The sequence below is a fragment of the Bacteroidales bacterium genome, assembly GCA_035353855.1.
In the GTDB taxonomy this organism is placed as follows: Bacteria; Bacteroidota; Bacteroidia; order Bacteroidales; family CG2-30-32-10; genus DAOQAK01.
Genome location: DAOQAK010000014.1, coordinates 1 through 57,671, shown reverse-complemented (window position 1 = coordinate 57,671; position 57,671 = coordinate 1). Strand labels below are relative to the sequence as shown.

The window sequence follows — 57,671 nt, the reverse complement described above, 5'->3', positions numbered from 1 at the left end:
GTGGTAAATTTTATAATCTGCTTGATGTTAGCGTTCACAAAGAAAACCTGAACAAGCTCGGATTTAAAGATGCTTATATAGTGGGATACTACAGCGGAAAAAAGATTTCATACAAGGAAGCAAAGAAAATATATTACAACCATTAATCCTTATTCAGCGCAATTTTATCATTCATTAAAAGGATGCTCATTATCAAAATCAGGTTTGTAATGTTCGCTGCTTTCCATATCCTGAATCCACCCCCTGTGAAAGCCATATAAATCAAGTGCTTCAACAACCATTTGGTATTCGTCAGGATTTAATTTCCTACCAAGGTTCAAATTATTTTTCACATTAGGTGTTGGAAAATATTGCGACATCAGGGAGATATGAAGTAATGGAGATATTTCTTCAGATAATATTTTTAATGCATTTACACTGTTATCAACATACCCGGGTAAAACAAGATGCCTGATTATTACACCCGATTCAACTTGTTTATGCTCATTCAAACGGATTGATGTTCCTTTTTGTCTTACCATTTCTTTTATTGCAGCAATAGCTTTTTCAGGGTAATCAGGAACATCAGAAAGTTCTTTTGCTAATTGTTTATCGGAATATTTAAAATCGGGTAAATATACATCAACATATTCTTCAATATTTTTTAAAGTGTCTACTTTATCATACGCATTGGAATTGTATACAATTACCGGGTTTCTTCCTGTATTCCTTAATTTTTCAATGATATATTTTATCTGAGGAATACAATGTGAAGGCGAAACAAATCCCAATAAATTTATACCCTTATCAAGTATCTTTATTATTTTATCCATTGCATCGCTGAATTGCAAGCCTGTACCTACCATGTTTATTGAATTACAGCTTATCTGGAAATTCTGACAGTATATGCATTGTAAATTGCAATGTGTGAAAAACACATTACAAATTCCTTTTTCCCCGCATATTACAGGTTCTTCACCCATATGTATACATACTGAACCAATATTGCTACCGTCATCGCTTTTACAATAACCCGGCTTTCCATTAACCCTGTCTGCATGACACTCGCGCGGACAAAGCATACAATCTGTTAATTCATCAAACATTGAATGTTATTATTTGTTTAAAATATTTAAGGCAAAGTTCAGAAAATAATCGGTAATTTTGACAGCATAAAAAGTATTTTTCAATACCGGGAATAATATTTGATTTGACCGTAAACTCATTAATTTTATTAAATGCCTGACATCATTCATCTTTTGCCCGATAATGTTGCAAACCAGATAGCAGCCGGTGAAGTAGTTCAACGTCCTGCATCAGCTGTTAAAGAATTGCTTGAAAACGCTATTGATGCCGGCGCTACGCAAATAAAACTTATTATAAAAGATGCAGGAAAAACACTGATTCAAATTAATGATAACGGTTGCGGAATGTCGGAGACCGATGCCCGGCTTAGCTTTGAACGTCATGCTACTTCAAAAATAAAAAATGCTTCCGATCTTTTTAATATAAGAACCATGGGATTTCGCGGCGAAGCCCTTGCCTCTATTGCAGCTATTGCACAGGTTGAACTTAAAACAAAAAGAATTGACGATAACATAGGAACGAATATTTTCATTGAAGGTTCGGAAGTCATCAGCCAGGAAGCCTGTCAATGCAGCGAAGGCACTAGCATTTCAGTAAAAAACCTTTTTTATAATGTTCCGGCCAGGAGAAATTTTCTAAAAAGTAATGCTGTTGAAACCAGCCATATCCTTAATGAATTTTATAGAGTTGCTCTGCCTTTTCATAATATTGCTTTTGACATGTATCATAACAATAGTGAAATGCATCGCCTACCTGCTTCTTCGCTAATGCAACGAATAATAAATATTTTTGGCAACAATTACAATCAACGTTTGCTTGCTGTAAATGCCGAAACCAGTATCTGTAAAATATCAGGATATGTAGGCAAGGCAGAACATTCAAAAAAAACCAAGGGAGAACAGTTTTTCTTTGTTAATAACCGTTTTATAAAAAATGCATATCTTAATCATGCTGTGGTTACGGCCTTTGAAGAACTTTTGCCTGAAAACTCATATCCATCCTATTTCCTTTTCATCGATATTGACACAAAAGAAATCGACATCAATATTCATCCTACAAAAACCGAAATCAAATTCCTTGATGAAAAAAGTATTTATGCGATAATAAAAGCTGCGGCAAAGCAATCGCTCGGGAAATTCAGTATCGACAGCATTGATTTTGATATTGAAAAAAGTATTGATATCCTTCCTTTGAAAAAAGGAGAAATGGTAAAACCTCCAACAATTAAAATCAATCCCGATTATAACCCTTTTGAAAAAAACAAGAAAGATATTTCATTCTCTTCATCAGGCTTCATCAATAAAACGAATAAAGATAACTGGGAAAAAATTTATCCCACAGATGAGAATATTCAGCTTAAAATAGATCATTCCGAAAAAAGCAGAGAGGATAAAAATAGCGTAGATACTGATAAAAACAATATCATTCCTGAAGTAAAACGAAAACAATTCATTCAGGTCAATGCAGCGTATATTATTACGCAATTGAAAACGGGCATCATGATTGTTGATCAGCAAAACGCCCACGAAAAAATCTTATTCGAACATTTTATTGCACATTTAAATAATAACAACTTTCAAATAAAACAACAGCAGCTATTCCCAGAGGTCATTGAATTTAATGCTTCCGATTCAATGCTGATAAAAGAAATCATACACGACATTAAAGCCATTGGTTTTGATATTGATGAATTCGGACCAAGTTCATACGTTATAAACGGCATCCCTGCTGACCTCCAGGAATGCAACACGAAACAAATACTTGAAAACTTGCTTGAACAATATAAAATCACCGGCAATGTTCCGACCGATGAAAAAAATATTTTTATTGCTAAAGCTCTCGCAAAAAGTTTATCCATAAAGCATGGGAAAATACTACAACAAGAAGAAATGCAAAATTTAATTGACCAGCTTTTTGCTTTCCCATCGCCCGATAAAACTGCCGATGGGAAAAATACATTTTATATAATCCCTTTTTCTGAAATGGAAAAGAAACTACATTAAAAAAAATATTATGCAACAATTTCAGCCCACAGGATTCAGGATACTTCCACCGGTAGTTAAAAATCTATTAATTATCAATGCACTGTTTTTCCTTGCTACGCTTGGAATTGGCGCTGCATTCGGTATTGATCTTACAGAAAAAATGGGAATGCATTATTTCGGTTCTCCCCTTTTCCATCCCTATCAACTTATTACCTACATGTTCATGCATGCTAATTTCAGTCATATTTTTTTCAACATGTTTGCACTATGGATGTTTGGCAATGTATTAGAAAACTACTGGGGACCTAAAAGATTTATGACTTATTATTTCATTACAGGACTGGGAGCTATTCTTATACAAATGGGCGTAAATTATTTTCAAATCAGAACGGCCCAGGCTAATTTACCACCAGAGATAATTAGTGATGTTTTAACGAATGGTTATAAATATTTACAAGAAGGAAAAAATTTCATTAACCCTGATGCAGCAAACTTAAACATACTATATCATACACCTACCATAGGTGCATCAGGTGCGGTATTCGGTTTATTGCTTGCATTCGGAATGATGTTCCCGAATTCATTAATATATATCTACTTTGCCATACCTATTAAAGCCAAATGGTTTGTAATTCTTTACGGAGCCATGGAATTATTTTTTGGGGTAAGTAACAGTGGTGGTGATAACGTAGCTCATTTCGCACACCTTGGCGGTATGCTATTCGGATTCTTACTTATTATATTCTGGAACAAGCGAATCAAAAATAAGTTTTTCTGATCATGTACAACAGGAACTTTTTAGACGAATTCAAGAAATTCTTTCTCAGCCGTAATATGCTGTCGAGACTGATTTTGATAAATGTCATCGTTTATATTCTTGCAAACATTTCCAGTTTAATTTTATCACTTTACCAAATACCACACACACATTCGCTGTTTACTGATTGGTTTGCCGTTCCTTCCAATCCTGAAAGCCTGCTTCAAAAACCGTGGACCATTTTCACATACATGTTCCTGCATGAAGATTTTATGCACATCCTGTTCAACATGATAATGCTGTACTTCGGAGGCTCACTGTTCCAACAGTTTCTTGGCGGTAAAAAATTACTCACCACTTATATTTTAGGAGGGATTGCAGGTGCGGCAGTATATATTCTTGCATTCAATTATTTTCCTATGTTCAGCGAGATTACCAAAACATCTATGGCGCTTGGAGCATCCGCTTCTGTGTTAGCTATACTGGTTGCTATTGCTGTTTATATTCCTGATTATTCCGTTATCTTATTCCTTTTCGGTAAAATTAAAATGAAATATATCGCAATGGCTCTTGTGCTAATGGATATATTAAGTATAGAAAAAGAAAACCCCGGCGGACATATAGCTCATTTAGGCGGAGCATTATGGGGATTTATTTATATTCTTTCAATCAGAAAAAATAAAAATCTTTTCTTGTTTTTAAACCCGGTAAAAAAATTCTTTACAAATATTTTTAAACCCAAACCTAAACTTCGTGTTGAATATAAAAAGCAACGCCCCGTTAACGATGATGAGTATAATAGGATAAGAGCAGAAAAACAACAGAAGATAGATGCTATCCTTGATAAGATTTCTAAAAACGGTTACGATAGTTTAACAAAAGAAGAAAAAGAATTTTTATTTTCTACAAGTAATAAAAATTAATTCATCAGAAAATCCATTACTTTAAATTCTGTTCTGCGGTTGTTGGCACGACCTTCTTCTGTATTATTTGTATCAATAGGAACCGTTTCCCCATAACCTTTATATGTTAATCTTTCTTTGGCAATACCATGTGTAACCAGGTATTCATAAACGGCTTTTGCACGGTTTTCGGAAAGGGTTTGATTGTATTTATCATCACCAATATTATCGGTGTGTCCGCAGATCTCAATTTTCATTTTCGGGTTTTTATTTAAAAGACCAAAAAGTTTTTCAAGCTCAGCAGTTGATTCCGACTTTAAATCAAATTTATCCGTATCAAAGAAAATATTTTTCAGAACAACCGTTTCTCCTTTTTTGATAGGCTGTAACGGTATATCTTTCAGGTAAGGATCCAGTTTAGAATGATCGCCTGTTAAATTAAAATTTTCAGAATAAAATAAATAACCATCTTTTGAAACATTAAGCGCATAGTCGTTTTCCGAAGGTAAACAAACTAAAAATTCACCTTTTACAGAATCAGAAAATGATTCAATAACGGTCTTTCCTGTTTTCAAATCGATCAGTTCAAACTTAGCTTTCAGCTTATCTTTCGAAAGGCTGTTATACACAGAACCTTTCATATATGTAACAGCGCTCGGTCTTGCAGCTTTATATAATTCAAAATAATAAATATCGAACCCCCCTTTACCACCTTTTGTATCGGAAGCAAAATATGCTTTATCGCCTTTTGAATTTACAATCAGGTAGCTTTCATCAGCGCTCGTGTTTATAGGATATCCAATATTTACAGGCTTTGTCCAGTTGCCGGCAGTATCTTTCCTTGAATAAAAAATATCATATCCACCTAATCCCATATGACCATTGGAAGAAAAATATAAGGTTTTATTATCGGGGTGGATGAACGGTGCCATTTCTCCTCCATTGGTATTTATTGAATCGCTAAGCCTTACAGGTTTTCCCCAGACTCCACTTTCGCTTTTTGTAGTCATCCAAATATCCATATCTTTTCCCCCGGCACGGGCGCTTGTAAAATAAAGATTTTTACCATCAGAAGAAATAGAAGGTTGTGAATCCCATCTTTCGGAATTTACAACAATACCCATATTTTTGGGGACACCCCATCTGTCGCCATTTTTTAACGAGACATATAAATCGCAACTGCCATATCCATCGGGCTTATTGCAAGAAGTAAAATACATGCTCTTTCCATCAGGAGCAATGCACTGTGCACCTTCATTCCCTAAGGTATTTATAGGTATACCCATATCAAAAGCTTTATGCCAAATACTATCGGTTCTGTAACTGATATAAAAATCTTCCTGTTCTTTGTTTCCCATTTCCATGGAATAATTTTCTTTAGGTATCTTACGGGTTATAACCAGCGTTTTTTCATCGGCAGTAAGAGAAGGAAGGTACTCGCTCAATTCGGTATTGATGCTATCGCCCATATTTACCGGCTTAAAAGGAACAGGATTATTATAAGCATCTATTGCAAAATTACATGACTTAATAGCATATTCTGCACGCTTCACATTTATAACATTACCTTTTTTTGAATTAATAAAACTCTGAAGATATTTTTTTGCATCAACATACTGACCGCCTAAATATGCATTAAAACCCGCATTCATAAAGTTATTCGGGAAAAAAGCAGAGTCGATATCTATAGCCTTTTTATAAGAAGCTGTTGCTTTTTCATATTCTTTTTTATCGGAATACAAATCGCCCATCATCATGTATGCTTCAATAAACTTAGCATCTGCTTTTACAGCTTCATCAAGCGATTTTAACGCATTGTCATTATCGTAGGTATCATAATATTTTGCTGCTTTTTCGTATGCCTTAATAGCTTTGTCGGATTTGGTGGTGTACTTATAAGATGTGTTCTGCGCTTTACATGACACTATTAGTGTAACAAGAAAGATATATATTATAAAACTGTGTTTCATCAGAAGAAGATTTTATTATGGAATATTCATATATTTATGTGACTGAAGCGAAATACACCATTTTGGGTTTACAAGAATATAATTGACAATTTTATTTATCATTTCTTTCCTGTTACGCCATTCAGGTTGCAAAAAAAGATGTGATTTATTTTTCATTTTTACAGCATTTTCTTCTGCCCAGATAAAATCAGTTTCATCTTCAATAATAACTTTAAGTTCATCCGCTTTATTATAATACCCGGGAATAATCACAGAATTTCTTTTAGGCGAAAAACATATCCAGTCCCAGTTACCGCTCAAAGGCTGTGTTCCACTGGTTTCAAGAAATGTTTGAATATTATTTTTTTTCAATTCATTACAAAAAAAATCAAGGTTATAATTCATTGGCTCGCCTCCTGTAATTACAGCTGCATCAGCTTTACAGGTCAAAGCATTTTTCACTACCTGAGTTACATCAACCAATGGATGGAGTTCGGCATTCCACGATTCTTTTACATCGCACCAACTGCAACCTACATCACATCCACCAATTCTTATAAAATAAGCAGCTTTTCCTGTATGATACCCTTCGCCCTGCAGCGAATAAAATTCTTCCATCACCGGAAGCATTCTTCCTTCATTTAATAAATCCATTTCATTTTTTTCAGTCATCAATAAACAAGCTCCCTTAAATAAATAAAAGAATATCGGAAAGAAATATTTAAATATACACTTCTTTTTTTGCAGCTCTTAACGTGTTCATTAACAATCCTACAATTGTCATTGGGCCTACTCCACCGGGCACCGGAGTAATTCTGCTGCATTTTTTTGAAACTTCATTAAATGCCACATCACCTTTTAAACGGAATCCTGATTTTGTTTCCGAAGATTCAACCCTGTGTATCCCAACATCAATAACTACTGCGCCATCTTTAACCATATCGGCTTTTATAAATTCCATTTTACCAATAGCAGCAATAAGTATATCAGCACCAGCACAAATCTCTTTTATATTCTTTGTTTTACTATGGCACAATGTTACTGTACAGTTTGCTTCATTATTATTCCTTGAAAGTAAAATACTAACAGGTGTTCCTACATTATTACTACGACCAACAACCACGCAATGTTTACCTTCGGTTTCAATTCCTGCGCGTTTAATTAACTGCATAATCCCATAAGGTGTAGCAGGAATGTGCCCCGGAAGATTTAAAACCATGTTACCAATATTCACAGGATGAAATCCGTCAACATCTTTTTCTGGTTTTATAGCACGTATAACTTTTTCAGGATTGATATGTTTGGGAAGTGGCACCTGAACAATGAATCCATCAATCTCATCATCATTATTTAAAAATTCAACCACATCCAATAAATCTTTCTCCGACATTGTTGCAGGATATTTATATACCGACGACATGAATCCAACTTCCTTACAGGCTTTCTCTTTATTTGCAACGTAAGTATGACTTGCAGGGTCATCGCCGACAAGAACGGCTGCAAGATGAGGAGCTTTTATTCCCTTATCAAGCATCTTTCTAACTTCATTTGCAATTTCGGTTCTAATATCTTCTGCTATTTTTTTTCCGTCAATTAATTCCATATTAAAAAAATGTTTGTTGTTTTTATGTTGTTATTAATAGTCATTAATGGTCATTTGTTGTGAAATAAATTTTGTTTACTGTTAACCATTACCTTTTTAATAGTTCGTTAAGTTTTTACAAAATGCAGATAATTACAGATTTCTCGCTATTGCTCGAAATGACAAAATAATACTGCATTTTGTCATTTCGAAGAATGAAAAATCTCAAAACTTAACGAACTATTGACCTTTTCATAATTTCAATAATCTCTTTGTTCATATTAAACATTTATCATTCAACATTAATCATTTTAAAATTCTGCATTCTCAATTCTAACTTCTAAATTACTTTTCTCTTTTAATATTTATTCTTTCTTAAAACCAATTTGTTGTCTTGGTTTTGGTTTCTCGTGTTTCTCAATAAGCTCATCGAGATAACTAAAAACTAATTCAATATTTTTATCATGATTCGATAGTTTCTTTTTTATAGCCTCAACTTCAAGTCGAATATTTAAATTCTCAACCAGCATCTCACGTATCTTTGTAAAAATACGCATGATCTGAATATTTACCTGTATGGCTTTTTCACTATTTAAAACTCCTGAAAGCATAGCTACACCCTGTTCTGTAAAAGCATACGGCAAACTTCTTGTCCCTCCCCAACTTGATATTCCAATTTGGAATTTCAAGTTCTCGAATTCATGTTGGGTTAATTGAAACATAAAATCATCCGGGAAACGCATTATATTTCTTTTTACCGCTTTATTCAAGTTTCCTGTTGTTACTCCGTAAAGCACTGCCAAATCTTTATCTAACATTACTTTTTTGTTTCGGAGCAGATATATTTTACTACTTATTATTTCGTCAGGTATTAACTGTAAATATTGCTTTGACATTTTTTAAAAAAATTCATACAAAATAAAATTCTGTATTCTCACTTCAGCATTCTGAATTCACTTACCTCTTAGCATTCCGCATCATCTGCATCATTTTGCTTTTATTGCCGCCGCTCATCATTTTCATCAGTTTGCGTGTATCTTCAAATTGTTTTATCAACTTATTTACTTCGGCAATATCGGTTCCGCTACCTTCGGCAATTCGTTTACGGCGACTACCATTAAGTATTTCCGGCGTTTCGCGTTCCTTTTTTGTCATTGAATAAATAATGGCTTCAATGCTTTTAAAAGCGTTATCGTCAATATCCACATCTTTCATTGCCTTGCCCATACCGGGAATCATCCCGATAAGGTCTTTCATATTTCCCATTTTTTTTATCTGCTGAAGCTGCGAAAGAAAATCATCAAAATTAAACTGGTTCTTTTGTATCTTGCGTTGCAGTTTTTGTGCTTCTTCTACATTGAACTGTTCCTGGGCTTTTTCAACAAGAGTAACAATATCGCCCATCCCAAGAATACGATCGGCCATACGTTCAGGATAGAACACATCAATAGCATCAAGCTTTTCGCCAATACCAACAAATTTAATTGGTTTGTCAACAACCGATTTTATTGATAATGCAGCACCACCACGTGTATCGCCGTCGAGTTTTGTAAGAACAACGCCTTCAAAATTCAGGCGGTCGTTAAATGCTTTGGCTGTATTCACTGCATCCTGACCGGTCATTGAATCGACAACGAATAATGTTTCCTGGGGATTAATTGCTTTTTTAATATTGGCAATTTCGTCCATCATTTCTTCATCAATCGCCAGACGACCAGCTGTATCGATGATTACAGGATTATAGCCCATTTCGCGTGCATGCGCTATTGATTTTTTAGCAATAGAAACAGGGTCTTTACTGCCTTCTTCGGTATATACTTTTACCTCTATCTGTTCACCAAGAACTTTCAACTGGTCGATAGCAGCCGGACGATACACGTCGCATGCAACCAGCAAAGGATTTCTTCCTTTCTTTGATTTCACATAACTGGCAAGCTTTGCCGAGAAAGTTGTTTTACCCGAACCTTGCAATCCGGCAATTAAAATAATTGCAGGACTACCTTTCAGGTTAACTTCCGTCATCTGACCGCCCATAAGCGAAGCCAGCTCGTCGTGAGTGATTTTAACCATCAACTGTGCAGGCGAAACCGATGTAAGCACATTTTGTCCTAAAGCTTTTTCTTTAACCTGCTCGGTAAAGGTTTTGGCAATTTTATAATTCACGTCGGCATCGAGTAATGCTTTACGCACATCTTTCAATGTTTCGGCAACATTGATCTCGGTTATTCTTCCCTGTCCTTTTAATAATTTAAAGGCTTTGTCAAATTTTTCGCTTATACTTTCAAACATTTTCTTATATTTTTCCTAAAGGGCAAAGATAGTGGATTTTTGAAAATCATTATCATGTTTGAATGGTTAATATGAATCATTTTTATTAGAAATTCATGAAGCATTTTAATGATTTCATTTTAAATTATTTTACCACGAAGAACTCAAAGAAATAAAGCACAAAGGTTCACAAAGAAAGATTCGTTTTTAATTTTTTAAAATATCATTCATATATATTAATTATTTTTGACAAAGCAAAACTCCATTTAATAGAATTTGAATTCAGAAAAAATATTTGATGTAATCATTGCAGGCGCAGGTCCTGCGGGAAGTGCATGTGCATTATGCCTTGCCGAATCAGGGCTAAATGTGGCTTTGCTTGATAAATCGACCTTCCCGAGAAAAAAAATCTGCGGCGATGCGTTAAGCATTGATGTTAGCAAACAATTGCCTTTAATTTCAAAAATACTTTCAGAAAAATTTGAAGCCCTAAAAGAAAAATCACCATCAAAAGGAGTAAGGATAATCGGGCCTTCGGGCGAACAGCTTGAATTTGAAACCATCCATAACAATTCTATTGTATATGTAGTAAAGCGACAGGTTTTTGATAAGTTGCTTAATGATTGTATTCATGAAACACCATCTATAAAATATTTTAATAATTGCAAAGTTGAATCGGTAAAGCAAGAGCCTGAAAACATAACCATATCAACAAGTTCAGGAATATTCAAATCAAAAATTCTTGTCGGTGCCGATGGTGCAAATTCAGTTGTTTCCCATTTTGTTACAGAACACCATAAAAGTAAGAAACATTTGTGTGTTGGAATAAGGGCTTATTACGGAAATGTAGAAGGCATGCACCACGATGGTCATCTTGAGTTGCATTTTTATAAAAATATTCTTCCCTGTTATTTATGGATATTCCCTATGCAAAATAAATGCGCGAATGTTGGATTAGGCTTAATGTACAGCGATATATTGAAATCGAAACAGAGTTTAAAAAAAATCATGCTCGATATAATTCATGAACATCCGAATGTTTCGCCACGTTTCAGGAATGCACGATTAGAAGATAAAATAGAAGCATGGCCTATCCCAATGGCTATGGATAAAAAAAATATCTCTGGTGAACGTATTTTACTTACAGGCGATGCAGCCGGACTGATTGACCCGTTTACCGGCGAAGGTGTTGGCAATGCCTTACGTAGCGGACGAATTGCAGCCGAACATATTTTGAAATGTTTTACAGAAAATAATTTTTCGTCAGCATTCAACAAAAATTATGATAAAGAAATTTACCGGAGAATGTGGAACGAGTTGCGCATCAGCAAATCCACCCAGAAAATTTTAAAATTTCCCAAGCTTATTGATTTTATTATTCACAAAGCGAATAACAATACATCCTTCCGCAACCTTTTACGTCAAGCCTTATACAGCGATGAAGTAAAAGAAAAAATCATCAAAAACCTTGTTATTAAAAAATAGATTATCAATAAAATTCAACCCTTTCGGGAATTTTGTTAAAAATTTTTTACTTCATTTTGGTTTTATCATCCTATCTTTGATGCCCGAAACTTATGGCATCTGAATTCAATCAACAGCTTAATTTTACTGAAAGACGTACATACCGGCTTCATTTATGGTATTCCATAATAGAAGGGATAATACTTGGAGTGCTTGCGTTAAATGAATTTATTTTTGTGCGCAGCATAAAAGGAAGCAATTACCAGTTAAGTATATTGTTTCAGCTCACAACCGTATTGCTGATATTTGCGGTTTTTTTTCACGAAATCCTTAAACGTGTTGAAAACAAAAGAAAAATGCTTCGTATAGTTGCTATTGTTACACGTCTGCCTTTAGCGCTGCTTTTCTTTTTCCCTGCAAACCCTGATGTTTATTTAGCAAGACCGGAATATCATTATTTATTTTTGATCATTTTTCTTTTTTATTATTTCGCCAATCCTATCATATATCCTTCCATTAACCAGTTATTAAAGAACAATTATAAACATATCCACTTTGGAAGATTATACAGTCGTGCTACCATATGGAATAAGATCATCATGATGATAGTTACATTCCTTTATGGCTACCTGCTCGATTATGATTATTACTCTTTTCGGTATGTATTACCAATTACAGCTATACTGGGCATTTATTCAGTTTACCTTTTAACACGCATACGTTTTCAAAAACAACCGGCAACAAATCAAAATCAAAAATTTTCAGAAGCAGTTAAAGAATCGGTAAAAGGAATATTTAAAATACTAAAAGAAAACAAGCCATACCAGCATTTTGAAATAGGATTCATGTTGTATGGTTTTGCATTCATGAGTACGGTAAGTGTAATCACATTATTTTTTTCAAACCAATTAGAACTGAATTATACCAGTGTTGCATTTTACAAAAACGGGTATAATATTCTCGCCATCATCCTGCTTCCCTTATTTGGCAGGCTTATTGGGAAAATTGACCCACGCCGTTTTGCAGCTATTACATTTTTTTCGATAATGATGTATCTGATTTTTCTCGTGTTCACTGAATATTTCCCTTACTATACCTGGATTGCCGATATTAAATTATATTATTTCCTGATCTTTTATATGGTTGGGCAAGGACTTTTTGCTGCAACCATGGGACTTCTATGGAGTATTGGCTCAGCATATTTTTGCAAAAATGAAGATGCGGATGCATACCAGGCCATTCATCTTACCCTTACAGGCGAAAGGGCATTGTTTGCACCAATACTCGGAATATTGTTTTATAATCTTTTTGGATTTGCAGCTACATTTTTAATTGGAGCCGCATTGTTATCAGCAGCAATCATAGTAATGCTATGGTCGTTAAAAAGAGATAAGAAAAAATCAATTGTTTAATCCTGACTTTCCGCGTTTCTTTTACGTTTCCGTTCTATTTCATCAAGTATAATTTTTCTCATGCGAATAGATTTTGGAGTAACTTCAACATATTCGTCAACTTTAATATATTCCATTGCTTCTTCAAGAGAAAACTTTACCGCAGGAATTATAAAAGTTTTTTCATCCGAACCGGAAGCACGCATGTTAGAAAGTTTTTTTGTCTTGATCAGGTTTATCACAATATCACCGCTCCTCGAACTCTCGCCCACTATCTGCCCTGCATAAACTTCATCATTAGGTTCAATAAAAAACTTTCCCCTGTCCTGTAATTTATTTATGGAATACGCTATAGCTGTTCCCATTTCCATAGCAATCAGAGAGCCATTGGTACGACTGGCAATATCCCCTTTCCATGGTTCATAACCTTTAAAGCGATGAGCAATTACTGCTTCACCTTCGGTAGCGGTAAGTATGCTATTTGTTAATCCGATCAGCCCTCTTGCAGGAATATGGAATTTCAGAGCTATGCGGTCGTTATGTTTTTTTATACTGATAATATCCCCTTTTCTTCTGGATACAATTTCAATAACTTTTCCGGAGAACGCCTCAAGCACGTGAACAGTAAGCGATTCAACAGGTTCACATTTTACACCATCAATAATTTTTTCAATCACCTGGGGTTGTCCCAGTTGGAATTCGTATCCCTCGCGGCGCATGGTCTCAACAAGAATTGAAAGATGTAAAATACCGCGTCCACGAACAACCAACCTATCAGGCGAATCGGTATCTTCAACTTTCAAAGCTAAATTCTTTTCTGTTTCTTTATATAATCTTTCGCGTATATGGCGTGATGTAACAAAAGTCCCTTCTTTTCCCGCAAAAGGAGAATTGTTAATTGTAAAAATCATGCTCATTGTTGGCTCGTCAACATGAATGGGAGGCATACCTTCCGGATTTTCAAAATCAGCTATGGTATCACCAATATCAAAATCTTCGGAACACAGAACTGCACATATTTCACCGGCGCCTACTTCATATTTTATTTTTTCTTTTCCTAATCCTTCAAAAAGATACAACTCTTTGATTTGAGATTTTACGATAGATCCATCGTTCTTAACTATCGAAACCTGCTGTCCCATTTTAATTGAACCTCTTGAAATCCGGCCAACAGCAATACGTCCCACATAAGATGAATAATCCAGTGAAGTAATTTGCATCTGCAAAGTTCCCGGTTTTTTTACCGGTGGTTTGAAATATTCAACAATGGTGTCAAGTAAATAGCTTATATCTTTTGATGGGGTTTTCCAATCTGCCGACATCCAGCCTTGTTTTGAAGAACCGAATACTGTAGGAAAATTAAGCTGTTCATCAGTTGCATCGAGGCTAAGCATTAGATCAAAAACGGCTTCCTGTACTTCATCAGGAGAACAATTCGGCTTGTCAACTTTATTAACCACAACAATAGGTTTTAATCCCAGCTCAAGAGCTTTACCAAGTACAAAGCGGGTTTGCGGCATTGGGCCTTCAAAAGCATCAACCAGTAATATTACTCCATCAGACATGTTAATCACCCTCTCTACTTCGCCTCCAAAATCGGAGTGCCCCGGAGTATCAATAATATTTATTTTTACTCCTTTATATCGTACCGATACATTCTTTGCAAGAATAGTAATTCCTCTTTCCCGTTCCAGGTCATTTGAATCAAGAATCAGATCACGTGTTTCCTGGTTCTCTCTGAATAATTTTACCTGATGCAGTATCCTGTCAACCAATGTTGTTTTCCCATGGTCAACGTGCGCAATTATCGCAATATTCCGTATTTCCAACGTTTCACTCATATAACATCCCTTCTTAAAAGAATTTGCAAAGGTAGTATTTTTAACCACATCAGAAACAAAAGCCCATACTTATGTATAACAAATAAGACTAAAAGAAAATATACATCGATAAAAAAAGGCAGTTACAAAAACTGCCTTCACTTAAAAATCATAAATAATATTTTATGCTTCAGCCTGCGCTTTGGCAAAATCAATAAGCACTTCACGCATGCGATCGCAAATACTTTCGTTTTCAATTAATGCCAAATCTTCTTTATTATCCTGAAACAGCCATTCAATAAGAACAGCATAATAATTCCAACCCATCAATGTAGTAAATGCAGCTTCAAAATCGGGCTCTTTCAGCGAGTTATAACGAACAGGAAGCTCAGGTAATTTTGCTTTGAACCTTTCGAATAAATCTTTTGCATAAACATCCGACCTGGTGTAGCCCGGCGATGTATATAAGCACCAGCCATGGGCATTCATCCAAAGTCCATTACCGGCAGCATTGTTATGCAAAGGAATAACAATAGTTGTTTTATATTTCGATGCCAGCGCTTCGCATTCGCGAACAAAAGCAACACGACCGGCAAGGCTATCGCTTTTAGGTTGAACAACAGCCGAATTTATTCCCTCTTTCCTGCATTGTTCATCAAGAAGTTTGCATTGTTTTAATGACCATACAGGTTCATGATGGCGGCCATCGGGGCTTTGCTTTCCTGCAACATTAGGCGAATGAGCAACTCCCCAAATAATTAAAAAATCTTTTTTCATATTATTTGTGTTTAGTTTGAATGGAATGCAAATTAAATCATTTTATCAATCTGAAATTATTTTACAAAAAAATAAAAAGTACTTTTATATTTTATTTCTATGATAAATATTTTTGTTCTTTGAATATTTTTTTAATTTTGCACTCCCTATTTGAAATAATGGCGAGGTAGCTCAGATGGTTAGAGCGTCGGATTCATAACCCGGAGGTCACGAGTTCAACTCTCGTCCTCGCTACTACTAAAAAAGCAGGATACCCAAGCCTGCTTTTTTTATATATAAAATATACTGTTTACATTTTATATTCTAAGCCATTCAATAAAACTTATGTTGGGTTCACTTCCAATATTGACGCCAGATTACAATCACACAACAGTAATTTGAATACAGATAAAATAGATTATTCATTCTCTACTAATCTCACACTCCAAAAGTCATCGGCTAAGTTTTCGTTTAGCAGGTAATCGTATGGCATAGTGAAATATCCTTTTTGTCCCCATTTATTTCCCCAGCTGTTGCGAACTATAAAACGTTTTGTAGTATCGTCATACCCTACAGCAAGTACCGCATGTCCACCACATTCACCTTCGGAAGGTTTTGGTAAATCAAGCTTGCCGCTTTTTGCAACAGCGCTGCTTTCAAAAGCATCATAAACGGTAAAACCAAACACAAAAGGATAACCTTCGGCAAGACAACTCTGCATTTGCTCAAGTTTGCGCGTTACACGCTGATACAGCAATGACTGATGTTTCAGCGCTTCAGTATAACATTTTGCATCAGGTTTTTTGGTAAATTTCGAAATAATGTAAGGCCACATTTTTTCAGGACATACACCTTTTTTATTTATTGATTTTATCCCGTCACGTATCATTGCACCGCTATCTTCGCTAATAGTTTGTTCCATTACACGTTCGTTGTAATAAATGAATAAGCGCGATGGAGTAAAAATACTTTTAGCTTTTTGTTTCATTAAATTAAATTCAAATGCAGCGCTAATGGCGTTAGCAGTACAACTACCCAATTCGCCCTGGTCATAAATACCGGGACAGGATTTTCGCAAATCTACTTTTTTAGGAAGTTTTGCTTTAATTGGTTTAGGTGCTGAATAAACTAAATCGCGATGATCCGGTAAATCGGGCAACCATCCGAAACGAGAGATTTTGTGTGGCATAGGTTTTTGTATTTAAGTTTAAGAAATTTATTTTTTAATTAAATATTATATATCTGATTATTTTTATTCCACAACCTTTTCCAAAAAACGTTTTACAATTGCAGTTTTAGTTTTAATATTTTACTCCTTCCCTCTCGCACTATCCTACGCCCTTCCCCTTTGATAAGGGAATGGGACGTGAATGGAATAAAATTATTTTTTCACTACTTTGATTTTCTTTGTATTCTTTGAATTCCCCCACGACCAGCATGTAATACATAAATTCTTCTCAATTGTATTTTCCTGCGCATCGGGAAGCAAAGGAAAAAAATTTATTCCGGTAAATATTTCAACACTATCAATACTTACGGCAAAATTTTGCAATGGTTTATCAGAACTTGCATTGGGAAAAATAAAACCTATTCCTTTAATTTCAGGATTGGAATAGTCAAGAACAACTTTATAAAAATATTTTGGTACTGAAACATTATCTATTCCTATTGTAGGCAGGTCTTTTGTTAATACAGGCCCTGTAACTACATAAACCGTATCATTCTCAATTGCCCATGTCCGCACCAATTCTTCCAACTCTTTCCAAATGCCACGATTGAAGCCGGGTAGCTGAGGACTTACATTACTATAAAAAAATGATTCTTTCATTGTTACAGACGACCACCCCATATCAGCTGCCGGCGCCAGATGCCCTTTATCATAACCAGAAGATTTATAGTCCTTATCGCTGGCTGTACCCGTTGATATATTCGGATCAGCAGTAAATTCATTTGCTCTTTCATACAATGAATTTGTTTCTTTACCAGTAAGCTCATATGCAACCCAGTTCGACTGTTTAAATTTTGAATTGTATGATAATGTATAGGCTGTATGCGATATTACAACTTCTCCGGGTTGCGTTTCCGGAATCTCAACATCTTTTATGTATGCTGAACTAATATTTTTAAGAGAATCAATTGGGGCATTTGTTTTATTGCTATTATTACTTGAATTTATTTGTTCTTTATTATTTGCTGAAGGGCTTGTACAGGAAGATAGCCAAAGTATAGAAAACAAAACTATTAAGACTGCTGAAAATTGCAGCGAAAATACTTTCAATAATATGTTCGTTACAATTAGTCTTTTAATATTGTTAATTTTCATTCTTTCAAATTGCAAAAACATATCTTATATTATTAAACCACTTCGTTAAGAATACTACTTTTCAGTTAAGTATTATATATCACAGAATGTCATATTGAGTTTATCGAAATGTGAACATTCTGTATGACGGTCATCCTTCGATGAACTCAGGATGACCGCCATTTCGAAATTAACTTAACACTTCATATATCATTATCAGCTACAAAAATATTTATAAAAGTCAGAATTCAAATTCTTTTTCTTTTTCCAATACTATCAAATGGTCCGGTACTTCTTCCCATGAGCTGCATTTTTTTGCAACATTTCTTTTAAACGTATGAAATAACGCCCTGTTATCAAAGCTTTCGTTAGGGAAATACTGTTTTAATGTTTCTTCCAATGCTTTTCGAATATCCTTATTTAGATAGTCAATAATATAGTCAATTTTTATTCGTGCCATAATTATATTTTTTTAAATTCATAAAACATATTTATTTATACTCGTTCTTATTCATTTTGAAAAAATTATTAGAACGAGTTATGCCGATAGTAAAGCTTGTTGAAAGATTATTTTTGCAAAGTTGTTACGTATCGGTATAATTATCGCTTATGCCCATATAATTTACAGGATTATCGTGCATTAATATTTTTAATTCATCAGTATTAAAAATCATTTTAAAATTATTATAATACAAATGCATATTTACCTTATCAGTAAAATACATCACATCGAAATCGGTACCAAACATCAGGCGGGTTCTGAACTTTTTATTTTCGTCCCATATTTTTTTCACAGTCATTAATTCTTCAGTATTTGTGTAACACGACAAATCGGAATACACATTTTCATTTTCATTCATCAACCGGATAATAGTATCTGCCCATTCATGCCTTTCAGAACAGCTTCCAAGATGAGCAAAATCAATTTTTAGTTTTGGATATTTTTTCACAACGGGTTCAAAGTTTATAGGATTTCCAAACTCCGCATATTTCCATTCGGTGCTTGGAGGGAAACCACTTTTTCCGCAATGAAATGTAATGGGTAGATTATTATCGCTGCAATATTTGTAAACGCTGTCCATTGGCTTGCATTCAGGATGGTAACCCATACGCGGATAAAGTTTAACTCCATAAAATTTTGCTTCACCACTAAAAAAACTACCACTCAGCAATGCGTCTATCATTCCCGGGCGACGCGGATCGATAGCTATAAAAGGATACAACTCGTTCTTACGTTTTTTTACCAGTTCCATCAAATTATCCAGGTGAAAACAAAATCCGCTTGTTTCATAAAAACCATCTGAAGTTGATAATTTTAATTTCCTGCTTTTATTTTCAATAAAATCTTTAACATCCCGTTCTTCTTCAATTAGCTGTATTGTTTTAGTAATTTGAGTATTTGCACCTCGTGTTGCTTTCAGCATTTTTTTCTTTTTCAGCAGGTAATCACTAAAGTCGTCAAGTATTTCATTCCAACTATCCTTAAATATTTTTTCATCAACTGGAATTGCTTTTAAACTTTTTAAAGATTGCAAATCCTGGTCTTTATCAAGCGGATAAGCGAACATGTAAAAAATATCCATCATAAGAGGAGTGATACGAATATTTTCTGATGGGAATGCTTTGGCTGCCTCCTTTTGAAGAAAGTCAAGGTTTTCTTCTTCTGTGCTCCCGGCAGCATGAATCAATTCATATAACTGACGAAGAAATTCTTTCAGCTCAGATAATTTTCCTTTGGATGATGAATACATTGCTTTTGTTTGCGGTTCATGCCAGGGATATTTAAAAAACAAAATATCATGTAACAAACTTTTAACTTCTTTTAATGCATACTTCAATGTGAAGATATGGCAATGTGCATCGTAACGATAATAAGTACTCATGATTTTAATTTATTAAATCATTTATTTTCTTTAATTCAAACTAACATCTACTGAATAAACATCAGTATTTTTTGTTTGTTGTTTCCACCACAAACCTCTATCAACTTTCAAAACTCCATAGATATTGTACTTTATAGAATTAGCTTCTTTAGGTACAGCAATTGTTTGCACTAATAGCTGATCTCCTAACAACGGTGTTTGTTCTTCATCCGGATTCAACACCCAACTACATTTATTCGAAGCTATTCCTATCGATTGAACAACAGGAAATTTAACACTATAAGTAAATTTGCCTATAAAACTTGCTTCAGATGCTAATTGAATTTTCATATCCCCTCCAAGCGAAAGATATTTTGTAGATAAATTATTTTTTAAAACATCTGGAATTTCTATACCAAAATTTCCATTTGCAGACATTGAACCAGAGAAATTTATATTTGCTTTAAACACTTCTTTAAATCTAGTATTTGGTAATAAGTCGATGGTCTGAAAATTACCATCTGACGTAATAACTTCAGCATGATATTGTAATTCATTTACATGGGCTTTCCCTTCAACTCTTATTGCTCCAATTGCATGTACAATAGTAAATATTTTGCATTTATTAAAAAGCACTTTGATCTCTGGAGGCACTTCAGAATTTGACAATGTAAGCACTTCTTCTAAATTTCTAACGATAGGCTCATTTCCTAAACGAACTATAATTCCTGCTTCTTGTGCATCTCCATGTAATTTTTTCAATGTAGGTATCGAATTATCACTAAAGGATTTTATTAAATCAGAACTTTGTAATTGAAGTGGTTCCTTAAATTCTAATTTTTGTTCAAAATATTTCATATTAAGTTAAGTTTAATTTCCACCTACTCTTTTTCAGCCAAACTTATTATTTGGCAAGCTTTTCGGCATCCGCTTATATTTTCTTTATAAATCCTCAATTAAAATAATAATTCACACTTAATATTTTTGACTAGCACTATCTTGTTTATTAATGCTATCTTTTTTTACCATTTCCTTTGGACTTAGATATTCATTATCCGTTTGCTCTTCTGAATTATAATTTTCTTTATCCATTTTTATTGGGTAAGAAGTTACCTTAAAAGAAGTATCATAATAATTCATTAATAACCCAACCGAAACAATTACTATAATTGAAGAAATTATTGCATGAATAAATTTTATTGATTTTAATAAAATAAAAAACACTCCAACAAAAATTGCTATTTCGCCAGTAAATGTAAGTTTTGCACCCATTACAGAAGCATATACTTCAGAATTACCACTTAACAATTTTGTTATTAACAATGCTATCCCGCAAATTAAAAATGTAATACCTATAGTTATAAATATTTTTTTTGACTTCTTATTATCCGTAACTGTCATAGTATTAATTTTAATAATATAAAAATCACCTAAAGATTTTTTACAATTATTAATAACTGTAATCTATTTTGCCTTTACCATCTTTATTGGTAACAGAAGCTTTTATATAAACAGTTATTTTTGTTGAATGCCAAAAACTGGTGTTAATATTACATTCTAATTTCTGACCCACTTTTACATTTGTCCAATGACCGCCACCGCCATCACTTGATTTAACGGTAATATCATAGATTGCATCAGGTTCACTTATTGAAGCAACGATATGAACTGTTTTTCCTGCGCCATATTTATCTATAGCGTAATTATATTCTCCTTTTTCGTTAAGGTGAAAATTAAAAGGAATACTTCCACTTCCTTTTAATGAAGTAGGTATTGACGAATCAGTAAGAGTGTTATTTCTGTCAGCCTCAAGATTTCGCTGAAGATCATTTTGTATTGAGTTGAATAATGAATTAATTGCTGTTTTCATACTTTTATATTTTTTATTATTAAAAAAATTATTTGGTAGTCTTATTTTCTATAGGTGATTTTTATCATTAGCCATATTTCCGAATGTTCAGATTTATTCCGACAAATTATTCTACACAAATTAATTGCATTTAATAGTTCAAAACAATTCTCTTTTTAGGGTATTTTTAAAATTCAACTATCCCCTTTTTAGGGGATATAAAAAATTAACTAAAATAAATATCCGGTCTTAATTCCTTTTTCGTAGCATCAGGTGTTGTCAAACCGGAAACAGTAAAGCCGCTTAAATGCGACCATTTAAGTTCAACAATAATTTTATCAACATCTTCCCAATTATTTAGCGGGTTATATTTTATTACAACATGGATGCAAACATCATCACTAAAATCTTTTATAAATGATTTTATTTCGTTAATGGTTTGTTGGGGATTCCCATTTCTTGCCTTTAGCCAGTGTTTAACTTCCATTTTTGTAAGAGTAAACTGGATGGCATCGGATAAAATAGTATGAGGAAGTTTCATATTTTACTTTTTACTATTTGTATATATTTATATTTTGTTTCGTTAAAAAATGCCCGGGAAATAAGTGAGCTATGACTACCCAATTATTTTATCCCGGGCTGTTTTAATGATTGAATAACCTTTTACTATAACTGTTATGTTGTTGGATTTACAATGTCAGAATCCTTACATAAATGCATATTGATTAAAAAAATTTAAATTTATTTTTTCTTAACAGTTATATCGTAAAACCCAAAATTCAAAAATTAAAAAACAATTAATTATTCATGGACATATAATTAGAAGCAGTAACGAAGTTTCCTTCCAGTTTAAATTTTAATTCTTTTAACTTCCGGAAAGCCACATTGATTTTTTTTCCATCGCGTAATAACATTAAATTACTGCTATCATTATATATTTCTTTTATATGATTAATATTTACAAGATATGATTTATGACAACGGAAAAAATTTGTCATGTTTAAAAGGTTTAGTAAAACATTCAATCTTTTCGATACATATAAAGGTTCATGATTAATGAAGTGTATCCATGTATAATTCCCATCTGCTTTGCAATGAGTAATATTTGCAGACTGTTCCACAATATATTTGTATGCTGAAGAAACATCTGTTTTATTTTTATTTTCACTAATTTCCATAATTAATATTTCAGGATTTTTGATAGTATATAATTTTAAAATGATTATTCATAACCCATAGCATACATATAACAACCGTTATATAGCAGCATTTATCTTTATGATAATACACGAAGAATTTTTTTTATGTCTCCGTTTGTATTAAGATATTTATTTATAATTCCAATAATTATTTCCTTATCGACCTGTTTATTGATAAAATCATCACAATCAATATTTGCAGCAAAATCGCAAATCCGATTGCTTGCAGAATGCAAAACAACAGGAAGCCCACACCTCAATTCCTTAATTCTATGGGCTGCTTCAACACCGCTTAATTCTGACAAACTAACATTCATAATCACCAAATCTATTTCCGGATTTATTTCACACATTTTTACTGCTTCAAGACCATTCTGTGTCCATATTACACTATGATCTGCTTTGCATATATATTTGCTAATTAAATAGCTTGACAAAAAATTTTCATCTGCAACAAGTACTACTTTTTTTATGGCTCTCATTCATTACTTTATTTAGGAAGGTGCTGTTTGCAACTTCCTGTTATGTGATATTTTATTTTGTAGTTAATAATGTTGATAGTTTATGTATAGCTGGAATATTAAAGACATATACCCCATCCCTTTAAACATATCAACTCAAAAACTATTAAGTTTTCTATAGCAAACCGCAATATCATGATCTGTCTCTTCCTTCTTTTATTTCACATTTTATATTAATAAATCAGTTTTATAAATTTGACCTTCTATTGTATTAATACCTTGAGTCAATAAAAGGTTACCCATATTTTTAAAACATTTTTATTTACAAATTACATATCACTGATAATAAGAATAATAAAAACTTCATTTATAATTATCGTATTTCATATCATTGAATAAAAAACATGTAAGTAATTATAGTTTACTTGCCATTAACGATAATAAAAAGTCAGGAAACTATGTTTGGAGGGTCGGAACGATAGTTACCACGCAGGCAATTACAGTTATCTTACTCAAAACTATGATTGACAGGCAAAATATTATAATTTTATATCTCCGTATTAGAGCATGTTCCTCAAAATAATAAAGGCGCCATAAGCGCCTTTATATAATTATTATTTAATTTTTATTCAATGGTGGTGGTGGTGGCAATATGGGAGGATTAACAGGTGGTGGATCCTCTCCTCCTTTTAAGCGTAGTAATTCAAAACTTTCCAATTTTTCATTGGCAAAATGCATCAAAATGCTTTGCCTTTTCCGGTTTTCATGTTTTGTTTTCATAGCTTTAAATTTTAATTGTTAGTATTAAAAAATTAAAGACCGTCTTCTATAGTATTAATTCCTTGAGGTATTAAAAGGTTACCCTATTTTTCTAAGTATTTCACATAAAAACATTATATCGCTAATTATTAAGGGAATAATTTAACATTTTATGTTATTAAAAATTCCTATCTTTGATGTATATATGCACTTATCGTATACTTATTATTTAGTAAGCACATGCCCCTGGAAAAAAGGAAAAAGAGTTTAAATAAACTCCTTGTATTTTCATTAATTTTTATATTCACAAGCCTTTACTTACCAGCAGGCACAGGTATTTTCAATAATTATATAGAAAACAGGCAAAACAGTACTATAGCTGAAATTCAATATTCGCAAGCAAATAAATTATTTGAAGATGATTTGTTTCAAAAGGCTGCCGAAAAGTATAAAAATGCATCCCTTTTATATGCACAAAATAAAAACTGGCGTCTATACACACAAAGCCTCATTAATCAAGGCAAATGCCTAAAAAACCTTAAAGAACTAAACGCTGCTGAAAAAATATTTGCAAAAGCAGAAAGCATAGCTTTAAAATATTTCAAAACGGATGATGTGCTATTTTCTTCCTTATACTGTGCTCAGTCATTTTTGTTCAATGAAAAATCACTTTTTGACAAATCAATAGAATATGCTAATCGGTCCGTTTCAATCCATAAAAAAATAAATATTGCTGACACATCATTGATGCTGCCATATTATGCCCTGGGAATGGGATATTACGCGAAAGGCAATTATAATGAATCTATTTTAAACTTTACCAAATCCATCTTTTTTGCATCGCGATGTAAAAAAGACAATTCGTCCATTATATCGAAATGCTGGAGTTATATTGGCACTAATTTATGGATGCTGGGCAAATATGACAGATCATTGGAATGTTATAAAAAATCTGCATTACTAATTAAAAAAAATATACAAGATAAAATTATAAACACTATTAATATTGTAATCTTAAACATACAATTAGGCAAATATTCAGATGCTATCCAATACTTAAAATCTGTCGATTTAATTCTAAAAAACAATCCTTCTGTAAACAAGGTTTTTCATGGATTATCTTGCAATCAAAAAACTATTATCTACCTTAAGTTACATAATTATAATAATGCAATTACCCAAGGAAATAATGCATTATCTTATTTTAATTCCGACACTTCATATAATAAAATATACTTACCATACCTTTATTATTACCTAGGAACAGCATATTCAGGGCTAAACAAGACCAATGAAGCAATTCAGAATTACCAGAAATGTATCCTGCTTAAACAAAAATACAAACAAGATAAAGATGTTAATTCATTTTTACTTTTAGCAAAATGTTTTGAAAAAACGGAACAAACCGAAAAATCAGATTCTACTTATAATGCCATAATAAATTATCTGCATAAAAACACGAATGAGCCTGTTCTTGCTAATGTTCTATTGCATTATGGAACTTTCTGTCTTAATAATAATAATTTAGAAAAAGCTCTTTCAAGTTATTCCAGAGCTTTGGATATTTGCATCAATAAATACGGATTTTACAATATCAATACAACTGCTGCATACAATGATATCGCTAACCTGTGGATGAATAAATGTGATTATGATAAAGCCCTGCAAAATTACCAGCTTGCTCTTGCATCGCAAATTAAAGGCACCGACAAGAATAATATTTATAATGATATTTCTACAAAAAATATTTCTGCCGATATTGATTTATTAATCACATTAAAAGGAAAAGGAAAAGCTTTTTATAAAAAATATCAATCCGACACAGGTAACATTAAACTTTTACAGGCATCGCTTAACTCATACAAACTTGCCATTGATGCAATTGATAAATTTAAATTCCTTTACAACAATTCTGAAAGTTCAGCCATAATGCTTGAAAACGAAAACGAAACTTTCGATAACGCGATTGAAGTAGCATCGCAATTATTTTCACAAACGGATTCGGAAAAATATTTTAACCAGGCATTCATGTATGCCGAAAAAAGCAAATCATCAACATTGCTTGCTGCCATTAGGAATAATGAGGCTTTTACTATCGGAAAAGTTCCTGTCGCTTTTCAGAAACTTGAAAAAAAATTACAACTGCAAATTGAACAATACAAACAACTACTATACGAAGAAAATAAATTAGCTAAAACCGACAGTAAAAAAATATCTTATTTAAATTTGAATATTGCGGAATTAACCACATACAACAACAACCTTATTCATTATCTTGAAAAAGCCTATCCCGAATACTACAATTTAAAATACAACACCACTGCAATAAGCGCTGATACGATCACAAATAAACTAAAAAACAATGAAGCGTTTATTGAATACACACTGACGGATAATAAACTTATATCATTTATCATTTCCGGGAAAAATAAAAAAATAAATATTCAGGCTGTTGACAGCTCTTTTACCAACAAAGTCGATAAGTACGTACAATGTATAAATACCCCCAAAGTAAAAGATAATAGCGCATGCAGGGAATATGCAACTACTGCATTCTCTCTTTATAAAATCCTTTTAAAACCCTATGAAAATATTTTTAAAGAAAAAAAGCTGATAATCATTCCCGATGAAATACTTTACAACACACCCTTTGAATCATTATTATACGCCGATGCAGGCAATGATATCAAAGGATTCAACAATTTACCGTACCTGATAAAGAGATCATCGGTTTCATATGCTGCTTCAGGCACACTGCTTTTCAATTCCAACAAAGCGTTAAGCGGAACCAATAATTCATTGCTCGCCTTTGCTCCTACTTATGAAAATTCGTTACAGGAAAATGGAGAAACCCGTAACTATGCAAAAACATTAACTCCTCTGAAAGGCGCTGTTGAAGAAGTAAACAGCATCAGTTCGATTTTCAAAGGACAAATATTTGAAGGCAATAACGCTACCATCAATAACTTCAAAAATAATTCTTCAAATTATGGTATTCTGCATTTAGCAATGCATACAAAGATCGATGATGTTAATCCTATGTATTCAAAGCTTGCATTCGAACAGGAATCAGGAAATAATGGAATGCTTAACACCTACGAATTGTTCGGTATGCAAATAAATTCCCAGCTATCTGTATTGAGTGCCTGTAATACCGGTACAGGAAAAATAGTTAAAGGCGAAGGCATGCTTTGCCTGGCACGCTGATTTATGTATGCCGGATGTCCCAGCCTGGTAATGACACTTTGGGAAATAAACGACCGGACAAGTTCCGAACTGATCAAAAATTTCTATGCTTACCTTGCGCAGGGCAAAGCGAAAGATGAAGCGCTGAGACTTGCGAAACTTGATTACTTAAATAATTCCGATAATATAAATTCTAATCCATACTACTGGGCAGGTTATATAAATTTTGGAAATCATGAACCTTTAAAAGTTGAACAAAAATCAGAGAAAAATTATTTAGCAAACTTCAGAAGAGGTATATTAATTTTATTATTAATCGGATTCGTTATCTTTTTTAAAATATTCGTTATGGATAAATTTTCATTATCCTTATCGTATGCAAAATCACACTGATTAATTAATCGCTCAGTTTCTCAATAATTTCCGTTGCTTTATTCCTGTATATGTTTTTTTCCGCTATAATCTTATTCAAATATTTCAGTGCATTTTCCTTATCATCTTTCTTTAAATAGCATAAAGCCATATACCATTCTGCATGCTCGGCATACAGTGAATTCTGATCATTTGCCACTTCAATAAATGATGATAGTGCATCATCAAAATTATTTATTTCCATTGCGGAGATTCCTCTTATAAAAAAAGCTTCGGCATTATCCTGATTTGAAGAAGAAATATCCTTGAATAATTTCCATGATTTTTCATAATTCCCTGAATTGTATTCATTCAGCGCTGACTGGAACGGTGTAAGTGCAGCCTGTTCATCTGAGCGTACAAGATCGGAAGCATTATAGGGAGTAAAGTTCTGGGCATACAAACGTTCATTTTCTGCCGGACGTAACATAAAGAATATTGCAGCAGTTATCATTCCCAAAAGCAAAACAGCTGCAGCTGCATATTGCCAACGGAAAGGATGCATACGGATTACTTTTGATTTCTTAGCCCCCTGCTCAATGTTTTCATCACCGATCATGTCTTCTTTGATTTCATCTAATAATGAGCGGTATTCAATTTCATCTTTGCTTTTCAGAAAATCTTTTACTTCTATGCGCAATTTAACTTCATCAGCTAATTTTTTATTTTTTCTTAATTCATCTTCAAACGAATTAAGTTCACCCGCTGAAAGTTCGTTGTTTAAATATTTTTCAATATCATCAATGTTATTCTTTATCTTCATACTTTCTTATGATTTTATATTGATTATCGTTTTTTATCTTTTTTATTAATGCTTCCTGGCATAAATGCTTTCTCTTCTTTGTGTAATTCTCACTGCTATGTCCTATTATCCTTGCTATCTCGCGTAAAGCAATATTATCAAAAAAATTAATTAATATTTTTTTACAGTCCGCCGGCAATTCTTTAAATTTCTTCCAGAACAGACTTCTTTTCATTTCTGAAATCGGTTCCAGTTCAAATAATATTTCCTCTGAACTCAATTTGCCTGCATCAGTATTACCTGAAGTTTCAAAAATAGATTCTAAAATTTCTTTTCTCCTGTTTTGTAATTTTATTCTTTTTTGAAGCATCAGGTTTATGACTGAAAAAAAATATGTTTTAAAACTGCAAGTAAGATTCAATTCGTTATCAATAATTTTTTTATACATTATTATTAACGCATCCTGAAATAAATCTTCCGCTTCTTCTTCTTTAAACTGGAATTTTTTAACTATCCTTCCCCTTATATCATAATAATATGATTTATAAAGGTATTCCAATATATGGCGCTCTTTATTTCTTATACCAGTTATTATATCTTCGTCCTTTATTGCTTTCACACTCTATATTGTATTAATTCCCTATACCGTAAAAAGGTTACCCTAAAAACTTTATTATTTATTTTTTATTATTGCTGTCAGATTAATTTTTATTTCGCACCTACGGTATTTCTATAGCCTCGTTAGTGGCGGTATACATTTTAAAGTACTGAAATCAGTACATCTAAACATAATATTAAATATTTAATCGGACAAAAATATTTTTTGCAAAATAAATAAACTGATTATCCATCTCACAAAATATTTTCTTTTACAATTAAAAAAGAGTTTGCTCAAACAGGTAAGCAAACTCTTTTTTAATTGTTTACAAAATTATCGCTGAATAAACAATTTTGAATTCAACAGCACATTACCTTTATTATTTGTAATTGTATAAAGATAAACTCCATTATTAATATTCGGAACATCAAAATTGTTTTCCAAATCATTAATCGCATACGAACCTATTTCTTGTCCCAATATATCATATATTTTCAGATTTGCATTTTCCTGTGTTTTATTAGAAACAGCAATATTATTAGCAGATGGGTTCCATATCAGATTGATTTGATCATTATAAATGTTATTTTCAGGAACAGAAGTGGTATTGAATACAAGGTCGAGATCATCAATCCAGAGAGTGCTGTTGACTTGCTGCCCCGTAGCTCCTGTGCTGGATGATAATATCCAAAGTGAACTATCAGGAGTATTTGCACTTCTATATGTTATCGCTTTACTAAAACGCTTGAACGTGGAAACTGCTGTTGCAGGAACAAAAAACTGAGCTTTACCTATCGTATCCCTGGCGCTTCCAAATAATAAAAATTGAACAAACCCTGTATCGTTACTTACAGGCGATGATCTGTACCAACCTACAATACTATCGGGACGCAGGGTATATGGAAGCCCGCCGGTAATTGAACCCGTCATTGTACTGGTGTTGGTATAAATTTTACCGGTAGTTGCAATTCCTTGTGCAGTAGTAATAACAGCATTTTTAGTTATCAATTTTATTGCAGAAGCCCCTGAATGATATTCACCGGCAGCAGTAGCCTTAAGACAGGTGTAAATAAAATAAGTTGCTGTTGTTGAATTTAAAGTACTCCAATTATTTGGATTACTATAACCTGTAGCACTTGTCCAGTTTTCAAAACCGGCATTAGGTGTAGCTGCATTCTGACCAAATGCAATATTTGCAAAAAGAGCAAATACTAAAAAGATTATGTATTTTTTTTTCATAGTTTTGGGATTTAATAAGATTTTGGTATTTACTTTTTAATTTATAAAAATCGCAAAAAGGATTTCAAAAAAATCAATCATACCTGTCGCCCCAATCCCAATCTAAATAGTCGTCATACTCTTCGTATTCGTCATAGTCCTGATCATAAACTTCATCATCTTCCAAGATTCCTTTTTCAGAATATACGGCATAGGTAGCAGGGCCACCCATTGAATAACGTACCACATACCTTTCGCCTTTTATCTTATACCATTTTTCAACTTTTGCACCGGGATATTTCTTATTGAAATTATTAATTAAATCGGCAGGCACAGATTTTACATCAACAACAGATTCATCATTTACTTTTACTTTAAATAAATGATAGCTTTCACATGATGAAATTATTAAAGAAATTAAAATTAATAAAAAAAGCTTTTTCATTTTTAATTTTTTATTTTGATTTTCAAAACTAATGATTTTTCAATAAAATCAAATAAAAGATTTATATTTTTTTATCCTCAAGCTCTTTATAAAAAGCATTTTAAACAGGATTTTTCGTAATAGAAATTTCTTATTTGATAAACAATTATACTTTGAATCTTAACGCCAAATTCACAACTCTTCCGTCAATAGGAGCCCACAAGGTTTTAAACACAGGATTATTATATGGAGATAATACTATTTGTTCTATTTTATTTTGCCTGAAATCAAAAACATTTTCACAGTTAAGCGTAATATAGAATTTCCCAATTTGCCTTTGAACCATTGCCGCATAAAACCAATAACCCTGAACTTTACTTCCATCTTCAAGATACTGATAGCTCTGGTAACTGCTTTCCACTCCCATCAGCCATTTATCTTCAACTTCATATGCAATAATGTATGACAGCTTTGATTTTGGTGTTAATGGCAATGAAGTTGAAACTGAATTTTTATGTGACAACGGACTCATAGCTGTATAGCCAAAATACAATTCAACTCCTTCATACGTTAACCTCACATAAGTATCGCTTCCCTTAGTATCAATATAATAGGGTGCTGTCTGATACGAAATATAATTATTGCTATCGGTTACTAAAACCACCGGGTTCTCAACCTTTGTGTAATACACCGATTGATTCAATGTAAGTGTTAATTCATTTTTAAAAGCTTTAAAATAATTCAGCTCGGCATTTACACCTTCCGATTTTTCAGTGTTTATAGAAGATGATAAAGGAAAGACATTATTGAAATTATTCACCACATTCACATCCGAAAAAATATTCGGCACCAGGTAACCCGTACCGGCATTAATTCGCGACGATAATTCTTTTGTAAACTTATAAAGTATCGCGATACGCGGAAGTACAAAAGGATTATAGTCCTTCTGATAATCGACCCTTAAACCGCTTTCAATGGTAAGCTTTTCGTTGAGCAGCCAATCGTCCTGTATAAATACGCCTTCAGTATTGTTGCTAAAGTTTCCAAATTTTATTTTCAACGAATCTGCTTTTACAAAACTTTCATTAATAAAATTTAATCCCATTACAGTATTGTGATTCCTGCTTTTTAACAAATACGACATCTCGGAATAAACCGAATATTGATTTCCTTTAAAATATGCATCTGTAATATCAATTGATTTTAAACAGTTACTGATTGTGGCTTTTACAGAAAAAATATTTTTCGCAGGAGTAGTGTGATCAAAGTCGATATCTAGTGTCTGGCGGTCGGTGTTATTTTTTTCATAATACGGATGAAGCGTATCAGGAGTATGAAGAACAGCCTGCATGTCGCCACCTATGCGCCTTTCAGACAATACAGAAACACCTGTTTTAAGAACAGTGTTTTTATTAAAATAGAAAAACACCCGTGGATGCAACAAATAATATTTCGATTCGGGCACATCAGAAAAGCCGTCTTTGTCAACATCTACAGCCTTCTGCAATGTTCCGCCACAAAATATGGAATAGCCTATTTTTTTTGTACGTGCCGAATAATAAATATTTGAAGTATATTCTTTCAATGTTGAAGCATTCACCAACACCTGCAATTCCGGCTCAACAGTAGGTTCTTTGGAAACAAAGTTAATAATACCTCCAATTGCGCCACCACCATACAAAGTAGAAACAGAGCCTTTGATTATTTCAACCTGTTTCAGATCAAGAGGCGGAATACTGAGCACACCAAGTCCTCCCGAAAATCCTTCGTACAAAGGATGTCCGTCGCGAAGCATTTGCGTATATTTTCCGGCAAGACCAAGCATTTTAATTTCAATATTTCCCGAAGCAGCCGAAATCTGCTGCACCTGCACCCCCGAATTATCCATAAGCATACTGGCAATACTTCCGGGCTTTACACCACTTTCTTCAACCATTTCATCCTGACCGAGTACTTCAACTTTTATAGGCAAATCATCAAGCCGTGAATTATTTCGAGTTGCTGTAACGGTTATTGCTTCCATATCAAAACTTGAAGGAACAAGAAAAACAACAGGAACAACACTAGTGATTTCCTTTTCGGGGAAATTTACGTTCAATGTTTTCTTCACATAACCAACTATTGATATTTCTAATGTTTGCATTCCATTGGGAATCCCGCTAAGCACGGCAATACCATTTGTGTCGGAGGTTACGCCTTTGGTTGTTCCGCTTAGCATTACATATACTCCGGGAATATTTTCATAAGTTATGCTATCTTTAATTTCACACTTAAATGTATTTTGCGCCGACATTGACTTACATAATATCAACAGAAATAAAATTACAATCTTACTATAAATTCTCATGTTCATGTATTCTCAGTTTTATTTAAAACAGATGATGCTAAATTGTGTTTGTATATTTTTCAATAACGATTTATAATAGTTAGATGTAATTTTTTTGAAAAACTTTTATTCGTTAACAATCTTTTCTAAAATTTTATTTGATTACATCATATCCAGATGTAAACATTTATCAATAATATAATCTTAAAAAAATTCATATTGCATTTTGGCTAAAGCCATAATCATCGCTAAACATGCCCCACGACCTAAAGGTCGTTGTTAATGAAAATAACACTGATTTTTGACTTTAGTCCTGCTTTTTCACGTTCAACTTTTGCCAAGATTAATTCAAATAATATTCAATTATCTTTTAAAAATTTTCATTTTATATTTTTCACTCATTCAAAGAAAGATTAAGCCTTGCAGCATAAAAAAAAATTCTTTTTCAAACTATATAAAATGTTTTTAAATTTGGGAATAAAATCAAGCTACCCGATTAATTATATAGGATTGCTATATGTTTATTTGAATAAAATATTAACTTACCTTAATCTATAAAATAAACTTATGAAAGCTTTTTATATTCTTACTTTTTTTTTATTATCTTCCTTTACAGCTGCCCTTGGACAAAAGAAAGTAACTTATCCCTTTTCTGATTCTTTAATATGGCGAGTGGATTATAAACACAATGATTCTTCCAGTGGATTTATTTATGATGTAAATGAATATTTTTTTTATTACTTTGCAGGTGACACTTTAATTAATTCATTTGACTACAAAAAAATATACAGATCATACGATTCTGTTTATGTTACAATTTGGAATATTCCTAATTATAATCCCCCGTCATCTTCTAAGTCTAAATACATCGGAGCTTTAAGGTATGACACCAATTCGAACAAAGTATTTATTAAATATAATTCATCGGCAGAGGATCTTCTTTATGATTATAATCTAGATATTGGGGACACAATAAAAGGTATAATAGCATTATCAAATTCAACTAATTATTATTCTATTGTTTCATCTATAGACTCAATTTTAATAAAAGGCAAGTATAGGAAGAAATGGAATTTTAACGACTGTTACAATGATTCAGCATATATTATTGCTGGTATCGGCTCATTTTATGGATTAATAGAATATCGTGATGGTCAACCTCATGAAAGCCATCTTGTTTGTGTAAAAGACAGTTCAAATACAATATTTGTTTCTGGTTACAATTCGTCTTTTGGATGCAATTTAATATATGGAGGGATAAACGAAATATCCTTAAAAAGTGTAATTAGTTTTTTCCCAAATCCTTTTTCTTCACAAACAATTCTATGGACAAGCAATCCATTGCATAATGCAATTCTTACATTTTACAACTCCTTAGGACAGGGTATTAGGCAAATATCAAATATATCAGGGCAAACAGTTACAATTTTAAGAAATGATTTATCAAAAGGAATTTATATTGTTCAGTTATTACAAAACAATATGATTATAACAACAACCAAGTTAGTAATAATTGAATAATGCAAACATCAAATAATAAATGTAGCTATATTTAATTTTTTTAACTTTCATACCGCTTAATTTGTGGCACGCCAACAACTCCATGCTTGTTAATTTCAATTAACTTAGCTTAATCATGAAAATTAATCTTTCATTATTTCTTAAAATATTTTTAGTTTTTAATCTATTATAATTTTCTTTAATTTCGCTTCATAATTACTATAAAACTGAACCTAAAACCAAGAAACATTTCATATGAAAAAAATCATCGAATGCGTACCTAATTTCAGCGAAGGTAATGATATGTCAATAATCAAACATATTACTGACCAGATTGAAACTGTTGAAGGAGTTAAATTACTTGATGTTGACCCGGGCAAAGCAACCAACCGTACTGTTGTAACTTTTGTGGGCGAGCCGGAACCCGTTATTGAGGCGGCTTTCAGGGCAATAAAAAAAGCTTCCGAGATTATTGATATGCGTAAACATAAAGGCGAACATCCGCGCTTTGGCGCTACCGATGTTTGTCCGTTTGTTCCCGTTGCAAATATTACTATGGACGAAGTTGTGGAATATGCACGCAAACTAGCCGAACGTGTAGGAAAAGAATTAAAAATCCCTATTTACTGTTACGAAAATGCAGCATTTACACCCGAAAGAAGAAATTTGGCAAACTGCCGTTCCGGCGAATATGAAGGCTTACAGAAAAAATTAGCCGACCCAAAATGGAAACCTGATTTTGGTCCGGCTCAGTTCAATGCTACTGCTGGTGCAACTGCTGTAGGCGCCCGTGATTTCCTTGTTGCTTACAATGTGAATTTAAATACTACTTCAACACGAAGAGCCAACGCTATTGCTTTTGATATTCGTGAAAAAGGTAGACCGAAACGCGAAGGCAACCCGATTACCGGAAAAATTGTTAAAGATGAAAAAGGTAACCAGGTAATGATTCCCGGCTCATTAAAGGCTTGCAAAGCTATAGGTTGGTTTATTGAAGAATATGGGATTGCACAGATATCAATCAACTTAACGAATATCAGTATCACCCCGGTTCATATAGCATTTGAAGAAGCCAGCAAAAAGGCACAGGAAAGAGGTTTGCGTGCAACCGGCTCAGAACTGGTTGGCTTGATTCCCAAAAAAGCTATGCTCGATGCAGGAAAATATTTCCTTCGCAAACAACAGCGTTCAGTAGGTGTTTCGGAAGAAGAGATTATTAAGATTGCTATTAAATCGTTAGGCCTTGATGATCTGAAACCATTCAACCCGAAAGAAAAAATTATTGAATATTTATTGGAAGACGCGAATAAGAAAAGCCTTGTTGACATGACCTGCAAAGGTTTTGCAAACGAAACAGCTTCGGAATCGCCTGCTCCTGGCGGTGGATCGGTATCGGCATATATTGGTGCATTAGGTGTTTCGCTCGGAACAATGGTTGCTAATCTTTCATCGCATAAAGCAGGCTGGGACGACAGATGGGAAGAGTTCAGCATATGGGCAGAAAAAGGTCAGGCTTTAAAAGATGAATTACTTTTCCTTGTTGATGAAGACACCGTTTCTTTTAATAAGATAATGGATGCTTTTGGATTACCCAAAGGGAACGATGAACAAACTGCAAAACGAAAACAAGCTATACAGGATGCCACGAAATATGCTACAGAAGTTCCTTTCAGAACCATGCAAAAAGCATATGAATCATTAGAAATCATTAAAGCAATGGTTGAGGTGGGCAATCCAAATTCCGTTACCGATGCAGGTGTTGGCGCATTATGCGCGCGTACCGCTGTAATGGGCGCTTTTCTGAATGTAAAAATAAATGCATCAGGATTGGATGATAAAAATTTTGTAAAGGATATACTTGCAAAAGGAAAAGAGATTGAAGAAAAAACCAGTGCTCTCGAAACAGAGATTCTGGCTATGGTTAACGAAAAAATAAAGTAATAAAATATTTAGATAAATGTCGGGCGCCCCGCATTCGCGGGGCGCCCTTTTTATAAGTAAGTTTATTTGTTTAACATTCTACATATGATGTTAGGTTATACCAATAATTTTCTGAATCCTTACATTTTCGCTAGCTTTTATACCTACCTGGCTCGCCAAGGTGAATGGCGTATTTACATAATTTCATAAAATGAAATATCCATACAAACTTTAATTTGCACCGACTATAATAAAATAATATTTCGTTAAGTTTTTACAAAATGCAGATAATTATAGATTTCTCGCTATTGCTCGAAATGACAAAATGATACTGCCCTAATTGCTATCATTACAACTATCAACTCAGAATATTTATGACAATCCTTCAATTGTTTTAATCTCGTTCTTATCTGTTTTAAAAAAGTGTATCAAAGCGATTTCAATATGATTCAACGAAAATGGAATATCAGAACTGGCAAATATGTTCATTATATTTGCCAGGTTTTTATATTTATTTCATTATTTCAGAAATGAATTTTTCAAATGCTAATTTTAAGCGAAATTGATATTACATTTGCAGCTTATGAAAAAAACCATTTTCCTTATCATAAAACTAACTTTATTCTGGCTGCTTCTGTTTGCCCTGCAACACACTATTTTTCTTATTTATAATTATCATGAATTAAAAGATATTCCTCCCGGATTAATTTTAAGCTCTTATTATTTTGCATTGGGAATGGATATTTCAGCTTCGGCGTACCTCTTAGTATTTCCAGGATTTTTACTTATAGCAACACTTTTTATCAAAAAGAATAATATACTTATTAAAAGTATTCACATCATCAATATTCTGCTAATAATCATCTGTATTATAATTGGTATTTCCGACACAGGATTATATTCTGTATGGGGAACAAAAATTAACAGCAAAGCATTATCATACCTGGCATATCCGAAAGAAGCCATTATATCTTTCGCAGCGGTACCCTATTGGATATTAATAAGCATAATGATTATTGAAGGAGCTGTTTTGATATTTATTTATAAAAGAATTTTCAGACCCGGATATTTAGCTCCAATTAAATTTATATATAAAATAATATTTTCGATAGTTCTTTTATTCTCTATATTTACGGCTATGCGCGGTGGATGGCAAAAATATCCTATAAATAAAAGCTGGGTATATTTTTCAAAATATCCTGTACTGAATTATTCTGCATTAAATGGGTTCTGGAATTTTATGGAAATAATTGTAAAACCCGGAATCAAAGAAAATCCTTATCGGTATTTTACAAAAGCAAAAGCAGATTCCATAGTAAATGCAATGCAAACCGCTTCCAACGATTCAACAGAAATGATACTCACTACTACCCGGCCAAATATTGTTTTAATAATGATGGAAAGTGTAAGCGCTGAATGTGTCGAATCACTTGGCGGAATTCCGGGTATAATGCCCGGAATAGACAGCCTCATAAAAAACGGGTTGAATTTTAATAATTTTTACGCTAATGGTTTTCGTACTGAACAAGGATTAATTTCTTTACTAAGCAATTTCCCGGCTCAGCCTCAGACAACGATCATGAGGAACTTCGGGAAATTCGACAAACTTCCAAACCTTGCAAGAATACTGGGCGATAAAGGTTATTCTGAAAATTATTATTATTCAGGAAACCTTGTTTTTGCAAACCAGGACTCTTATATAAAACTATCAGGATTCACACATATTTTAGACAAGGACAATTACACATGGAACCGAAGCACCGACTGGGGAGCCTATGACGAAGAATTGTTTGCATGCCATCTGAAAGAAGCAGAAAAAGATCCGCAACCTTTTTTCTCAATCATTATGACCAGTACGAATCATGAACCTTTTAATGCGGATGTAGAAAAAATATTTAAAGGAAAATCCGAAGCCGACGATTATAAAAATACTGCGCATTATACGGATAAATGTCTTTCTGAATATTTACAAAAAGCAAAAACAAAATCATGGTATAATAATACACTATTCATTATTACTGCTGATCATGCTCACACTTACCCGAAAAAGAGAGGCGCTAACGAAGCCGAAAGGCACCATATTCCTTTTGTGTTATACGGCAATGTTCTAAAATCGGAATACAAAGGAAAAACTTTTGAGAAAATTGGCTCTCAGATCGATTTACCAGCAATGCTGCTTTCACAATTAAAAATTCCATATAAGCCATTTGAAAAAAGTAAAAATATATTCAATAAATATTCACCCGGTTTCGCTTTCTACACATTCGACAATGGCTTCGGAATTATTACCTCTCAGCAAATCATTGTTTACGATCATAATTTGGGACAAGTTGTTTATCGCAAAAATAAATTATCACCTGCCGCTGATGAAGAAATCACCAACCAGGGAAAAGCATACCTGCAAGTTTTGCTTGATGAATATATCGGGTTTAATAACTAAGCCTTATCGTGCGCCAGCCGTCATATTGAGTTTATCGAAATATGGGGCGATGGAAACTTTACTTTCAACAAATAACTATAGCCTTAACTAGCCGCTACTCCTATAAACTTTCCACGATGTCAATTGTTGAAAGGTTGAGCTACTGGTTTGGTTGATAATTTAAAGTCGAAAGAAAATCAAATCACATTTTATACATCATCTGGCTTCGATGAACTCAGCCTGACCGTGCGCCAGCAGTCATTTTGAGTTTATCGAAAAATGATGTGAAGGAATTTTCACATTCAACAAATAACTTTAACCTTAACAAACCGCTACTCCTATTAACTTTCTACTTTGCAATGGTTGAAAGGTTGAGCTACTGGGTTGGTTGATAATTTAAAGTCGAAAGAAAATCAAATCACATTTTATACATCATCTGGCTTCGATGAACTCAGCCTGACCGTGCGCCAGCAGTCATTTTGAGTTTATCGAAAAATGATGTGAAGGAATTTTCACATTCAACAAATAACTTTAACCTTAACAAGCCTCCATTCCTATAAACTTTTGACTTTGGATTTTTAAGATTAATTTAAGTCCGACGCTGTGGATTAGATTTGAGATTTTAAATCAAGACTTGAAACTTAAAATTTTCAACATCTTATTTTAATAATATTCATGCCTGTTTTTAAATACAAATTATTTAGTTTTATATCATTTGTAATATAATATATATAATTTTATATTAAATAATATTTTTTTTATCGACATCAAACTATTAGAAATATTATTAAATTTACCGTCACACATAATCATTTACCCCTAAGAAAATTCACATGAACAATTGTTTTGCCGATATACATTGCCACCCTGCAATGCAGCCATACGCGAATGCGTTTCCTGATAAGGGAAGCCAGCAAACAAAAATGGATCTTATTCAATCAGTCGATATTTATGATAACAGAAGTTTGTGGTATTATAACCCTCCAACATTTAAAGAAAAATTATTAAGGGATATTCTTGGAGTAACAAGATATTCACAATCCGATCTTACAACATTGATGAAGGGAAATGTCCGATTAATTTATTCTTCATTATATCCTATTGAAAAAGGCTTTTTCATAAACAGGCTGGGAACAGGAGAAGCATCAAATGAAATTAAAGAATTTTTCAGCGGCTTACACGATAACAGGATAGAATATGTTATTGAAAAGACAGATTATTTTTCGGATCTATGTTCAGAATACGACTTCCTGAAACAGAAAAGTGGTGCAGATGTTATCATTGATAATAAAACATGCAATTATGTTTTAGTAAAAAATGCGAGTGAAATGGATCAGGCTTTAAATGATAATGATAAATTTTCCATTGCTGTCGTGAATACCATTGAAGGGCTGCACTCCTTTGGTATAGGTCTTCACAAAGAAGTGCCCTATTCTTCCAGATCATTTTTAGATAATATTGTTACCGCAAAAAAATGGGAACATCCTCCATTATTTGTTACATACACCCATCATTTCTACAACCAGCTTTGCGGACATTGTGAGAGTTTACAAAAAGTAAGTCTGCTTATCGACCAGAAAATGGGGACAGGAAATAATTTCAATTTCACACCTTTTGGCCTGGATGTATTCGATACATTGTTTAACAAAACTGATGGCAAAAGAATGCTGATCGACATCAAGCACATGAGCAAAACTACCAGGGAACGATATTATCAAATTCTTGGAACAAAATACAAACAGGAAAACATTCCCATTATAGTAAGTCATGCAGCAGTCACAGGCAATGGCGATCCATTGTTCTGCAATGATGATATAAATTTTGATGATGAAGAAATAATTAAAATAAAAGAATCATACGGACTTTTCGGAATCATGCTTGAAAAAAACAGGATAGCCGATAAAAACGCATTGCCTGATTTTACTGAAAATATATTTGCAGGAAAAAAAATGTGGAGCAAATTAATATGGGATCAAATACAGCATATTGCAGAAACCATTGATAAAGCAGGCATTGATGGAGCATGGGATATTCAATGTATTGGCAGCGATTACGACGGTATCATTAACCCTATAAATTATTTTATCACAGCCGAAGACATGAATGACCTGTCAGTGCATTTAATAAAACATGCCGAAAAGTATATGGAAAACGAAGGCGAAAAACTTCGCACGGGAAATAAATTGCTCCCTAATGATATTATTGACAAAGTAATGTTTCGTAATGCATATTATTTTGCTGTCAACAACTATTAATTTATAATGATTGATTTTTATTCGTATTAAAATTTTAAAATATGCAAAAAATATCTGAAGTAAAAAATGATATCGAATCGTTGCAAGACAGTATTAAGAAGCTTGCCAATTCAAGCCTGCAATATATTAATGACAATATTGAATTAAAAGAAAAAGTTTTATTGTACGATGAAATTATTTCAAAAGCAAATGTATTAATTCATATTGATGACCTAAATACAAGTAAAATGATCTGGGGCAACCACAAGCAATTCATCGACATCCTTGGTTTTTCACCTGATGATATTGTTGCAATGGGAATCGATTACCTTGCCAATTATTACCACCCCGATGATTTTGATAAAGTGAATGAAACCATTTCTTTCTTTTTAAATGACAAAGGAGAAAAGCATTCAACACTTTTCCGGATCAAACATAAGAACGGGGAATGGCTTAAATTATATACTACCCGGACTTTATTTAAAAGAACCAGCGAAGGCAAACCATGGCTGGTGCTTGCCGTATCGGTGAACCTGTCAACACCTGTAGATACCGGTGCAAAAATCGAAGAATTACTGAAAGAGAATATGCGATTAAAAAATCAATTGCTGCTAAGATCAATCACTCGCCGCGAAGAAGATGTATTGCGATTGATAGCTAACGGTTTTTCAAATAAAGAAATAAGTACAAAACTTATTATAAGTGTGAACACGGTTGATTCGCATCGAAAAAATTTATTAAAAAAACTTAACCTAAAAAACGTTGCGTCGCTTGTATGCTTTGCTGTTGAGAATGGATTGAATTAATTCATTATATAGTATATCATAAATTTTAGGAAATAAAATTTTCATCATAAAATACTTTTATCATACTATTTACGTTTCTTCCAAAAAATAATTTGTTTTATTTCATAAATAATTCGTGAATTACTCATCAATAAAATATCTTATCATTCTTTCATTTTTATTACTCCCATCGAAAAATATTTTTTCGCAGGATCAGGATTCCATTATACGTTCCACAATAAAATATAAACGCAGCATTGGTATTAGCTTTAATCCTTATATCAGTTCGGGTATTCCGCTTTCTGAAATAAATGATTGTCGATACTCATTAAGATACAGCATACATAAAAGTAACAGGATAACTTATGGCGGAGAAATTTTTGGCGGTTTTACTGTGAAAAATAAATTATTAAATGAAGTGTATACACAAAAATATTATTCCATAAATCCATCACTGTTCGGAAGGCTGTATCTTCATTACACCCGTAATGTAAATTTATATTTTGAATCGGCCGTATTCGGCTCATTTAAACATACCGATGCAATTAACGATTCGATATTTAATATCAATATCAAAAGTAGTGACAAAATAAATGCAGGTGCCAGTTTATCGCCGGGTATCCGTTTCCATTTCTTTCCGTTCGAATTATACCGAAGAATAAGCATTGATGTAATGGCGAGGCTTTCGTATAACGATATATTTACTTCGAGTAACAATACCTATTATAAATACAACAGTAAATTTAAAGCAGCAATTGTTTATCGTATCAATTATAATTTTGATTAAATGAAATTAAATATTTTCATCTTACTTCTGTTTTCATTTTTTTTAATTTCCTGTGAGAAAGAAGTAAAAATAGATATCCCCATACAAGACAGAAAACTTGTTGCCATATGCTATGCCGGCGAAAACGATTCATTACAACTTTTTTTTGATGAAACAAAAAACATGAATGAAGCTTTATCGAATGAACAAATGAAAGGAACAATAAGTTTATATGTTAACGATATTTATAAAGAAGATTTTATTTTAAACGATTCTGTATATAATTCCACATATATTCCGCAGGCAAACGATAAACTGGCTATTACAGCTACTTCCATTGATGGGCGGCACATTTCAGCTTTCACTCATATTCCCGAAAAAACAGTAATGACCGATTTTAATTTCACACCTGTTCTGTATACAACCAATAATGGCGATATAAGCGCTGTTACTTTTAACATCAGCGACAATAGTTCGACCACAGATTTTTATATGTGTACAATAAATGGTACAAGTTATTATTATAATGATTATGATTCTACAACTTATGTGAATAATTACGGTTTGCAAATAAATAACAATAACGATCCGCTATTCGACAGTGAAGTCAATATGTATAACGGGGTAATGTTTACCGACAAAACTTTCAACGGCGAGAGTAAAGAAATAAAACTTGAATTTTTAAAATGGAGTTACAACGATAGTCTTATTATTGCAGTTAACCTAAAACATGTAACAGAGGAATATTACAAGTACATGCAAAAAATAATAAAACAAAATAATTCGAACAACAATTCCATTTTCGACAACGGGAATACTAATCCTGTTATGCCTTACACGAACATATCGGGCGGTTATGGTGTATTTGCAGGTTATTCATCCGATACCAAAGAAATATCAACTCCTTGAAAAAAGAAAAAAAATGAAAAAAATATTTATTATCGTGTTTCTTTCTTTTTTCGCACTGATTGTGTTTGGACAAAAATATACCATACAAGGTTATATTCTTGATTCAAGGACTGGCGAAGCTTTGCTGGGTGCATACGCTTACGACATAAACAATAAAATCGGAACGGCAACAAATCAATACGGATATTATTCAATTGTGTTTAATAATACTTCAAATAAAAATTTACACATTGTATATTCGTTTATCGGGTATGCTGCCGACACCATTGATTTCGTAATAAAAACAGATACGATCATCAATATAAAATTAAAAGCCGGAAAATTATTAAAGGAATTGGTTATTAACGCGGATAATGTTGCTCCTATTGAAAAACGCGACGAAGTGGGAACCGTTGAAATTCCTTTAGCACAAATGAGGACACTGCCTGCATTTGCCGGTGAACGCGATATAATTAAAGCATACCAGCTGATGCCCGGAGTTCAGTCGGGAAGCGAACTTTCGAACGGGCTGATGGTAAGAGGCGGTTCTTCCGATCAGAATCTTGTTCTGCTTGATGATGTTCCACTTTGCCAGATAAATCATCTCGGCGGATTTGTTTCGTTGTTCAACGACGATGCCATTAACGAAACCAAATTATACAAAGCCGGCTTCCCTGCCAGCTATGGCGGACGTTTATCATCAGTACTCGATGTAAGAATGAAAGATGGAAGTAAAGATAAGATCACGGGAAACTTCACATTGGGTTTGTTATCATCGAAAATATTTGTTGAAGGCCCGGTAAAAAAAGATACTTCTTCTTACTTTATTTCTTACCGCCGGTTTTTATATGATTTACTGATAAGGCCTGTAATGAGCATTGCATCGCGCGGGAATTATACCGCAGGATACAACTTTTACGATTTGAATTTTAAATGGACATACCGCTTTTCGAACAACGATAATATTGCATTGAGTTTTTATAATGGCGATGATAAACTTTTTGTAAAATTCAAAGAAAAACAACCAACTATAAGCGAAAATGGTTCTGAAGAAAAATGGGGCAATACCATGGCTGCATTCAAATGGATTCATATTTACAACAAAAAACTTTTTGGAAATACTGTTTTTTCTTTTGTTAGATACCGATACAAAAATGAAATTTATTATAAAACGAATACCGATACCAGCTCGTCAGAACAAAGTACAAATTTTCTTTCCGGTGTTTATGACCTAAATACAAAAAGTAATTTCGAATATCAATTGAATCAAAACTTCTCTATTGAAACAGGCGTATCGTTAACCGGGCACTTCTTTAAACCCGGTATTGGACGCGATTACGAATTACATAATGAAGAACCTATATTTGACACTACTTACAACAATGTAAAATTATACGGATATACCGCTGCTGCTTATGGCGAAGGCAAACTGCAATTATTAAAAAACCTGGAAGCTAAAGCAGGTCTGAGATTATCGGATTATTATATTCAGTCGAATCATTTTCCATCGCTTGAACCACGATGTATAATCAATTATGGCTTTTCAAAAAACATGTCGGTAAAGCTGGCATATTCACGCATGATCCAGAATATGCATATGCTTTCAGGTACAGGCAGTGCATTCCCTATCGATTTCTGGGTTCCCGCTATAGAGCTGGCACCGCCGAGTTACAGCAATCAATATGTTTTAAGTTATGCAACAACCTTGTTCCGAAAATTTGAATTTTCAGTTGAAGGATATTATAAAGATATGCGCAACCTGATAAATTATAAAGAAGGTGTAAGCTCGTTCAATTCGTCAAAGCCCTGGTACGAAAAAATTGAAACCGATGGAAAAGGCAAAGCTGTAGGTGCCGAACTTTTAATTCAGAAATCGATTGGAAGAAGTACCGGTTGGATAGGATATACTCTTTCGAAAAACGAACGGACATTTACAAATTTGAATTACGGAAATCCTTTCCCTTTTAAATTCGACCGCAGGCATGAATTAAAAATTGTGTTCTCGCATGTTTTTAATAAATATGTCGATATATCCTTAACATGGCTTTATATGTCGGGACAAGCCTATACACTGCCTGTACAAAAATATTACGATGAAGGAAGCGGATATTTGGTTTATTTATATTCCAATATCAATTCATTCCGAATGGCTCCATATCACCGTCTCGACTTTGGCGTGAACTTCCGGAGAACTTTAAAAAACGGGGAACGTATTTGGAACATCAGTTTATACAATGTGTACAATCAAAAAAATCCAAGCTTCTATTACTTTAACGATTATTCTGTAGATGGAAATAATTTTGTTTCCATGCAACAGATAACGCTCTTCCCTTTTATTCCTACAGTAAGTTATAGTTTTAAATTTTAAGATTATTTCGCAAAAATAATTTTACACCTACCCATTTTTTAAAATTCCATTTTAAATTTCCTCCCCTAAAAAGAGGATACACCAACGTAAGCATCACCTAAAAAGAGGATGCATCACTATTAAAAATACCCGATAAAGAGAATTGTTTCGTAGTACCTGTTTGAAGTTACTTTGCATTCATCTTATTTCAAATATAAAATGAATTGGTACTTTTTTGTTCTGGGTGTTTTATCAGTATGGCGCATCACACATTTGTTCAACGCGGAAGACGGTCCTTTCAATATTATTTTCTTATTCCGAAAAAGTATTTTAAAAATAAAATTCCTTAACGATTTATTTTCCTGCTTCTATTGCCTCAGCGTTTGGGTTGCTGCACCTTTCGCATTTTTTATTGGAGAAAGCCATAAGGAAATATTTTTATTGTGGCTCGCTTTATCAGGATTATCGATCATTTTAGAAAAATTAACCAATAAAAACGAAATATAATATGAGTTGCTGCGGAAAAAAATTAAAAGAGCTATACAATATTTCAGAAACTAAAAATTCAAAAAATATTGAACACGCTGTATATTATCAGTACACAGGAAACAGCAGCGTTGTATATAAAGGAGCGATAACAGGAATTGAATACCGGTTTGCAAAACATGGAAGCATTGTAGGTATTGATTTCCGCGATATAGCACAAATAGCAGAAATACCAACAATCAATAAATTATAATTTTCACCCTTAAAATTAAAAACATGACAAAACAAGTAATCAAAAGTGAATTGCATGCAGAAAGAGCAAGTTTCAAAAAGCTCATCATCGAAAACCCGAATTATTTCGGACAAATAAAGAAAAGCAACCTGAAAGCATTAAAAAGCGCTAGCGGCAACACCACATTCGAGGAATTGACCGCTCTCGGTTTTAATCCTGAAACCAACCAGTTAGAAGCAACAATTTCCATAAAACTTCAAAATGGTTTTTCAGGAAGTTTATGCGGATTTGGCTCGTTCGAATATGTAAGATTTTTCTTGATTATGGCACAGGCTGGGAAGACCAGGGTTATGTCGCTATCAACTTACACGATATCCCCACTGAAACCGATTGCCTTAAACACCCTGAAAAACCTTTAAGCTATATTGCGTCATTAACCATCAATCCCAAAAAAGCTTTTTGTTCAAAACATGTTTTGCCAAAAGCAAGAGCAATACTATCATGGGAAGCAATACCTACTGCAAACGACCCTGAGTACACTATGGTTTGGGGGAATACTTTAGATGCTACAATTCAGATAAAGAACCTTCCGCAATTTATACACATACACCCTGACCTTGAAATTAAAGAAGTACTCATCAATAAATTTTTAGATCTGGCTATCAACAATCCGCAACTTAAAGTGGAAAGCATAAAAAAGATCATTGAAAGCGAGACCAATGAAAAATTCGATGATATCAATGCAAAAAAAGCTACACAGGATTTAATTGCATTGGTTGAATATTATAAAAAAAATAATGTTAAAGTTGACCCGTTGCGCTTGACCATTAAAGATATTGATAAATGCTCGAAACAAAACAATCCCGTTTATACACAAAGTGTAATCGACAAAATAAAATATTTTAATCTTGACTGGGATAAGATCATTTCACTATTCAATAAAACCAAAGCCAATATTGATTTTGAAGAATTGAAATCGGTAGGATTGGATTATAACAAAGAATGTTTTGTAGGAACCATTGAAATTAAAAAAACTTCCGGTTATAACGGCGACCTCTGCACTAAAGGCTCCTATGAATATGTTGCCTTTTGGGTTGACTGGAATGGCGATTGCAACTGGGAATATGCAGGAACAACAAAAGTAAATACTCACGACTTTTCGGAAGTATCAAAAAATCATTTATTCTATTCGGCAATCCTTCCTTATGATTTTACTTATCATCGCAAAAACTGCATCAATCCTAATGTTGTAAAAATTCGCGGAGTGTTATCATGGAATGTTGAACCTTCAAAAACCGATCCTGATGATTTACAAACATACGGTAACAGGGTTGATACCTTCATCCAGGTAAAACCGGGAATTGTACCGGGAGAAGTATATCCTGCAATCATTGGATTAGGTGGTGTACCTGTTGACAGGATAGATGCAGTAACAGGATTAACCGAATCGGATGCCATATTTATTCTGAATGCTCATAAAGTTGATACATTAGGGCGCCCATGTCCGTTTGCAGGAACGGTTGTATTACAGGGACCTCCTTTTGCCGGATATAAATACAGGGTTCAGGTTAGACGAGCCGGAGATGTAGCATGGACTACGCTGGACAGCGAACTACTGCTTGTTGGTTGGGATAATACCACTTACAATGTAAAATATACAACCATCAATCCTGATGTAAACGGATACTATGAATATCAACCGTACAATGTAAATATTGACAATGTTTTGGTCCGTTGGCAAACCAGCGGTGATGATTTATGGCAGATAAAACTTGATATTCTCGGTCATGGTTCGGTTATAAAAAATATTCAGTTATGCAATAACGTATTACTTGAAGCTGCTCTCAATATTGACAATGGCGGCAACTGTAAAGATTTTGTAGTAGGCAGTAATATTGATTGCCATTTTGTTGCACGCGGAAAATATTTTAATTGTTTTACACTTCATGTTGCAGGAACAATCTTACCTCCGGTACCGGATAAATATTCCGAAACAAGCATAGCACCGGGAAACCCATTCTCCTTTAATACTTCAGGTATCCCGGCTTGCGGATATTCAGTAGGTGTTACGGTATGGGACAGAGTAATATGTAACAGTCAAAGCGTTGGGCGTTATATTTACTCAGGAACCGGTTACTGTTTAAGAAAAAGCTAATCATTAGTATTTATACTCCGGGCTCTATGACATTTGCAGAAATAATGTTATAGAGCCTTTTTATCATAACAATCACTCGGTAGTCTTTCAGTAATTTTTTGCTAAAGCATAGTTTATTGAATTATTTTAGCCCCAACATTAAGGTCATCCTATTGCGAAATCCGCAATTATAAAGGACTTTAGCCTTTACTAAAAAATCTCTAACCGATTTTATTAGATATTAAATAGTATTAATTGTTTCAGCAGACTCTTTGGATAAGGAATCTATTACTTCCTGTGGTACATCTTTAATATCAAGCAGCATCAGTACATCTAAACAGAAATTAAATTTCGGATCAACATTCGCTCCGAGTATTTTTGCATTTTGTTTAATATACTTTTTTAAGAGCACAGGTAGATGTTGTGGAGGTTCTACATCATGTATGAATTTATCGAGCCGATTCAAATCATTACCGATATACTTCAGGAACACTTTGGTATCAATATACTCCGAAACCTTATATTCAAAAGGTGTACGGGGAACTATATATTTTGATAATTCATTATGATTATAATTTGCTTTAAGGAATTCGACTATCAATCCTTTTGAAAAATCGGAACATGAATCACTAATACTTAACGGACCAATCAGGTAACGGTACTCAGGATTTTTAATTAAAAAATAAAGTATACCTTTCCACAATAAAAAAAGCGACAATGCTTTTCGCTGGTACTCTTTACAAATGAATGAACGCCCCAGTTCAATACTTTGTTCAAGCACCGGATACAACTGTTCATTTATTTTAAAAAGACTTTCAATATAAAAGCCTTTTATGCCGCGCCTTTTCATTATCTCTTTTCCTTTTCCCATTCGGTAAGCGCCAACAATTTTTTTTGTATCGGTATCCCAAATGAATAAATGATGAAAGAACTGGTCGAAATGGTCAAGGTCGATATTTTTATATGTCCCCTCTCCTACTTCACGATAAGTAAGTTCACGTAGCCTTCCTATTTCGTTCATCACATAAGGGATTCGTGATGCATCGGAATGAAACACACGATAATTTTCAAGTTTAAAAAGAAGCTGTTCTTCTCCAAGCGAATTTATTTCTTTCTCCAGTATATCAGGATTTATGGCATCTACAATCGATTGAATTTTCCGGTAATCGTGAACAATCCTGTTCTTATTCAACATGTCAGTCCCTAACGTATAGGTTTTCATTCTCAGGAAATTTCCATATTCCGTAATGTCTTCGAAAAGATTTTGGTCGTTCACAGAAATAGGCATACCTATCCTGAAATGCAGCAACTGATTTTTTTTATTCAATAATTCCGAAGGCAGTTTCAATGTTCTTAATAAAGGATTGATTTTCCCGAGAAAATAAAAGAACTTACTGTTTCTTCCTTCGATATAAATTGGGACAACAGGAACTTTTGCTTTTTTAATAAGTTTCAGCGCAACAGTTTGCCACTCTCTATCAGTAATTTCTTTTTTACCTTTTTGAAATGCCGATACTTCGCCGGCAGGGAAAAGTCCCAACGAGTTTCCGGCGCTAATATGATTCAAAGCATTTTTAACACCGGCCATACTCGACTGCATATTTTTATGTGTTTCAAAAGGGTTTACATATAAAAAATATGGTTCAAGCGGTTTTATGCGCGACAATAAAAAATTTACAAGAAACTTATAATCGCTCCTTTTTTGCGACATCATTTTTACAAGTGCAATACCTTCAGAACCTCCGGTGGGATGATTGGAAACTGTAATGAACGGACCACTCAAAGGAATTTTTTTCAGATCTTCCTCCGAAACGATATATTTCAGTTTAAAACTTTCTATGATTTTGTTAAGGAAATCAGGGCTATCAAGAACATAATATTTTGCATATTCCCTGTTACATTTATCCAGCTTAAGTACCCACAAGATAAACTTTGCTATAGTTTTTCCTCCGAAATATTTAAGATTCTTATTTACCGACAGGATATCTTCGGGACTTACAAGTTGCATTTTTTCTTCTTGCTGCTAAATCAAATAGTTAATAATTTTTTTTTCATGCATAATGCAAATATAACTTTTTTTCAGTAATGACTTTATTATATTAATTCTTTCAAAATTCAAATAACCAGATAAATATTGATTTTGAAGCACTTTATTAAAACGGTTTTTATTTTTTATCAGAATAAACTTTCCGTTTTTATAATTTTAATATCATTGATTTTGATCAGTCATAATTGGTTTTTTTTCGCTTTCTTTTTCTGATATACCTGCGATATAATTACACCAAAAATAACTATTGCCATTCCTGAAATTTTACCCAAATCAAATGTTTCAGAAAGAACAAAATAAGAAGTTACCGCTGTAAAAACAGGAATGAAATTCGTAAAAATATTGGCTCTTACAATTCCCAGTTCTCTGATTACAGGGATATACAGGACAAATGCAGCCGATGATGCAAAAACAGACAGCATCAGTAGTGAATAAATAAGATCAATATTTGGCTTTATAGAAATGAAACAGTTAAAATCAAAAATTAAAAAAAGCGGAAGAAAATATATGGCACCTATAAAATTCTGAACTTTAATTATAGTTAAAGCAGAATATTTATGTGTAAGTTTTTTTATAGCGACAGAATAAAAAATTGCTGCCATTACTGCACAGAACTCAAGAAAAACACCAAGAGGAGAAGCATCAAATACAAAATTCCTATCAACCACCATCAGCATTATTCCTGCAAAGGATACAATAAGTCCAATGATATTTATCAGAGATATTTTTTCTTTTGCAAACATATAGGCAAACATTGGCGAGATAACCGGAATAGTTGAAACAATTACTGCCGCTACAGTGCTTGATACCATTGTCAGTCCGAAACTTTCACCCATGAAATAAAGCAAAGGCTCAAAAAAAGCAAGAAGCATGAATTTTCCATAATCAGCTTTTTGAATTTTTTGTCCTCGGTTCATTAATTTAATGATTAGAAAAAGCATTAACGAAGAAATAACAAGCCTCAGAAAAATAGTCATGATAGGACGGTATCCATTTTCGTAAACAATTTTTATCCATACGAATGAGAATCCCCAGAACAGCATTGACAACAATGCAAATATGTATATCTTTATCTTACTCATTTTTTTTGATTCCCCTGATTTATTCAGGAACGACCTTCTTCGTCAAGTAAATGATTATGTTTTAGTGTTCGCAGAATTAAAGCAAGCAGAATCGCAGCAATGGTAACATATACCGACGTAAGCTTCCAAACAATTTCTCCCGTTAAAAAATAATTTCGCAACACATCAATAAATGTAAAACCTATTGCTGTGGCTGCAACACCGGAATACTCACGGCGCAAAACACTTTTAAAAGAAAAAGGATAAAGACTTTTTTTAAATTTACTAAACGCAGGTATGAATGCAGGAACTTGTTTCGACCAGTCCAAATATGCTGCGCCGAATTTCCTTTCAAGAAAACGTTCTTCAGCAAACATAATACGTTCGTAATATAACCAAAACAATAACGACACAATAATTATAAAATAAAAGTTAAAGCTAAACACTACTATTCCTATCCACATTAAATAATTTCCAAGGTAAAGCGGATGCCTTACTATTGAGTATATCCCTGTAGTGTTCAACGATTCAGCAACCTGTTCATCACGGTTTCTGCCCGATGTTCCTTTGGGTGTAGTTCCAATAGCATAGGACCTAACCATGAAACCGGCTATACTAAGCGTAATAGCAACAATAGTAAAAACCGTTACGATACCTTTTGAAGCAAAAGTATAATCTGTAAAATACAATACAGGAACTGCCATCAAAAATAAGATCACCGGAATTTGCCCCCTGTATTTGAAAAGCACATTCCCGCTTTTCTCTAATGAATGAATTAAAGCCATTTATATTTGCATTTAAGTGAATATTTTACTATATTGCACAATATTAAATTTAATGCGAAATTATTAATTTTTATCAATTAAGGGGAGTGAAAAATACTGGGGATGGAAAAATATACATTTGAATATAACTTTAAAGCATCTGTAAAAAAGCTCTTTGCAATGCTTAGCACAGTGGATGGATTAAATTTATGGTTTGCCGATAAAGTATCCGCTACAGATGACATATTTCATTTTATATGGGATGATGACACTGAGCTTACCGCAAAAATCACAAATATTAAAGAACTGGAGATGGTTCATTTTACATGGATAAACGGCGAATCCGATAAATATTTTGAATTTCGTATCAATACCGATTCTATTAGTAATGAAATCTCTTTGCTAATTACAGATTTTGCATTTGAAAATGAACTCAAAGAAAAAGAAATGATTTGGAATTCTGCCGTAAATAAACTGATGCATGCCATTGGCTCCAGATTCTCCAACATCAACACTTAGCCCTTCTTACGCATTTTATACCGATACGGAAATAATTTATTCATAACTTATTTTATTTTAAAGGTATTCATGAGCTCACAAGTTCGGTTGCAAAAATTTCCTATCCGCGACAAGTCGGGATAAATCGGCATAACAGAATCTAAGCACATTTTGCTTTTTTCGACAATGCTCAATAACCATTACAAATCTGCTAAGATTCTGTATAATTCAGATAAAGACCAAAGCCTCAGATTTAAAATATTGGAAATGGTATAACTAAAAAATACCAACGGTCAGGCTGAATACGAAGCCATATTTCGACAGGCGCAATATGACAATTGATTATCTGTAAAATAAATTTTTAAAAGTACAATGAATTATAAGTACTGAATTTAATATTACAGGTTAAACCAGGGCTTTACTTTAAGTTCTTCGTCTTTTATATTCTTCTTATGTCTGAATTCATTGGTATGGGAAGAATAATTATAATCTTTTTTCCATTCTTCAATATTCTGCTGGATCTCTTTTATTGCCGATGCGATAAATTTCACTTCATTATCAGTCATTGTAGGATGCAGCGAAATACGAACCCATCCGGGTTTGGTAGAAAGGTCGCCCGAATTGATGCGTTGAGTTATTTTCTTAGAATAGTTATAACTAACATCTAAAAGGAAATGACCGTACGTGCCTGCACATGCACAGCCACCACGAACCTGTATCCCATAACGATCATTCAGTAATTTCACAATTAAATTATAATGTATGTTATCAATATAAAATGAAATCACGCCAAGACGATGCTTCACATTATCAGCAAGAATATGTATACCTTTTATCGAATGCAATTCTTTGAATGCAAGCTTCACAAGTTGCCCCTCACGCTTACGGATATTTTTAGTATCCATTTTATTTTTCAACTCAATACATAATGCACTGCGAATGGCTTGCAGAAACCCTGGAGTACCGCCATCTTCACGCAATTCGATATCGGAAATATATTTGTACTCGCCCCATGGGTTGGTCCAGTCAACCGTTCCGCCACCGGGTTTATCCGGCGCTTCATTATGATACATTGCTGAATCGAAAACCAAAACGCCCGAAGTGCCGGGACCTCCAAGAAATTTATGTGGTGAGAAAAATATCGCATCAAGTCTTTCCATTGGGTCAGCAGGATGCATATTTATATCAACATAAGGTGCCGATGCTGCAAAATCAACAAAACAATATCCCCCGTATTCATGCATTATTTTTGCCAGCTGGTGGTAAGGTGTTTCAATACCTGTAACATTGGAGCATGCAGTGAACGAACCAATTTTAAATTTTCTGTTTTTATATTTTTTTAATTCTTTGCGAAGATTTTCCGGATCGACAAGCAATCCTTTGCCGGGCTCAACAAGAACAACATCAGCACAGGTTTCATACCATGAGGTATGGTTAGAATGATGTTCCATATGTGTTATAAAAACCACAGGTTTTTCTGTTTTCTGCAAACAAGGGCGATTGCTCAATCCACCACATATCTTTAAACCTATCATGCGCTGGAATTTGTTGATTACAGTGGTCATTCCAGAACCGGCTGTAATAATCACATCATTTTTTCCGGCATTAACATGTTCTTTTATTTTTTTGTGTGCCAGGTGATAGGCTTTGGTCATCAGCACTCCTGTTTCACTCGATTCGGTATGAGTATTACCTACAAACGGACCGAAAGTTTTCGATATTTTATCTTCAATGGGTTTATATAATCTGCCACTGGCAATCCAATCGGCATAAAGAATTTTCTTCGTTCCATATGGCGATATGAATTTTTGTGAGTTACCAATTATATTCTTTCTGAATTTCTGAAAATATTTTTCCATGACTTAAAGGAAATTTGTTTTTGCAAAGTTGTGAAAATATTTCAAAATCTATATATGTTTTTTAGAAAATTTTAAAATCACAACCTATATAATTAAATTTACAGTATTGACGCTGGTTTACGCGGATTGACACCGATAATTAATTTTCTATTATTTTTTTATACAAATTCAAATTCTCATCATCGAAGCAAACAAATGTAATTTCATCAATCAATTCATTTGTTTTTAAAAACAGTGTAACTTCATTAATGGCTACTTCAGCAGCTTCAGGCTTTGGATAGTGATAAACCCCGGTGCTGATATTTGGAAAAGCTATTGTTTTAATATTGTGTTTTACTGCAAGGTTCAGGCTATTTCTATAACACGATGCCAATAATTTCCTTTCATTGTTTTTACCCCCATACCAAACAGGACCAACCGTATGTATCACAAATTTTGCAGGCAGGTTGTAGGCTTTGGTAATTTTTGCTTCACCTGTTTCGCAACCATTTAATGTTTTGCATTCATCTAACAATTCTTTACCGGCAGCGCGATGAATTGCACCATCAACGCCACCGCCGCCAAGCAACGAATTATTGGCAGCATTAACAATTGCATCAACTTTTATTTTTGTTATATCCGATTTGATAATTTTAATTTTATATTTCATAAAAACACATTTGCATTATCAAAGATAAATGATTTTATGAAATAATAAAAGGCTGCACACATAATGCAGCCCTTTTATTAATACTATTTAACCCTCTTGAAAGTTACCGGTAATTCACCATTATTTATAATCGATGCAATATATTTTGCTTCATCCTGCGAAAAATTACCTGAGATCATACAATGACCACAATCTATTTCGGAACGCACAATCGGTGCAGTAATTACATTATTATCTAAAACTATTGCTATAGCATTACCAATATTGTGCTTTGTAGCATTGGCCCATAAATCAACTGATGATTTCTTAAAGTTAACCTCTATTTCATTAGATCTCGATTCTTTATCCTGCATATAATTTGCACTATCAATATCTGTTGTTGACATCAATGCATTTTTTTCACTATCCAGTTTAATCGCATAAAGGCAAATTGGGGAACCATCAAAATTCTTACTCCATACAAATTTGCATTTCTGATCCAGGTTAAGTATGTTTATATAATCATTTATTTTTTCTGATTCTTTTACTGAACAGCACCCAATGTCAGCTACAGAATCATTAACTGCACTATTCTTAAACATAGAAAATAAGTGACCATTATCATTTAAAAGTTCAGACAAACTTTTTCTGTTATAGGTTTCATAAAATGCCAATGTCCCTTTTTTTGTAATAAGATCATTAACAAATTTCAAATCCCAATTATTCGTAAATGTTACCTGTATCTGTCTCTTTGCAGGAAGTATCGCAATATCGAATTTTTCGGAACTAAAATCCTTTAACCTGTTTGATATAATTTTTGCAGATTGCGAAAGAGCAGATGATGAAACATTACTATCAGCAACCTGAATTAATATAATGTTATTTGTATTTGCTTTATTTGTAAAGCCCATTGCAATAATTCCAAAAATAAATATTGCAACCAATGAATATAATATCGTTTTCATTTTTTTTAATTTTAAGTTAATAAATCATTCTACCACCTCATTTTAATAAGGCAGAAATTTAATAGTTACATAAAAAAGAAATTTTTAACTTAAAACGGGCAGGTCATCATCATCATTAGAGAAAAGATGATAATAGAATTTAATGGCAAAAGGATTTTCAGTAAGCTGGATCTTTTGAAGAAAAATAAAATCTCGGTCTGCATTACTGTTGTCATTAAATACGTTCGGAACATCATTGAAAAGATCAGGATGTACTGGTAAATAAAATTTGGGACAGGATGGTAATTGAATTGCATCAGAAACTATAGCATTTACATTACCTGAACAATTTACTTCATTCTGAATAAAATTACTTTGGGAGTTAACGGACTTATCAGTAAAAGATGAAGATAGTAGCAGGAAAAAGCCTATAATCAAGGCAGCTACAATCGAATTTATTCTATCTTTTCTTTGACTTATCACGATGCAAAGATAAATAATTAATACGATCTATCATCAAAAAATTATATCAATTTCTATCTCTACAACTTCATTGATAATTATAACTAATAAGACTTATCTATAAACGAGCAAGATATTTTTTATAATCAGAAATGGAATTATCGCACGTTGATTATTTCTTTTATAGGTAATACTTTTATTCCTTTTTCTGTCATTTTACTTATGGCTTCTTCTTTACGTTTTGAGATTTTGCCAATAATAGCTTCAGGAATAAGATAAATATCATATCCTCTATTCTTCCCTCCCAACGCTGTATTATAAATACATTTTTCAGCCAAAAGACCAACAATAATAATTTCTTTAGCATTAGAGGCTGTTTAAATTTCAATTAAAAAAATATTTAAGAGGATTAACCGCCTCC

51 protein-coding genes, 1 tRNA gene and 1 pseudogene (1 of these 53 running past the window's edge) are annotated in these 57,671 nt (G+C 33.3%); 21 read left to right on the top strand and 32 right to left on the bottom strand.

From position 1 onward, the window contains the following. On the top strand, positions 1-146 hold the 3' portion of the coding sequence (locus PKK00_05195; GenBank protein HNW97792.1) for a hypothetical protein. Its footprint begins 3,535 nt before the window's first position; 146 of the gene's 3,681 nt are visible here — the last part of the coding sequence; the start codon falls outside the window, past its left edge; it ends in the stop codon at positions 144-146. A gap of 21 nt (positions 147-167) precedes the next feature. Here the strand turns inward: PKK00_05195 and PKK00_05190 are convergent, their stop codons facing one another. Next, a complete protein-coding gene (locus PKK00_05190; protein HNW97791.1) occupies positions 168-1,085 on the bottom strand; it encodes a 4Fe-4S cluster-binding domain-containing protein in 918 nt (305 codons plus the stop codon). Positions 1,086-1,217: 132 nt separating this feature from the next. Between PKK00_05190 and mutL the strand changes: the two genes are divergently transcribed. Genes mutL through PKK00_05175 form a run of 3 tightly spaced genes read left to right on the top strand, consistent with a single transcriptional unit; the run spans position 1,218 to position 4,730 of the window. Continuing rightward, positions 1,218-3,068 (top strand): DNA mismatch repair endonuclease MutL, encoded by a 1,851-nt coding sequence (mutL, locus tag PKK00_05185; GenBank protein ID HNW97790.1) that lies wholly within the window; start codon positions 1,218-1,220, stop codon positions 3,066-3,068. A gap of 10 nt (positions 3,069-3,078) precedes the next feature. Further along, entirely contained in the window at positions 3,079-3,828 is a 750-nt protein-coding gene (locus tag PKK00_05180) for a rhomboid family intramembrane serine protease (GenBank protein ID HNW97789.1), read from the top strand. 56 nt (positions 3,829-3,884) lie between these two features. Then, positions 3,885-4,730 carry a rhomboid family intramembrane serine protease gene (locus PKK00_05175; protein ID HNW97788.1) on the top strand — a complete coding sequence of 282 codons (846 nt, stop codon included), beginning with the start codon at positions 3,885-3,887 and terminating at the stop codon, positions 4,728-4,730. On the opposite strand, the gene PKK00_05170 is transcribed toward PKK00_05175, so the two are convergent. The 5 genes from PKK00_05170 to ffh form a co-directional block, all read right to left on the bottom strand. Next, a complete protein-coding gene (locus PKK00_05170) occupies positions 4,727-6,679 on the bottom strand; it encodes an OmpA family protein (protein ID HNW97787.1) in 1,953 nt (650 codons plus the stop codon). The genes PKK00_05175 and PKK00_05170 overlap by 4 nt on opposite strands. Positions 6,680-6,694: 15 nt before the next feature. Then, positions 6,695-7,312, bottom strand: a complete 618-nt coding sequence (locus PKK00_05165) for a 7-carboxy-7-deazaguanine synthase QueE (GenBank protein HNW97786.1) — start codon at positions 7,310-7,312, stop codon at positions 6,695-6,697. A gap of 67 nt (positions 7,313-7,379) precedes the next feature. Next, positions 7,380-8,261 carry a tetrahydrofolate dehydrogenase/cyclohydrolase catalytic domain-containing protein gene (locus tag PKK00_05160; GenBank protein ID HNW97785.1) on the bottom strand — a complete coding sequence of 294 codons (882 nt, stop codon included), beginning with the start codon at positions 8,259-8,261 and terminating at the stop codon, positions 7,380-7,382. Positions 8,262-8,605: 344 nt separating this feature from the next. Then, complete coding sequence (locus tag PKK00_05155) at positions 8,606-9,136, bottom strand: ORF6N domain-containing protein (GenBank protein ID HNW97784.1); 531 nt, start codon at positions 9,134-9,136, stop codon at positions 8,606-8,608. A gap of 61 nt (positions 9,137-9,197) precedes the next feature. Then, entirely contained in the window at positions 9,198-10,529 is a 1,332-nt protein-coding gene (gene ffh / locus PKK00_05150) for a signal recognition particle protein (protein HNW97783.1), read from the bottom strand. A gap of 255 nt (positions 10,530-10,784) precedes the next feature. Between ffh and PKK00_05145 the strand changes: the two genes are divergently transcribed. After that, the gene (locus tag PKK00_05145) at positions 10,785-11,993 is read left to right on the top strand and encodes a geranylgeranyl reductase family protein (GenBank protein HNW97782.1); all 1,209 of its coding nucleotides are present in this window, start codon (positions 10,785-10,787) and stop codon (positions 11,991-11,993) included. Between the two features lie 92 nt (positions 11,994-12,085). Then, positions 12,086-13,384 (top strand): MFS transporter, encoded by a 1,299-nt coding sequence (locus tag PKK00_05140; GenBank protein ID HNW97781.1) that lies wholly within the window; start codon positions 12,086-12,088, stop codon positions 13,382-13,384. Here PKK00_05140 and typA read toward each other — a convergent pair. Beyond that, the gene (gene typA, locus PKK00_05135; GenBank protein ID HNW97780.1) at positions 13,381-15,204 is read right to left on the bottom strand and encodes a translational GTPase TypA; all 1,824 of its coding nucleotides are present in this window, start codon (positions 15,202-15,204) and stop codon (positions 13,381-13,383) included. The genes PKK00_05140 and typA overlap by 4 nt on opposite strands. A 162-nt stretch (positions 15,205-15,366) precedes the next feature. Further along, positions 15,367-15,960, bottom strand: a complete 594-nt coding sequence (locus PKK00_05130) for an N-acetylmuramoyl-L-alanine amidase (GenBank protein HNW97779.1) — start codon at positions 15,958-15,960, stop codon at positions 15,367-15,369. A 160-nt stretch (positions 15,961-16,120) separates the two neighbouring features. Here PKK00_05130 and PKK00_05125 point away from each other — a divergent pair. Further along, a tRNA-Met gene (locus tag PKK00_05125) sits at positions 16,121-16,194 on the top strand. Positions 16,195-16,357: 163 nt separating this feature from the next. Here the strand turns inward: PKK00_05125 and PKK00_05120 are convergent. From PKK00_05120 to PKK00_05070, 11 genes are all read right to left on the bottom strand, one after another. Then, positions 16,358-17,128: a C1 family peptidase gene (locus tag PKK00_05120; GenBank protein ID HNW97778.1), complete on the bottom strand. Its 771-nt coding sequence runs from the start codon at positions 17,126-17,128 to the stop codon at positions 16,358-16,360. A 192-nt stretch (positions 17,129-17,320) separates the two neighbouring features. Next, positions 17,321-18,262: a DNA/RNA non-specific endonuclease gene (locus tag PKK00_05115; GenBank protein ID HNW97777.1), complete on the bottom strand. Its 942-nt coding sequence runs from the start codon at positions 18,260-18,262 to the stop codon at positions 17,321-17,323. Positions 18,263-18,482: 220 nt separating this feature from the next. Continuing rightward, a complete protein-coding gene (locus PKK00_05110) occupies positions 18,483-18,701 on the bottom strand; it encodes a hypothetical protein (GenBank protein HNW97776.1) in 219 nt (72 codons plus the stop codon). A gap of 124 nt (positions 18,702-18,825) precedes the next feature. After that, positions 18,826-20,124, bottom strand: a complete 1,299-nt coding sequence (locus PKK00_05105) for an amidohydrolase family protein (GenBank protein ID HNW97775.1) — start codon at positions 20,122-20,124, stop codon at positions 18,826-18,828. A 30-nt stretch (positions 20,125-20,154) separates the two neighbouring features. After that, positions 20,155-20,961: a hypothetical protein gene (locus PKK00_05100; GenBank protein HNW97774.1), complete on the bottom strand. Its 807-nt coding sequence runs from the start codon at positions 20,959-20,961 to the stop codon at positions 20,155-20,157. A 117-nt stretch (positions 20,962-21,078) separates the two neighbouring features. After that, entirely contained in the window at positions 21,079-21,504 is a 426-nt protein-coding gene (locus PKK00_05095; GenBank protein ID HNW97773.1) for a hypothetical protein, read from the bottom strand. A 49-nt stretch (positions 21,505-21,553) separates the two neighbouring features. After that, a complete protein-coding gene (locus tag PKK00_05090) occupies positions 21,554-21,973 on the bottom strand; it encodes a hypothetical protein (GenBank protein HNW97772.1) in 420 nt (139 codons plus the stop codon). A gap of 205 nt (positions 21,974-22,178) precedes the next feature. Further along, positions 22,179-22,493, bottom strand: a complete 315-nt coding sequence (locus PKK00_05085) for a hypothetical protein (protein ID HNW97771.1) — start codon at positions 22,491-22,493, stop codon at positions 22,179-22,181. 256 nt (positions 22,494-22,749) lie between these two features. Next, positions 22,750-23,130 carry a LytTR family DNA-binding domain-containing protein gene (locus tag PKK00_05080; GenBank protein ID HNW97770.1) on the bottom strand — a complete coding sequence of 127 codons (381 nt, stop codon included), beginning with the start codon at positions 23,128-23,130 and terminating at the stop codon, positions 22,750-22,752. Between the two features lie 98 nt (positions 23,131-23,228). Next, positions 23,229-23,633 (bottom strand): response regulator, encoded by a 405-nt coding sequence (locus tag PKK00_05075; GenBank protein ID HNW97769.1) that lies wholly within the window; start codon positions 23,631-23,633, stop codon positions 23,229-23,231. A 597-nt stretch (positions 23,634-24,230) separates the two neighbouring features. Then, on the bottom strand, positions 24,231-24,392 hold the full coding sequence (locus PKK00_05070) for a hypothetical protein (GenBank protein HNW97768.1): 162 nt from the start codon (positions 24,390-24,392) through the stop codon (positions 24,231-24,233). A gap of 888 nt (positions 24,393-25,280) precedes the next feature. Between PKK00_05070 and PKK00_05065 the strand changes: the two are divergent. Beyond that, positions 25,281-27,950 (top strand): annotated as a pseudogene (locus tag PKK00_05065) (CHAT domain-containing protein). 4 nt (positions 27,951-27,954) lie between these two features. Here PKK00_05065 and PKK00_05060 read toward each other — a convergent pair. The 5 genes from PKK00_05060 to PKK00_05040 all read right to left on the bottom strand — a co-directional run bounded on the left by PKK00_05060 (position 27,955) and on the right by PKK00_05040 (position 33,297). Continuing rightward, the gene (locus PKK00_05060) at positions 27,955-28,731 is read right to left on the bottom strand and encodes a tetratricopeptide repeat protein (protein HNW97767.1); all 777 of its coding nucleotides are present in this window, start codon (positions 28,729-28,731) and stop codon (positions 27,955-27,957) included. Then, positions 28,715-29,329, bottom strand: coding sequence for a sigma-70 family RNA polymerase sigma factor (locus PKK00_05055; protein HNW97766.1), 615 nt, complete (start codon positions 29,327-29,329; stop codon positions 28,715-28,717). The genes PKK00_05060 and PKK00_05055 overlap by 17 nt, the downstream gene beginning before the upstream one ends. A gap of 312 nt (positions 29,330-29,641) precedes the next feature. After that, on the bottom strand, positions 29,642-30,547 hold the full coding sequence (locus tag PKK00_05050; GenBank protein ID HNW97765.1) for a T9SS type A sorting domain-containing protein: 906 nt from the start codon (positions 30,545-30,547) through the stop codon (positions 29,642-29,644). A gap of 73 nt (positions 30,548-30,620) precedes the next feature. Beyond that, a complete protein-coding gene (locus tag PKK00_05045) occupies positions 30,621-30,971 on the bottom strand; it encodes a hypothetical protein (GenBank protein ID HNW97764.1) in 351 nt (116 codons plus the stop codon). A gap of 145 nt (positions 30,972-31,116) precedes the next feature. After that, complete coding sequence (locus tag PKK00_05040) at positions 31,117-33,297, bottom strand: TonB-dependent receptor (GenBank protein ID HNW97763.1); 2,181 nt, start codon at positions 33,295-33,297, stop codon at positions 31,117-31,119. Positions 33,298-33,843: 546 nt separating this feature from the next. Between PKK00_05040 and PKK00_05035 the strand changes: the two genes are divergently transcribed. From PKK00_05035 to PKK00_04980, 12 genes are all read left to right on the top strand, one after another. Continuing rightward, the gene (locus PKK00_05035) at positions 33,844-34,797 is read left to right on the top strand and encodes a T9SS type A sorting domain-containing protein (protein ID HNW97762.1); all 954 of its coding nucleotides are present in this window, start codon (positions 33,844-33,846) and stop codon (positions 34,795-34,797) included. Positions 34,798-35,031: 234 nt separating this feature from the next. Then, positions 35,032-36,717 (top strand): glutamate formimidoyltransferase, encoded by a 1,686-nt coding sequence (gene ftcD, locus PKK00_05030; GenBank protein HNW97761.1) that lies wholly within the window; start codon positions 35,032-35,034, stop codon positions 36,715-36,717. 562 nt (positions 36,718-37,279) lie between these two features. Further along, positions 37,280-39,136 carry a sulfatase-like hydrolase/transferase gene (locus tag PKK00_05025; GenBank protein HNW97760.1) on the top strand — a complete coding sequence of 619 codons (1,857 nt, stop codon included), beginning with the start codon at positions 37,280-37,282 and terminating at the stop codon, positions 39,134-39,136. Positions 39,137-39,948: 812 nt separating this feature from the next. Then, positions 39,949-41,370, top strand: a complete 1,422-nt coding sequence (locus PKK00_05020; GenBank protein ID HNW97759.1) for a membrane dipeptidase — start codon at positions 39,949-39,951, stop codon at positions 41,368-41,370. A gap of 41 nt (positions 41,371-41,411) precedes the next feature. Further along, positions 41,412-42,155, top strand: coding sequence for a LuxR C-terminal-related transcriptional regulator (locus PKK00_05015; GenBank protein HNW97758.1), 744 nt, complete (start codon positions 41,412-41,414; stop codon positions 42,153-42,155). A gap of 115 nt (positions 42,156-42,270) precedes the next feature. Beyond that, the gene (locus PKK00_05010; GenBank protein ID HNW97757.1) at positions 42,271-42,921 is read left to right on the top strand and encodes a hypothetical protein; all 651 of its coding nucleotides are present in this window, start codon (positions 42,271-42,273) and stop codon (positions 42,919-42,921) included. Beyond that, the gene (locus PKK00_05005; protein ID HNW97756.1) at positions 42,922-43,809 is read left to right on the top strand and encodes a DUF4249 domain-containing protein; all 888 of its coding nucleotides are present in this window, start codon (positions 42,922-42,924) and stop codon (positions 43,807-43,809) included. Between the two features lie 13 nt (positions 43,810-43,822). After that, positions 43,823-46,156, top strand: coding sequence for a carboxypeptidase-like regulatory domain-containing protein (locus PKK00_05000; GenBank protein ID HNW97755.1), 2,334 nt, complete (start codon positions 43,823-43,825; stop codon positions 46,154-46,156). 198 nt (positions 46,157-46,354) lie between these two features. After that, positions 46,355-46,642 (top strand): DUF1360 domain-containing protein, encoded by a 288-nt coding sequence (locus PKK00_04995; protein ID HNW97754.1) that lies wholly within the window; start codon positions 46,355-46,357, stop codon positions 46,640-46,642. A gap of 1 nt (position 46,643) precedes the next feature. Then, positions 46,644-46,874: a hypothetical protein gene (locus PKK00_04990; protein HNW97753.1), complete on the top strand. Its 231-nt coding sequence runs from the start codon at positions 46,644-46,646 to the stop codon at positions 46,872-46,874. A 23-nt stretch (positions 46,875-46,897) separates the two neighbouring features. Then, on the top strand, positions 46,898-47,272 hold the full coding sequence (locus tag PKK00_04985) for a hypothetical protein (GenBank protein ID HNW97752.1): 375 nt from the start codon (positions 46,898-46,900) through the stop codon (positions 47,270-47,272). Between the two features lie 56 nt (positions 47,273-47,328). Continuing rightward, entirely contained in the window at positions 47,329-49,008 is a 1,680-nt protein-coding gene (locus PKK00_04980) for a hypothetical protein (protein HNW97751.1), read from the top strand. A 220-nt stretch (positions 49,009-49,228) separates the two neighbouring features. Here the strand turns inward: PKK00_04980 and PKK00_04975 are convergent, their stop codons facing one another. From PKK00_04975 to PKK00_04965, 3 genes are all read right to left on the bottom strand, one after another. Beyond that, positions 49,229-50,995, bottom strand: a complete 1,767-nt coding sequence (locus PKK00_04975) for a GNAT family N-acyltransferase (protein HNW97750.1) — start codon at positions 50,993-50,995, stop codon at positions 49,229-49,231. A 218-nt stretch (positions 50,996-51,213) separates the two neighbouring features. Next, on the bottom strand, positions 51,214-52,116 hold the full coding sequence (locus PKK00_04970) for a DMT family transporter (GenBank protein ID HNW97749.1): 903 nt from the start codon (positions 52,114-52,116) through the stop codon (positions 51,214-51,216). 23 nt (positions 52,117-52,139) lie between these two features. Next, complete coding sequence (locus PKK00_04965) at positions 52,140-52,880, bottom strand: isoprenylcysteine carboxylmethyltransferase family protein (protein HNW97748.1); 741 nt, start codon at positions 52,878-52,880, stop codon at positions 52,140-52,142. A 102-nt stretch (positions 52,881-52,982) separates the two neighbouring features. On the opposite strand from PKK00_04965, the gene PKK00_04960 reads away from it, so the two are divergent. Next, the gene (locus PKK00_04960) at positions 52,983-53,378 is read left to right on the top strand and encodes an START-like domain-containing protein (protein HNW97747.1); all 396 of its coding nucleotides are present in this window, start codon (positions 52,983-52,985) and stop codon (positions 53,376-53,378) included. A gap of 377 nt (positions 53,379-53,755) precedes the next feature. Here the strand turns inward: PKK00_04960 and PKK00_04955 are convergent, their stop codons facing one another. From PKK00_04955 to PKK00_04935, 5 genes are all read right to left on the bottom strand, one after another. Then, on the bottom strand, positions 53,756-55,216 hold the full coding sequence (locus PKK00_04955) for an aminotransferase class V-fold PLP-dependent enzyme (protein ID HNW97746.1): 1,461 nt from the start codon (positions 55,214-55,216) through the stop codon (positions 53,756-53,758). Between the two features lie 139 nt (positions 55,217-55,355). Continuing rightward, complete coding sequence (locus PKK00_04950) at positions 55,356-55,865, bottom strand: O-acetyl-ADP-ribose deacetylase (GenBank protein ID HNW97745.1); 510 nt, start codon at positions 55,863-55,865, stop codon at positions 55,356-55,358. A gap of 83 nt (positions 55,866-55,948) precedes the next feature. Then, positions 55,949-56,809, bottom strand: a complete 861-nt coding sequence (locus PKK00_04945; protein ID HNW97744.1) for a hypothetical protein — start codon at positions 56,807-56,809, stop codon at positions 55,949-55,951. Between the two features lie 84 nt (positions 56,810-56,893). Beyond that, entirely contained in the window at positions 56,894-57,271 is a 378-nt protein-coding gene (locus tag PKK00_04940; GenBank protein HNW97743.1) for a hypothetical protein, read from the bottom strand. Positions 57,272-57,408: 137 nt separating this feature from the next. After that, a complete protein-coding gene (locus tag PKK00_04935) occupies positions 57,409-57,606 on the bottom strand; it encodes an isochorismatase family protein (protein HNW97742.1) in 198 nt (65 codons plus the stop codon). Between the last annotated feature and the right edge of the window lie 65 nt (positions 57,607-57,671).

What these genes read in the sequence shown, in the direction of transcription:
- PKK00_05180 (HNW97789.1), top strand. Translation starts at nt 3,079, where the DNA reads ATGCAACAATTTCAGCCCACAGGATTCAGGATACTTCCACCGGTAGTT.
- PKK00_04985 (HNW97752.1), top strand. Translation starts at nt 46,898, where the DNA reads ATGACAAAACAAGTAATCAAAAGTGAATTGCATGCAGAAAGAGCAAGT.
- PKK00_05170 (HNW97787.1), bottom strand. Translation starts at nt 6,679, where the DNA reads ATGAAACACAGTTTTATAATATATATCTTTCTTGTTACACTAATAGTG.
- PKK00_05025 (HNW97760.1), top strand. Translation starts at nt 37,280, where the DNA reads ATGAAAAAAACCATTTTCCTTATCATAAAACTAACTTTATTCTGGCTG.
- PKK00_04975 (HNW97750.1), bottom strand. Translation starts at nt 50,995, where the DNA reads ATGCAACTTGTAAGTCCCGAAGATATCCTGTCGGTAAATAAGAATCTT.
- PKK00_05085 (HNW97771.1), bottom strand. Translation starts at nt 22,493, where the DNA reads ATGAAACTTCCTCATACTATTTTATCCGATGCCATCCAGTTTACTCTT.
- ffh (HNW97783.1), bottom strand. Translation starts at nt 10,529, where the DNA reads ATGTTTGAAAGTATAAGCGAAAAATTTGACAAAGCCTTTAAATTATTA.
- PKK00_05160 (HNW97785.1), bottom strand. Translation starts at nt 8,261, where the DNA reads ATGGAATTAATTGACGGAAAAAAAATAGCAGAAGATATTAGAACCGAA.
- PKK00_05140 (HNW97781.1), top strand. Translation starts at nt 12,086, where the DNA reads ATGGCATCTGAATTCAATCAACAGCTTAATTTTACTGAAAGACGTACA.
- PKK00_04995 (HNW97754.1), top strand. Translation starts at nt 46,355, where the DNA reads ATGAATTGGTACTTTTTTGTTCTGGGTGTTTTATCAGTATGGCGCATC.
- PKK00_05075 (HNW97769.1), bottom strand. Translation starts at nt 23,633, where the DNA reads ATGAGAGCCATAAAAAAAGTAGTACTTGTTGCAGATGAAAATTTTTTG.
- PKK00_05050 (HNW97765.1), bottom strand. Translation starts at nt 30,547, where the DNA reads ATGAAAAAAAAATACATAATCTTTTTAGTATTTGCTCTTTTTGCAAAT.
- PKK00_05000 (HNW97755.1), top strand. Translation starts at nt 43,823, where the DNA reads ATGAAAAAAATATTTATTATCGTGTTTCTTTCTTTTTTCGCACTGATT.
- mutL (HNW97790.1), top strand. Translation starts at nt 1,218, where the DNA reads ATGCCTGACATCATTCATCTTTTGCCCGATAATGTTGCAAACCAGATA.
- PKK00_04970 (HNW97749.1), bottom strand. Translation starts at nt 52,116, where the DNA reads ATGAGTAAGATAAAGATATACATATTTGCATTGTTGTCAATGCTGTTC.
- PKK00_04965 (HNW97748.1), bottom strand. Translation starts at nt 52,880, where the DNA reads ATGGCTTTAATTCATTCATTAGAGAAAAGCGGGAATGTGCTTTTCAAA.
- PKK00_05020 (HNW97759.1), top strand. Translation starts at nt 39,949, where the DNA reads ATGAACAATTGTTTTGCCGATATACATTGCCACCCTGCAATGCAGCCA.
- PKK00_05005 (HNW97756.1), top strand. Translation starts at nt 42,922, where the DNA reads ATGAAATTAAATATTTTCATCTTACTTCTGTTTTCATTTTTTTTAATT.
- PKK00_05090 (HNW97772.1), bottom strand. Translation starts at nt 21,973, where the DNA reads ATGAAAACAGCAATTAATTCATTATTCAACTCAATACAAAATGATCTT.
- PKK00_04990 (HNW97753.1), top strand. Translation starts at nt 46,644, where the DNA reads ATGAGTTGCTGCGGAAAAAAATTAAAAGAGCTATACAATATTTCAGAA.
- PKK00_05070 (HNW97768.1), bottom strand. Translation starts at nt 24,392, where the DNA reads ATGAAAACAAAACATGAAAACCGGAAAAGGCAAAGCATTTTGATGCAT.
- PKK00_05045 (HNW97764.1), bottom strand. Translation starts at nt 30,971, where the DNA reads ATGAAAAAGCTTTTTTTATTAATTTTAATTTCTTTAATAATTTCATCA.
- PKK00_04945 (HNW97744.1), bottom strand. Translation starts at nt 56,809, where the DNA reads ATGAAAACGATATTATATTCATTGGTTGCAATATTTATTTTTGGAATT.
- PKK00_05060 (HNW97767.1), bottom strand. Translation starts at nt 28,731, where the DNA reads ATGAAGATAAAGAATAACATTGATGATATTGAAAAATATTTAAACAAC.
- PKK00_05035 (HNW97762.1), top strand. Translation starts at nt 33,844, where the DNA reads ATGAAAGCTTTTTATATTCTTACTTTTTTTTTATTATCTTCCTTTACA.
- PKK00_05080 (HNW97770.1), bottom strand. Translation starts at nt 23,130, where the DNA reads ATGGAAATTAGTGAAAATAAAAATAAAACAGATGTTTCTTCAGCATAC.
- PKK00_05105 (HNW97775.1), bottom strand. Translation starts at nt 20,124, where the DNA reads ATGAGTACTTATTATCGTTACGATGCACATTGCCATATCTTCACATTG.
- typA (HNW97780.1), bottom strand. Translation starts at nt 15,204, where the DNA reads ATGAGTGAAACGTTGGAAATACGGAATATTGCGATAATTGCGCACGTT.
- PKK00_05120 (HNW97778.1), bottom strand. Translation starts at nt 17,128, where the DNA reads ATGCCACACAAAATCTCTCGTTTCGGATGGTTGCCCGATTTACCGGAT.
- PKK00_04950 (HNW97745.1), bottom strand. Translation starts at nt 55,865, where the DNA reads ATGAAATATAAAATTAAAATTATCAAATCGGATATAACAAAAATAAAA.
- ftcD (HNW97761.1), top strand. Translation starts at nt 35,032, where the DNA reads ATGAAAAAAATCATCGAATGCGTACCTAATTTCAGCGAAGGTAATGAT.
- PKK00_05110 (HNW97776.1), bottom strand. Translation starts at nt 18,701, where the DNA reads ATGGCACGAATAAAAATTGACTATATTATTGACTATCTAAATAAGGAT.
- PKK00_05165 (HNW97786.1), bottom strand. Translation starts at nt 7,312, where the DNA reads ATGGATTTATTAAATGAAGGAAGAATGCTTCCGGTGATGGAAGAATTT.
- PKK00_05190 (HNW97791.1), bottom strand. Translation starts at nt 1,085, where the DNA reads ATGTTTGATGAATTAACAGATTGTATGCTTTGTCCGCGCGAGTGTCAT.
- PKK00_05095 (HNW97773.1), bottom strand. Translation starts at nt 21,504, where the DNA reads ATGACAGTTACGGATAATAAGAAGTCAAAAAAAATATTTATAACTATA.
- PKK00_05175 (HNW97788.1), top strand. Translation starts at nt 3,885, where the DNA reads ATGCTGTCGAGACTGATTTTGATAAATGTCATCGTTTATATTCTTGCA.
- PKK00_05100 (HNW97774.1), bottom strand. Translation starts at nt 20,961, where the DNA reads ATGAAATATTTTGAACAAAAATTAGAATTTAAGGAACCACTTCAATTA.
- PKK00_05130 (HNW97779.1), bottom strand. Translation starts at nt 15,960, where the DNA reads ATGAAAAAAGATTTTTTAATTATTTGGGGAGTTGCTCATTCGCCTAAT.
- PKK00_05040 (HNW97763.1), bottom strand. Translation starts at nt 33,297, where the DNA reads ATGAGAATTTATAGTAAGATTGTAATTTTATTTCTGTTGATATTATGT.
- PKK00_04955 (HNW97746.1), bottom strand. Translation starts at nt 55,216, where the DNA reads ATGGAAAAATATTTTCAGAAATTCAGAAAGAATATAATTGGTAACTCA.
- PKK00_04960 (HNW97747.1), top strand. Translation starts at nt 52,983, where the DNA reads ATGGAAAAATATACATTTGAATATAACTTTAAAGCATCTGTAAAAAAG.
- PKK00_05115 (HNW97777.1), bottom strand. Translation starts at nt 18,262, where the DNA reads ATGAAAATTAACAATATTAAAAGACTAATTGTAACGAACATATTATTG.
- PKK00_05015 (HNW97758.1), top strand. Translation starts at nt 41,412, where the DNA reads ATGCAAAAAATATCTGAAGTAAAAAATGATATCGAATCGTTGCAAGAC.
- PKK00_05155 (HNW97784.1), bottom strand. Translation starts at nt 9,136, where the DNA reads ATGTCAAAGCAATATTTACAGTTAATACCTGACGAAATAATAAGTAGT.